The following is a 53763-nucleotide window of genomic DNA, read 5'->3' on the forward strand; positions in this document are numbered from 1 at the left end:
GTTTTTTGGGGGGAGAGAGGAGAGGGGGGAACAGAAAAATCAGCGGCGGAGAGAGGAGGGGAGGAAAGACCACAAAGGGAAGAAAGCCCCCCCCCCCCCTCTTGGCACCCTCCCCCCCCCCCGCGTCAGGACGTCCGGCGGGTCACCAGATGCGCACGCGCTCCTCGGGGGCGAGCCACAGGGCGTCGTCGGGGCCCACGCCGTAGGTGGCGTGGAACTCGTCGATGTTGCGGATCACGCCGTTGCAGCGGAACTCGTTGGGGGAGTGCGGGTCCGTGGCGATGCGCCGCACCACCTCCTCGTCGCGACCCTTGGACTGCCACACCTGCGCCCAGCCGAGGAAGACGCGCTCCAGACCGGTGAGGCCGTCGACGACGGGCGCGTCGTCCAGCGTCGTGCCGAGCGCGATGCGGTACGCCTTGATCGCGATGGACAGCCCGCCGAGGTCGCCGATGTTCTCGCCGATGGTCAGCGCGCCGTTGACGTGCGGTCCGTCCGCAGCCAGCTGCGCCGGGCGGAAGGCGTCGTACTGCGCGATGAGGGCCTGGGTGCGCTTCTCGAACTCGGTGCGGTCCGTCTCGGTCCACCAGTCCTCGAGGCGGCCGTCGCCGTCGTACTTGGAGCCCTGGTCGTCGAAGCCGTGGCCGATCTCGTGCCCGATGACGCCGCCGATGCCGCCGTAGTTCACGGCGTCGTCGGCCTCGGGGTCGAAGAACGGCGGCTGCAGGATCGCCGCCGGGAAGACGATCTCGTTCATGCCCGGGTTGTAGTAGGCGTTGACCGTCTGCGGCGTCATGAACCACTCGTCGCGGTCGATCGGGCGCCCGATCTTGCCGAGCTCGTGGTCCTGCTCGAACGCGTGCGCGCGACGCACGTTGCCGACCAGGTCGGCGGCGTCGACCTCGAGGGCGGCGTAGTCGCGCCACTTCACCGGGTAGCCCACCTTGGGCGTGAACCGCTCCAGCTTGGCGAGCGCCTTCACCTTCGTCTCGGGCGTCATCCAGTCCAGCGCCTCGATGGACTCGCGGTACGCAGCCACGAGGTTCGCGACGAGCGTGTCCATCCGCTCCTTGTGCTCCGGCGGGAAGTGGCGGGCCACGTACTGCTCGCCCACGGCCTCGCCGAGCGCCCGCTCGACGAGCGCGACGCCGCGCTTCCAGCGGTCGCGCACCTCCTGGGCGCCCGACAGCGTGCGGCCGTAGAAGTCGAAGTTGGCGTCGACGGTGGCGTCGTCCAGGTAGGCCGCGCGGGCGGTGACGAGGTGGTAGGCGGCCCAGAGCCTCCAGTCGGAGAGCGGCTCGGTCCGCCACAGCTCGGCGAATCCGGTCGCGAACGACGGCTCCCGCACCACCAGGGCGTCCAGCGAGCCGGCGGGCGCGCCGAGCGCCGCCCCCCACGCCCGCCAGTCGAAGCCGGGCGCCCGCTCGACGAGGTCGGCGAGCGTCATCGGGTTGTAGGTGAGGTCGGCGTCGCGGTCGCGCACCACGTCCCAGTGGTGGGCGGCGAGCTTCGTCTCGAGGGCGAGCACGCGCTGCGCGGCGTCCTCGGGGTCGGCGCCCCACCCGGAGGTGGCGCTGACGCCCGCGATGCGCAGCATGCGTGCGAGGTGCGGCAGGTACTTGTCGCGGACGGGCGCGTACTGGTCCTCGCGGTAGTACGCCTCGTCGGGCAGGCCGAGGCCGCCCTGCACGAGGTAGGTCACGTAGGTCTCGGGGTCCTTGGCGTCGTTGTCGACGTAGAAGGCGACGGCGCCGCCCCCGCCCGTGCGCTGCAGGGCGCCGAGCACGTCGACCAGCTCGGCGGGCGACGTCGCCGCGGCGATCTGCCCCAGCTCTGCGGCGATCGGCTCCGTGCCGAGCTGCTGGACGCGGTCGGCGTCGAGGAAGCTCGCGTACAGCGCGCCGATCTTCGCGGGGGTGGACGCGGGGTCGAGGTCGTCGGTGGCGGCGAGGTCGGTGATGATCTCCCGCACGCGCTCCTCCGACAGGTCGTGCAGCGCGCGGAACGCGCCGTCCATGGCGCGGTCGGCGGGGATCTCGTGCTGGGCGATCCAGCGCCCGTTGACGTGGCGGTACAGGTCGTCCTGCGGTCGGACGGCCTGGTCGAGGGCGCTGAGGTCGATGCCGGACCGCAGCCCGGTGGCGTCGGCAGTCATGGCGTCACCCTACGGCGCGCCGCCCACGTGCGGCGCGGGTCGAACCCCGCGGGCGACCTGGGGGAGAATGTGGTCATGCGTCTGCACATCGCCGCCGATCACGCCGGCTACGAGCTCAAGACCCACCTCGTCGACCACCTGCGCGCCGCCGGGCACGACATCGTCGACCACGGCGCCCACGAGTACGACCCGCAGGACGACTACCCGGCCTTCTGCATCGCCGCGGGCGAGGCCGTCGTCGCGGAGCCCGGCTCGCTCGGCATCGTCATCGGGGGCTCGGGCAACGGGGAGCAGATCGCCGCGAACAAGGTCGTCGGCGTGCGCGCCGTGCTGGCCTGGTCGCTGGAGACGGCGACGCTCGGTCGTCAGCACAACGACGCCAACGTCATCGCCGTGGGCGGCCGGATGCACAGCGTCGAGGAGGCGACGTCGTTCGTCGAGGCGTTCGTCGCGGAGCCCTTCAGCGGCGACGCCCGCCACCAGCGCCGCATCGACAAGCTGGCCGCGTACGAGGCGTCGCACGACGTCTCCGCCATCGCCTGACCCGACCCGACGTGCCAGAGGGTCACACCGTCCACCGCCTCGCGCGGGCGCTGGACGGGCTGTTCGGCGGCGAGACGCTCGCCGTGTCCAGCCCGCAGGGCCGGTTCGCGGGTGGCGCCGCGCTGCTCGACGGCCGCCGGCTGGTGGCCGCGGAGGCGTGGGGCAAGCAGCTCTTCTGCGGCTTCGCGCCCGACCTGTCAGACGCCTGGCCCACCGGGGTGGACGGTACGTCTGACAGGGCGGGAGACGTGCGCTGGCTGCGGGTGCACCTGGGGCTGTACGGGGCGTGGTCGTTCGCCGGCGACGGCAGCGCCGACGTGGTGCACGCGATCGGCGCGCCGCGCCGTCGTATCGGGGAGCGCGAGTCGACGCCGGCCGACGGAGGCGAGGCGGGTGTCGCCGTCGACGCCACGGGGGAGTGGGCGCCGCCCGCCCCGCGCGGCGCCGTCCGGCTCCGGCTGCTGGGCGCGCACGCCGTCGCCGACCTCACCGGGCCGACGGCGTGCGAGGTGCTCACCGGCGCGGAGAAGGCCGCCGTCGAGGCGAGGCTCGGGCCGGACCCCGTCCGCCACGGAGGTGACGCGGCCCGCACGGCGTTCGTCGAGCGCGTGCGGCGCTCGCGCGTGACGGTCGGCCAGCAGCTCATGGACCAGGCGGTGATCGCCGGGGTCGGCAACATCTACCGGGCCGAGGCGCTGTTCCGTGCCGGTGTGGACCCGCTGCGCCCGGGCCGCGACGTGCCGGCGACGGTGCTCGCCGCGGTCTGGGACGACCTGGTCGTGCTCATGCGCGACGGCGCCGACCGCGGGGCGATCGTCACCACCCGGCCCGAGCACCGGGTGGCGGACGGCGGCGGCCGGGTCACCCGGCAGAACACCGACGGCGACGCCGACGCCGTGCCCCGGGACGCGTCGTTCTACGTGTACCACCGCGACGGCCTGCCGTGCCGCGTCTGCGGTGCCCCGGTGCTCACCAAGGAGCTCGGCGGTCGCAACCTCTTCTGGTGCGGCGTCTGTCAGGTCTGAGGACCCGGCACCGGATCCAGCACCGTCGCCAGGTGCCGACCCGGTGCCTCGCCCCAGTCCGCCCACTCGGCCTCGGTGGCCTCGGCCAGCGCGCCGCACCACGTCCAGGCGCGGTTGACGGCGTGCGTGACGCCGGCCGCGCGTCGCAGGTCGTCCCACGCCGGGGCGTCGTCCGCCGCGCCCACCGGGGGCAGACCCCGCGCGGCGCACCAGACGTCCCACGCGCGGCGGTACGCCCGCTCGACGGGTTCCCAGTCGGCGCCCCCGTCCCGGGCGACCGCGGACGACACCTCGAGCACCTCGAGCGGGTGCGCCCACTGGGCGTCGCCGAGGTCGAACACGCGCAAGGCGCCGTCGACCTCGAAGACGTTGCCCGGGTGCAGGTCGCCGTGCTGCAGGCTGCTCGGCAGCGGGCTCGCCGCCAGGGTCGCGGCCGCCGCGGCCACCACGTCGCGGGCCGCGTGGAGGCGCTCGAGCGTGCGCTGGTCCGGCCGGGCGGGGTGGCCGGCCGGGACGCCCTGCAGCAGGGCGAGGACCGCGTCGAACCGGGCCGGCACCGTGCCGGGGGAGCAGTCGGGGAGTCCGGTGGCACGCAGGGCGTCGCCGTGCCCGAGGAGCTCCTGCTGCAGGTGCGCGGATCGCGTCAGCAGCGCGTCCCAGTCGGACCCGGTGGGCTCCCGGCGGTCGCGGAGCGTGGCGCCGCGGTCGGCCGTGAGCATCCACCCGCGGTCGGCGTCGACGGCGGCCGGGGCGTCCGCGGCGTCGGGGGCGACCTCGGCCAGCAGCGCCTGCAGTGCGGGCTCGAAGGACGACGAGCGGCAGGTGGCCTTGAACCAGTACCGGCCCGAGTCCGTGGCGACGACGAGCTGCGTGGACCACGGCCGCACGCGCGGCTGCTCGGGCGGGGCGAGGACGCGCACGCCGCGGCGGGCGAGGACGGCGGTGATCCAGGCCGTGGCCTCGGCGCGCCAGGCGTCCGACGTGACCGTGTCCGAGAACGCCGCCGCCACGGTCAGAACACCCAGCCGCAGGCGGGGGCGAGCGGCCAGCCGAACGCCGCGCTCGTGCGGCCGAGCGCGCCGGCCGACCGCTCGTCGACGAGCCCGGCGCCGGCGAGCGTCACGAGCGACGTGCCGCCCAGGTAGGCGGCGCCGAGCTCGCGCACGTCGAGCCGCAGGTCGGGTTCCGCGTCGGTGCGCTCGCACGTCGCCGCCCCGAACGCCGTCGCCCGCAGGCGCCACGACCCGGCGTTGTCGGCCAGCCGGGGGTCGTCGACCCCGAGCACGACGTCGACGTCGGCCTGATAGCGACGGCCCGCGAGCGCGCCGGGCACGTCGACGACGCGCACCCACACGTTGTCGGCGACGCGGGCGCCCGCGGCCCGCGGGTCGACGAGCAGGCTCATGACCGCGTCGTCGACCGGCAGCAGGAACGGGTCCGTGCTGCCCATGAGGTCGAGGTCGAGCAGCACGCCCCACAGGGCCCGCGCCGCGGCGGCGTCGAGGGCCACGACGTCGCCCAGGTGCACGGTGCCGCGCGGACCGGTGACCTGCCAGTCCAGGGTGCGGCGGAACGTCGCGTAGCCGCGCGCCTCGCCGTCGCGCTCCACGACGACGATCCGCAGCGACTCGCGCCCGGCCGCCCGGAACGACTTCGGGTCCGCCCAGTAGCTCTCCCACAGCGCGTCGGTCTCCCGAGCGGCCCAACCGGGCCGGTTGATCCCCGCCGGGCCGGCGGGCAGGCCCGGAGCGCGATGCAGGCGGGCGACGAGGTCGCCGTGGCGCGCGCGGTCGGCGTGCTCCACGCGCACGGTGTGGTCCGCGGCGCCGGGGACGTCGCGCAGCGCCGCGCCCCGTGGGACGGTGATGCGCAGGTCGTCGGCCGCCTTGCCGTACCCGAACCGTCCGTAGATGGCGGCCTCGGCGGCGAACAGCGCGGACAGCGGCTCGCCCCTCCGCCGGCACGCGTCGAGGTGATCGTCGATCATGGCGGTGAGCAGCCCGCGGCGGCGGTGCTGCGGGTGCACGCCCACCCAGGTCAGCCCGGCCGTCGGCAGGGTGGCGCCCGGCACGGGGAACCGGGAGAACGGGTACGACGCGTGGATCGCGGCGAGACCGTCGCCGGGCGCGCCCTCGACCTCGACGCCGACCGCCCGCTCCCATGTCAGGGGCAGCGGCAGGTCGTCGAACTCCGCCACCGAGTGCGGGTCGGGGAAGGCCCAGGTGTCGAGGTCGAGCAGCGCGCCGCGGTCGTCGGCGGTGAGCGTGCGGCTGCGGTAGCCGGCGGGCAGGGCTGAGCGGGAGCGGTCGGAGGTCACCTGCCGATCGTGGCCCGGTCCGGGGCGCTGGGCCAGCGGATTTCCGGACCGCCGGACGGGCCACCGGGCGACCCACGGTACGTCCGCCGCCGAGGTCGGCGGTGGGCCGTAGGGTCGCGGTGTGCCAGCCCGCGCCTCGACGTCCGACGAACCCCTCGACGCCCCCGACGAGTACGCCGCAGAGGTGCTCGCCCTGGTGCGCCGCATCCCGTCCGGCCGCGCCATGACGTACGGCCTGATCGCCGAGATCGTCGGCGAGCGGCTCGGGCGCGGCGGGCCTCGACAGGTCGGGAACGTCATGGCCGGCTCCGGCGACCGCTACGCGCACCTCGTGCCGGACGGTGCCGCCAAGGTCGGCCCCGTGCAGGACAACCACCCCGTGCCCTGGTGGCGCGTGGTGAACGCGTCCGGCGCCCCGCCGGCGCGGCACCTCACCGCGGCCCTCGACGCGCTGCGGGCCGAGGGCTGCCCCCTCTCCCGCGACGGCCGGCGCGTGGACCTGCGCCGGGCCGTCTGGTTCCCGCAGGAGCGCTGAGCCCAGGAGGGCCGGCGGCCGTCAGGCCTTCTTCGGCGCCACGCGGGCGGCGGCCGCGCCGGCGGTCGCGCGCACGCGAGCACCCAGGGGAGTGCCGCCGTCCGCGTCCTTGCGGGCCGCCTGTGCCGCGGCGAGCACCGTGAGCATCGACGACGGGTCGCCCTGCAGCAGCATCGTGGTCAGCGCCGTGCCGTCCCAGCGGGCCAGGTCGCGCGCGACCTTGTCCGCCGGGCCGACCAGCGCGACCTCCTCGACGAGCTCGGTCGGCACGGCGCGCGCGGCGTCCTCCCGGCGGCCCGCGAGGAACAGCGCCTGGACCTCGTCGAGCTCGGTCGCGTAGCCGAGGCGGTCCAGCGACGCCTTGTGGAAGTTGGCCTCCTTCGAGCCCATGCCGCCGGCGTACAGCGCGATGTGCGGGCGGATGACGTCCGCCGCGGCCTCGACGTCGTCGCGCACGACCACGGGCACGGTCGCGAGCACCTCGAACGCGGACGACGGCGCGCGCTCGTCGGAGCGCTGCGCGAACCCGGACGCCAGCAGCTCGCGGTGCTCCGCGTCGGCCCGCGGCGCGTAGAAGCCCGCCATCCAGCCGTCGGCGATCTCGGCGGCGAGCGTCACGTTCTTCGGGCCCTGGGCCGCCAGCACGATCGGGATGTCGGCGCGGCGGGGGTGCACGGTCGGCTTGAGGGCCTTGCCGAGGCCGGTGGCGCCGGGAGCGTCCGCGGGGAGCGGGAGGCGGAAGAACTCGCCGTCCGCGGTGACCGGGCGCTCGCGGGCGAAGACCTGGCGCACGACGTCGACGTACTCGCGGGTGCGCGCCAGCGGGCGGCGGTACGGCTGGCCGTACCAGCCCTCGACGACCTGCGGCCCGGAGGCCCCGAGCCCGAGCACGAACCGGCCGCCCGAGAGGTGGTCGAGGGTGATCGCCTGCATGGCCGTCGCCGTCGGGGTGCGGGCCGCCATCTGCGCGATGCCGGTGCCGAGCCGCAGGCGGCGGGTGCGGGAGCCCCACCAGGCGAGCGGGGTGAACGCGTCGGAGCCGTACGCCTCCGCGGTCCAGACCGAGTCGAGGCCCAGCGCCTCGGCCGCGACGAGCGCGGGCACGATGCCCTTCGGGGGCTTGCGGGACCAGTAGCCGGTCTGGATGCCGATGCGCAGGGTGCTCATGGGGCGGGGTGCTCCTCGTCGAGATGGTGCGGTCGTGCCGATGTGTCCGGTACCGGGAGTACCGGGTAATGCCCGTCACACCCTAGCCGACGTCGTGCGTGCGACGGGACCGACAGTAGGTTCGGGGGATGGCGACGATCGACGACGCGGTCCGCCTCGCCGCGGGTCTGCCCGAGGTCACCGAGACGACGACGTTCCGGAACCGGGCGTGGGCGGTATCCGGACGCGTGTTCTCCTGGCTTCGGCCGTTCAGCAAGGCCGACGTGCGGCGGTTCGGGGACGAGCCGGTGCCGGACGGGCCGATCCTCGCCGTCATGGTCGACGACCTCGGCGAGAAGGAGGCCGTGCTCGCCGCGCGCCCGGAGACGCTGACGATCCCGCACCTGGACGGCGTGCCCGTCGTGCTCGTCCGGCTCGAGGCGGTCGACGGCGCCGCGCTGCGCGAGCTCCTCGTCGACGCCTGGCTCGCCAAGGCGCCGCGCCGCGTGGCGGCCGCCCACCCGGAGCTGCTCGCCTGAGGTCGCGGGCGGTCAGCGGCTCCGGGCGCGGTCGGCCATCGTGTTCAGCAGCGCGGCGGCCTCGGCGGCGTCGTCGACGGTGACGGCGAACGACCGCCCGCCCGTCCGCTGGACGAGCAGCGCCTGCCCGCCGCGCAGCACGACGCCCACGCGCCCGTCGCGGGCGGTGCGCCAGCCCCAGCCGCCGTAGTCGCGCAGCGGGCGCACCTGCGTCACCGAGGCCCGGACCACCTCGTCCGCGGGGACGTGGGTCCCCGGCCAGCGGGCCGCGGAACGCACCGTGAGCCCGCTCGGGTCCACCCGCACGGTGAAGGCGAACATCGTGACGAACAGCGCGGCGAGGAGCACCGGGACGACCAGCATCGTCCACTCGGCCGTCAGCGCCGCCGCGAGCGCGGTCAGGGCGACGGCGACAGCCCCGACGGCGAGGCCCGGCCCGCCGGTCGCGCGGCGCAGCCAGACCGCGCGCTCGCCGTCGCGGAGCGCGGTCCGGGGCGCGTCTGCGGGGACCGCCTCGGAAGCGGGCATCGCGGGGTCGCCCGGCACGAGGGCGGCCGCGATCCCGGCGGGGACGAGCGGCAGGAGGACGGCCGTCAGCAGCGCGGCGCCGGACAGCCCGACCAGGGACGGGTCCGCCAGGCCGCGCTGCGGCGCGAGCGTGCCGACGACGACCGCGGCCATGAACGCGCCCGACCACACGCACCCCGCGGCGGTGATCCGTCGGGTCGAGGCGGCGGAGCCCTGCGTCAGCCCGATCGCCGCGAAGAGCCCGCAGAGCGCGACGGTGCTCACGAGGCCGACCAGCACCAGCGCGGTCGGCGACATGAAGCCGTCGGGCACGCCGCCGCGGCTCCAGTGCGACGCGACCTGCGCCGGCAGCTCGTCCCGCCACGCCCGGACCACGACCGCCGCGCCGAGCGCGAACAGCAGCCCGACGAGCGCCGACCACGCCGTCGCGCGGCGCGCGCGGGGGCGCCACGCCTCCGTGCCGGAGCGTGCTCGCGGGGTGCCGGGCGGGGGAGCGGTGGTCATCGGTGCATCGCCTCCGTGACGAGGGTGGTGGTGGTCTGGACGGACAGCCCCGCCCGGCGGGCCGCGGCGGCCAGGTCGGCCACGGCTCGTTCGACGTCGGTCAGGTCGGTCGCGGTGGACGCGATGACGGCGCCGCGCCCGCGCCGCAGCTCGAGCGTGCCGTCGTCGCGCAGCACCTGGTAGGCCCGCAGCACGGTGTGCATGTTGAGCTCGAGAGAGGCGGCGAGCTCCCGGGCCGAGGGCAGCCGTTCCCCCGGGCGGAGCGTCCCGTGCGCGACGCCGAGGCGCACCTGGGCGACGAGCTGCGCGTACAGCGGGTCGTCGCTCGCCGGGTCGATGCGCCACATCACGGACGCAGGCTACTTGTTCTACGACTACTAGAACAAACCTCGCGGCCCGACGACGACGGCCCCTGCGCCCGCCGCCGGGAGCGGTGGGTGCAGGGGCCGTCGCGGGGGCCGTCAGATGACGTACTCGAGCAGCTCCGAGGCGTCCTCGACGTGCTGGCCGTGGTCCGGCCGGTGGCCGGGGGTGCGGGCGTGGGCGGGCACCCCGACGGCCACCATGCCGTTCGGCACGTCGCGGGTGACGACGGCGTTCGCGCCGATCTGCGCGTCGTCCCCGATCCACAGCGGGCCGAGGATCTTGGCCCCGGCACCCACCATGACCCGGTCGCCCAGGGTCGGGTGCCGCTTGCCCCGGGTCATCGAGCGACCGCCCAGGGTGGAGCCGTGGAACAGGACGCAGTCGTCGCCGACGACCGCCGTCTGCCCGATCACCACGCCCATGCCGTGGTCGATGAAGAGCCGCCTCCCGATCCGCGCGCCGGGGTGGATCTCGATCCCCGTGACCCACCGGGCGGCCTGCGACACCAGGCGTGCCGGCAGGCGCAGGCCGGGCCGGTGCCACATGCGGTGCGACAGGCGGTGCGCCCACACGGCGTGCACGCCCGGGTACGCGAGCGCGACCTCGAACCGGGAGCGCGCCGCGGGGTCGTGCGCGTGCGCGGCCTCGAGATCCTCGGCGAGGATCTCGACCAGGTGGCGCAGGCCCGGGCGGTGCCCGGCCGGCATCGGGTGGTCGACGTCGCCGTCGAGGTCCTGGTGGCCGGGTCCGGCGGTGGCGGTCGGAGCGGCGCGGCGGCTCGTCACGTCAGTCCAGCAGGTCCGAGTACAGGATCGTGGACAGGTACCGCTCGCCGAAGTCGGGGATGACGACGACGATCAGCTTCCCGGCGTTCTCGGGCCGCTTGGCGACCTCGAGCGCCCCCGCGATCGCGGCGCCGGAGGAGATGCCGACCAGCAGGCCCTCCTCCTTCGCGGCGCGGCGGGCGAGCTCCACGGAGGTCTCCGCGTCGATGTCGACGACCTCGTCGTAGACGGAGGTGTCGAGGATCTCCGGCACGAAGTTCGCGCCCAGGCCCTGGATCTTGTGCGGGCCGGGGTTCCCGCCGGTGAGGATGGGCGACTCGGCCGGCTCGACCGCGACGATCTTCACCTCCGGCTTGCGCTCCTTGAGGACCTGGCCGACGCCGGTGATCGTGCCGCCCGTGCCGATGCCGGCCACGACGATGTCGACCTCGCCGTCCGTGTCGGCCCAGATCTCCTCGGCCGTCGTCTCCCGGTGCACCTTCGGGTTGGCCTCGTTGGCGAACTGGCGGGCGAGGATCGCGCCGGGACGCTCCGCGGCGATCTTCTCCGCGGCGGCGACGGCGCCCTTCATGCCCTCCGCGCCCGGCGTGAGCACGAGTTCCGCGCCGTACGCGCGCAGCAGGGCGCGGCGCTCCTTCGACATCGTCTCGGGCATCGCGAGCACGACCTTGTAGCCGCGCGCGGCGCCGACCCAGGCCAGCGCGATGCCGGTGTTGCCGGAGGTGCCCTCGACGATGGTGCCGCCCGGCTGCAGGGCGCCGGAGGCCTCCGCGGTGTCGATGATCGAGACGCCGATGCGGTCCTTGACGGAGTTGGCGGGGTTGTAGAACTCGAGCTTCGCGACGACCGTCGCGTCGAGGCCGGCGGCGAGACGGTTCAGCCGGACGAGCGGGGTGCGGCCGATGAGCTTCGTCGCGTCGTCGTAGATGCGTGCCATGGGTGTTCCTTCTCCAGGAGTGCGTGCGGGCGAGGTGCTGCGGGTGTGCCGCCGCGTGCGGGGCGGGCCCCCGAGCGGGTGCTCGGAGGGGCGCGGCGCAGGGGCGTCGGCGAGGTCGGTGCGAGCGCCGCACGGTCGCCGGGGACCCGCCGTCGGGCGGGTCGGACGTGACGTGGACGCTCTATCGACAGCATCGCGGCGTCGTCGCCGCGGCGCACGCGGGGGTGTGGAGCGTCGACGCCGGCACCGTCCTCCGGTGTGACGAGAGGGCGGCCGAGGGGGCGACGCGGCGGACGATCGTCATGGCCGGCCCTCCTCGTGAAGCTTCCTGGTGCGTCGTCGTGCAGTTGCCGCGCGGTCGCGCCTGTCGCAGGCTGCGGCGCCGAGCCTAACCAGGTCGCCACCGATCGACAAGGAGCATCTCATCCATCGGCGTCGTCGATCGGTCGGGCGACGGCTGTCCCCGGGGGCGCGGTCGGGCCGCCGGGGGAGGAGGGGAGAGGAGGAAGGGAGCGGGCGACGGGAATCGAACCCGCGTAGCCAGTTTGGAAGACTGGGGCTCTACCATTGAGCTACGCCCGCACGGCCACCCCGCGACACCGTCGCCGGGGTGGGAACGCGGGCCAACCCTAGCAAAGCCCTGGCGGCGCTCGAGCCCGTCCCCGCGCCGTCCGTGCACGTCGTGGGCTCGGCCCCGGACGGCGGCACTACACTGACCGAGGCCCCGCCCGACGGCGGGCCGCGGGGTGTGGCGCAGCTTGGTAGCGCATCTGCTTTGGGAGCAGAGGGTCGCTGGTTCGAATCCAGTCACCCCGACACAGGGACAGGGGCGGACGTCGTGGTCCGTCGCGGCTCGCCCGTGGTTCGGCACGCGCCCGGCGCGCCGATCTGGAAGGATCGGCCCCCGTTCGCCGACGGACGGCGACCGACGTGCGAGGAGAACCTGATGACCACCCCGGACCCCTACACGCCAGGCACGCCCGAGCCGGGTGCGACGCCCCCCGGCGGCACCGAGCCCCAGCAGCCCGCCCCGGGTCAGCCGGCGCCGGGCCAGGCCTCCCCTGCCCAGCCGGCCGGCGGGCACCCCTATCCCGCATCCCCGCAGGCGCCCGGCCAGGCCTACCCCGCCGCACCGCCCGCCGGGCAGTACGCGCCGGCCTACGGCCAGCCGCCGCAGAACCCGGGCAAGACGCTCGGCATCGTCGGCCTGGTGCTCGGCTTCTTCGGGCCCCTGTCGATCGTCGGCCTGATCCTGTCGATCGTGGGTCTCGTGAAGTCGCGCAAGGCGGGCCAGCCGAACGGTGTCGCGATCGCCGGCATCATCGTGAGCTCCCTCGTGCTCATCGGGACGATCATCGTCGCCGTGGTCATCGGCGTGGGGGTCGGTTACGTCCTCGAGCAGTGCGCCGAGCTGGGGCCGGGGACGCACGTCGTGGGCAACACCACCTTCACCTGCCCCTCCTGACCGCCGCGCACGCCCGCGAGCCCCGGGCCGTCGCGTCGGTCGGGTCTCGCGGGGGTGTGGCGCGAGAGGCCGCCGGGCGGCCCTCGCCGTGGCGTAGGATGGACGGGTTGCCCGTACGCCCGTCGTACGGTCCCCGCACCCCGCGCCGCAGCAACCAGGCCGGCTCGCGCCGGTGAGACGCGCGCGCAGCACCCGAACCGTTGGAGACCATCGAAGTGAAGAGCGCCGTCGAGACCCTGGAGCCCACCAAGGTCAAGCTGACCGTCGAGGTGGAGTACGACGAGCTCAAGCCGAGCATCGACCACGCGTACAAGCACATCGCCGAGCAGGTGAACATCCCCGGGTTCCGCAAGGGCAAGGTTCCCCCGCGCATCATCGACCAGCGCGTCGGCTGGGGTGCGGTCGTCGAGCACGCCGTGAACGACGCTCTGTCGAACTTCTACCGCGACGCCGTCACGGCCGAGTCGCTGCGCCCCCTGGGCCAGCCCGAGGTCGAGGTGACCGAGATCCCCGCCAAGGCCGGCGAGGGCCAGCTCGCGTTCACCGCCGAGGTCGAGGTCCGCCCCGAGATCACCCTCCCGGACCTGTCCGGGATCGACATCACGGTGGACTCCACCGAGGTGAGCGACGAGGACGTCACCGAGCGCCTCGACGCGCTGCGCGAGCGCTTCGGCACCCTCGTGGGCGTCGACCGTCCGGCCGCCGAGGGCGACTACGTCGTCATCGACCTCAAGGCCGTCATCGGTGACGAGGAGATCGACTCGGTCTCCGGCGTCTCCTACCAGATCGGCGCCGGCAACATGCTGGAGGGCCTCGACGAGGCGCTCACGGGCCTGTCGACGGACGAGACCACGACCTTCGTCACCAAGCTCGCCGGCGGCGAGCACGAGGGCGAGGAGGCGCAGGTCACCGTCACGGCCACCGCCGTCAAGGAGCGCGACCTGCCGACGCCGGACGACGACTTCGCCCAGCTCGCCTCGGAGTTCGACACCCTCGAGGAGCTGACCGCGGACCTGCGCGAGCAGGTCGCGTCGATCAAGACGTCGAACCAGGCCGTCGCCGCCCGCGACCTGCTGCTGGAGAAGCTGCTGGAGGCCGTCGAGGTCCCGGTGCCGTCGGGCGCGGTCGAGGCCGAGGTGCACCGCCACCTGGAGTCGGAGAACCGTCTCGAGGACGACGAGCACCGCGCCGAGGTCACCGAGGACGCCACCAAGGCCCTCAAGAACCAGATCCTGCTCGACACGCTGGCCGAGAAGCTCGAGGTCCAGGTCGGCCAGGGCGAGCTCGTCGAGTACCTGGTCCAGGCGTCTCAGCAGTACGGCATGGACCCGAACCAGTTCATCTCGACCCTCGACCAGGGCGGCCAGATCCCCGCCATGGTCGGCGAGGTCGCGCGCTCCAAGGCCCTCGCCGTGGCGCTCCGCGACATCGAGGTCAAGGACTCCGACGGCAACGTCGTCGACCTGACCGAGTTCATCGGCACCGAGGAGGAGGACGCTGCGGCCGCCGAGGCCGAGGAGCCCACCGAGACCGCCGCGTCCGACGAGGCGTCGGAGGAGGCCGAGGAGTCGGCCAAGGCCTGACCCTCGGAGCCCCTCCGGGCCACCCGGACCCACGCCGGCCCGCATCGTCCTCACGGACGGTGCGGGCCGTCGTCGTCCCCGCTCCGGTCGTGACCGGAGCGACCGCCGGTGCCGGTATACAGGTCCGTATAGTGGGTCGGGTGATCGAGCAGACCCCGCCGTCGGCGCCCCTCACCCCGGCGGCGCGCCGGATCCTCGCGGCCGCGTCGCGCCTGTTCTACGCCCGCGGCCTGCACGCCGTCGGCGTCGACACGATCGCCGCGGAGGCAGGCGTCACCAAGAAGACGCTCTACGACCGCTTCGGGTCGAAGGAGGCGCTCGAGGTGGCGTACCTGCGCGCCCGTGACGCCCGGTGGGAGGAGCTCCTGGGCCGGAGCCTCGCGGCGCACCCGGCCGCCGGCGTCGACCGGGTCCTGGCGTTCTTCGACGCCGTCGAGGAGTGGTCGGCGGCCGAGGGCGGGCGCGGGTGCGCCGCGATCAACGCCCGCGCCGAGGTGGACGACCCCGGGCACCCGGTCGCGGTCGAGGTCGCCCGGCAGAAGTCGTGGGTCCGGGACCGCCTCGAGGCCGAGTGCCGCGCCGCCGGGCTCGCCCGCCCCGGCGGACTCGCGGACGAGCTCATGGTGCTCTACGACGGGGCGCTGGCGGCGTCGGGGACCGGCGTGCCCGCAGGGCCCTTCCGGGCGGCGCGTCGCGCCGCCGGCGCCCTGTGCGCGGCGCACGCGGCATGAGCCGCGGCCGCCCGCGGAGTCGTCGTGTGCGCCAGCAGCGAAAAGCCCCTCCGCCGGGACGTTTCGCGTGGTTGCCGCACGTTAGGGTCGATCGACGGCGATGACGAAGGAGACGGACGTGAACGACTTGCTGCGGATGGACGGTGCGACGCCGGTGGCGCGTGCCGATGGCCCGGGCCTCGGCCTCAACGACTCCATCTACAACCGGCTCCTCAAGGAGCGCATCATCTGGCTGGGCTCGGAGGTGCGCGACGAGAACGCGAACGCCATCTGCGCCCAGATGATGCTGCTGGCCGCGGAGGACCCGGACAAGGACATCTGGCTGTACATCAACAGCCCCGGCGGCTCCATCACGGCCGGCATGGCGATCTACGACACCATGCAGTACATCAAGCCCGACGTCGCGACCATCGCGATGGGCATGGCCGCGTCGATGGGGCAGTTCCTGCTCTCCTCGGGCGCGAAGGGCAAGCGGTACATCACCCCGCACGCCCGCGTGCTGATGCACCAGCCGTCCGGCGGCGTCGGCGGCACCGCGACCGACGTGCGGATCGGCGCGCAGCTGATCATGCACATGAAGAAGGTGCTCTCCGAACTGACGGCCGAGCAGACCGGGCAGTCGCTGGAGCAGATCCTCAAGGACAACGACCGCGACAAGTGGTTCACCGCGGACGAGGCGCTCGAGTACGGCTTCGTCGACCACGTGGTCACCAACGCCGCCTCGGTCTCGGGCGGTGGCGGCGCGTCGGGCTCCTGACGCCGACCACCCGCCCCCGGAACCCACCGACTTCCCACCCGAGGAGAACACCGTGAGCTACTCAGACGAGTACCAGTTCGCAATGCGGGCCCAGAACCTGGCGGGCGCCGCGGCGCGTCCCGGCGGCGTCGCGCTCCCGCACGGCGCGCCGACGTCGCGCTACGTGCTGCCCCAGTTCGAGGAGCGCACCGCGTACGGCTTCAAGCGCCAGGACCCGTACACCAAGCTGTTCGAGGACCGCATCATCTTCATGGGCGTCCAGGTCGACGACGCGTCGGCGGACGACATCATGGCGCAGCTGCTGGTCCTCGAGAGCCAGGACCCCGACCGCGACATCATGATCTACATCAACTCGCCGGGTGGGTCGTTCACGGCCATGACGGCGCTGTACGACACGATGCAGTTCATCAAGCCGCAGATCCAGACGGTGTGCCTGGGCCAGGCGGCGTCCGCCGCGGCCGTGCTGCTCGCCGCCGGCCAGCCGGGCAAGCGGCTCGCGCTGCCGAACGCCCGCGTGCTGATCCACCAGCCCGCGATGGAGGGCGGCGGCTACGCCCAGGCGTCCGACATCGAGATCCACGCCAACGAGCTCATCCGCATGCGCGAGTGGCTCGAGTCGACGCTGGCGGCGCACACGGGCAAGACCGAGGAGCAGGTGCGCGAGGACATCGAGCGCGACAAGATCCTCACCGCCGCGCAGGCGAAGGACTACGGCCTGGTCGACCAGGTGCTCGAGAGCCGCAAGCCTGCCGCTCTCGCGCCGCGCTGACCAGCACGTTCACGGGGCCCGCGACCTCCCGAGGGGGACGTCGCGGGCCTCGCGACACGACGCACCGGGCTACTCGGCTGACAACGACGCCCTCGTGGTGTGGAATGGACGCAGGACCAGCACTCAGGACGTGCACTCACGAGATGGAGGCTCCCGGTGGCTCGGATCGGTGACGGCGCAGACCTGCTGAAGTGCTCGTTCTGCGGGAAGTCGCAGAAGCAGGTCAAGAAGCTCATCGCCGGCCCCGGCGTGTACATCTGCGACGAGTGCATCGACCTCTGCAACGAGATCATCGAGGAGGAGCTCGGCGAGGCGGCGGAGCTGGGGCTCACCGAGCTGCCGAAGCCGCGCGAGATCTTCGACTTCCTCGAGCAGTACGTCATCGGGCAGGAGCCGGCCAAGCGGGCGCTGGCCGTGGCGGTCTACAACCACTACAAGCGGGTCCAGGCGGGCGAGGCCCAGCGCGACGGCGACGACGCCGTCGAGATCGCGAAGTCCAACATCCTGCTCATCGGGCCCACCGGCACCGGCAAGACCTACCTGGCGCAGACGCTGGCGAAGATGCTCAACGTGCCGTTCGCCATCGCGGACGCCACGGCTCTCACGGAGGCCGGGTACGTGGGCGAGGACGTCGAGAACATCCTCCTCAAGCTCATCCAGGCCGCGGACTACGACGTCAAGAAGGCCGAGACGGGCATCATCTACATCGACGAGGTCGACAAGGTGGCCCGCAAGGCGGAGAACCCGTCGATCACGCGCGACGTCTCCGGCGAGGGCGTGCAGCAGGCGCTCCTGAAGATCATCGAGGGCACCACGGCGTCGGTGCCCCCGCAGGGCGGGCGCAAGCACCCGCACCAGGAGTTCATCCAGATCGACACCACGAACGTGCTGTTCATCGTGGCGGGCGCGTTCGCCGGGCTCGACGACATCGTGGCCTCCCGCTCCCGCAAGCGCGGCATCGGATTCAGCGCCCCCATGGAGACGGTCGCCGACGACGACCTGTTCGCGGAGGTGCGGCCCGAGGACCTGCAGAAGTTCGGCCTCATCCCCGAGTTCATCGGGCGGCTGCCCGTCATCGCGTCCGTGTCCCCGCTGGACCGCGACGCGCTGGTGCGGATCCTCACCGAGCCGCGCAACGCGCTCGTCAAGCAGTTCCAGCGGATGTTCGAGATCGACGGCGTCGAGCTCGAGTTCGAGCAGGACGCGGTCGAGGCGATCGCCGAGCAGGCTCTGCTGCGGGGCACCGGGGCGCGCGGGCTGCGCGCCATCATGGAGGAGGTCCTCCAGCAGGTGATGTTCGACGTGCCGAGCCGGGACGACGTCGAGCGGGTGGTCGTGAGCCGCGAGGTCGTGCTGGAGAACGTCAACCCGACGCTGGTGCCGCGCACGTCGCCCGTGCGTCGTCGCACCCCCCGCGAGAAGAGCGCCTGAGCCCTACCGGGCCCTTACCGGGAGTAGAGCGCGTCGACCTCGTCCGCGAAGTCGCGCAGCACGAGGTCGCGCTTCACCTTCAACGACGGCGTCAGGTACTCGTTCGCCTCCGTGAAGTCGCCCTCGAGCACCCGGAACTTGCGGATCGACTCCGCCCGGGAGACGGCCGTGTTGGCCTCCTCCACCGCGGCGTCGAGCGCCGCCAGCACCCGGGGGTCGGTCCGTGCCGCGCCCACCGACATCGGCGGGATGCCCTGCGTGGCCAGCCAGCCGGGCAGCATCTCGGCGTCCAGCGTGACGAGCGCGCCGATGAAGGGGCGCTCGTCGCCCACGACGACGACCTGCGACACCAGCGGGTGCGCCCGGACCCGGTCCTCCAGCGGGGCCGGGGCGACGTTCTTGCCGCCCGCGGTGACGATGATCTCCTTGGTGCGGCCGGTGATGCGCAGGTGGCCGTGGTCCAGCGCGCCCAGGTCGCCGGTGCGGAACCAGCCGTCCACGAGCGCGTCGGCGGTGAGGTCGGGGCGACCCCGGTAGCCGCGGAAGAGGTGCGGGCCCGCCACGAAGACCGCGCCGTCGTCGTCGATCCGCACCGAGGTGCCGGGGAACGGCGGGCCGACCGTGCCGATGCGCAGGTCGGAGGGCAGGTTCACGGCGGTCGGGGCCGTCGTCTCGGTGAGGCCGTACCCCTCGAGCACGGTGAGGCCCGCCCCGCGGAAGAAGTGGCCGAGGCGGTCGCCGAGCGGCGCGCCGCCCGAGATCGCGTACCGCAGGTGCCCGCCCATCGCGGCGCGCAGCTGCGACAGCACCAGCCGGTCGGCCACCGCGTGCCGGGCCCGCAGCGCCGCCGGGACGCGCCCGGCGTCGAGCGCGCGCGAGTACTGGCCCGACACGCGCGCGGCCCAGCCGAAGACACGCCGCTTGCTGCGCGACCCGGCGCGCTGCTCGGCGGAGTTGTAGACCTTCTCGAACACGCGGGGGACGGCGAGCAGGAACGTGGGCCGGAACGTCCTGAGGTCGTCGGTGAGCGTCCTGACGTCAGGCAGGTGGCCGAGCACGGAGCTGCTGGCGATCACCGCGACCTGGATCAGCCGCGCGAACACGTGCGCCAGCGGGAGGAAGAGCACGGTGCGCGCACCGTCCGCCTCCAGGAGCTCCGGGAGGGCGAGGCGGGCGTTCATCGCGAGGTGCGCGAAGTTGCCGTGCGTGAGCTCGGCGCCCTTGGGGCGTCCCGTGGAGCCGGAGGTGTAGACGATCGTGGCGAGGTCGTCGCGGCGCACGGCGTCGCGGCGGTCCGCGACGTCCCGCGCGGGGACGGACGCCCCGGCCTCGCGCAGCGCGTCGACGGCACCGGTCGCGATGACGAGGACCTCCTCGAGGTCGGGCAGCTCGTCGTCCACCTGGTGCACGGCGTCCGCGTGCGCGGGCGTCTCCACCACGACGAGGCGGGCTCCGGAGTCCTCGAGGATCCAGCGCACCTGGTCGGGCGAGGAGGTCTCGTACACGGGCACGACGACGGCGCCGGCCGCCCAGGCGGCGAAGTCGAGCAGCGTCCACTCGTAACGGGTGCGCGACATGATCGCGACGCGGTCGCCGGGCTCGATGCCCCGCGCGACGAGGCCGCGCGCCACGGTCGTGACGTCGGCCTGGAACTCGGCGGCGGACACCGGCACCCAGGAACCGCCCGACGCGGCGCGCCGCTCGAGAAGGGTGCGGTCGCCGGCCCGGGCGACCCGGTCCGCCAGCAGCGTGCTGATGCTCGTGCCCTCGGGCACGTCCACGAGGCTCGGCGTCGTCGCGACCGTCATCTGCTCTCTCTCCGTGCGTGGGTGCGGCATGCGCTGTGCGGCATGCGGGGCGGCGTCGTGCCGCTCGGCGGGCCGACGGGTCCCGACCGGTCTCCGGTCGGCGTGCGGGCCGACGTGGGACCTTACACGCTCGGCGCGCCTCGTAGGATCGGGTCATGCCCGACACCCCTCACGACGTCCCCCAGGCTGCCGGCCCGCGCCCCGCGACGGACGGCATGCCCCAGGAGATCCTGGACCTGCGCGCCAGCATCGACAACATCGACGCCGCGCTCGTGCACCTGCTGGCCGAGCGCTTCAAGATGACGCGGCGCGTGGGCGAGCTCAAGGCCGTGGGCGGGCTGCCGCCCGCCGACCCGTCGCGCGACCGCCAGCAGGTCGACCGCCTCAAGGGCCTCGCGGAGGGCGCCGGGCTGGACCCGGAGTTCACGGAGCAGTTCCGCAACTTCATCGTCTCCGAGGTGATCCGCCACCACGAGCGCATCGCCGAGGAGCACGCCGCCGGGCGGCGCAAGGGCGAGCTGCCGCCGCTGGACACCTACGCTTGAAGAGGTGAGATCTGACCTGCTCCGGTCCGGGTCGGCGGGAGTCCGGCCGCTGCGCCTGACGGGGTGGCGTCCGTCGCGTTTCCGTCGCAGGCTGGGTGCTTAGCCCGACGACGGACACCTGGGGGACCACGGATGAAGATCGACTGGCTCAAGCCCCTCGTCGGACGCCCCGGACCGTTCGCGACCGTCTACCTGGACGCGACGCCCTCGGCCGAGGCGGGCGACAGGGACGTCGCGAACCGGTGGCGGGCGGTGCGACGTTCCTTGGAACGGCAGGGCGCGCCCGCGAGCGTGCTGGACGCGCTCGAGGCCGCCGTCCTGCGACCCACACGAACGGCGGGCGCCCACGGCCGGGTGCTCATCGCCTCCGACGCCGGGGTCGCGGTGGACCGCGTGCTGCGCAACCCGCCCGCCGTCGCGACCGGCGCGTGGCTGCCCGTGCCGGTGCTGCTGCAGGCGGCGCAGGCGGCGGACGAGGCGGTCGACGCCCTGTGCGTCGCCGTCGACCGGAGCGGTGCGGACTTCTGGCCGTGCGACGCGGGCGGCCGGCCCGGCGGGGCGCGCGAGACGTTCGAGGGACCGAACGACGAGGTCAGCAAGACCTCCAGCACCGGCACGAAGCGCGCCATCATCGAGTCGCGTGCCGAGGACTCCTGGAAGCGCAACGCGGCGGCCGTGGCGGCCGAGATCGACCGGCGCGTGACGGAGGGGAACCCGGAGGTGGTGCTGCTCACCGGCGACGTGCGCGCGGTGAACCTGGTGCGGGCGGAGCTCGGGCAGGAGGCCTCCCGGCGGACCGTGGAGGTCGCGGGCGGCGGGCGCGGGCCGGGTGTGCGCGCGGACACGTTCGAGGCCGGCGTCGAGGACGCCCTCGACTCCTACCGGGAGCGCCGGCGCGAGGTGGTCCTGGCGGAGTTCCGCCAGGACCAGGGGCGCGAGGAGGGCGCCGTGTCGTCGATCGACGACGTCGTCGCCGTCCTGGCGCGCGGCCAGGTCAAGGCCCTGGTGCTCGCCGAGCAGATCGCGATCGACTCGACGTCCGCCCTGGCGGCCTCCGCCGGCGGGGCCGGGGGAGCGGGAGGTGCCGACGGCCTGCTCGGGGGGCGCACGCTGTGGATCGGCCCGGACCCGATGCACATCGCGACGTCCCGGGCGGACCTGGCGGACCTCGGCGTCTCGGACGGCCTCGAGGAGCTGCCGGCGACGTCGGCCCTGCTGCGGGCGGCGATCGGCCAGGACGCCGCGCTGACGTTCGCGCCCGAGGGCTCCGTGGAGCTCATGGACGGCGTCGGCGCGACCCTGCGGTGGCACGACGACGGGACGCCGAAGGAGGTCGCCGCCACCATGAGCGGCGACGGCGACCGGTTCACCACGCCGAGGTAGTACCGGAATTCGCCGAGGTAGTACGAGGGACGGCCCGCGAGAATGCGGGCCGTCCCTCGTACTACCTCGGCGAATTCCGTACTACCTCGGCGTATGTCAGGCCTTCGGCTTGCGGGCCGGGGGCTCGCCCAGCTCGGAGGCGGTGACGACGATGCCGCCCTGCACGTCCGGGTTGCCCTGCCCCTCGGCCGCCTCGACGACGTCGAGGTCGCCCGTGGCGCGGCCGGCGCCGCGCACGTCGTCGAGGGCCGACCGGACGCCGTCGAGCAGCGTGGCCGGGACGGCCATGGAGGCGCTGAGGATGGGCGTGCGCATGGAGACCTTGGCCTCCGACTTGATCTTGCGCAGCGCCGCGAGCGCGTGCCCGGCGGCCGTGAGCTGCACGGGGTCGGCGTCGCCGGCCGCCGCGCGCAGCGGCGCGGACGCCGGCCAGGCGGCGTGGTGCACCGAGCCGGCACGCCACCACGACCAGACCTCCTCCGTGGCGAACGGCAGGAACGGGGCCAGCAGCCGCAGCAGCGTGTCGACGGCGAGGGCGAGCGCCGTGCGTGCCGACACCGTCTCGGGCGTCACCTCGGTGGCCGCGGCCCCCGCGCCGTACGCGCGGTCCTTGACCAGCTCGAGGTAGTCGTCGCAGAAGGTCCAGAAGTACGTCTCCGTGGCCTCGAGCGCGCGCGTGTGGTCGTACGCCTCGAACGCGGCGGTGGCCTGCTCGACGACGTCCGCCAGCCCGGCGAGCATCGCGCGGTCCAGGGGGACGGTGACGCGGGCCGGGTCCAGGACGATCTCGCCGGCGCCGGTCTCGGGGTCGACGTCGAAGGTCAGCGCGAACTTCGAGGCGTTGAGCACCTTGATCGCGAGGCGGCGGCCGATCTTCATCTGGCCGACCTCGAACGCGGCGTCGGTGCCGAGGCGCGCGGCCGCGGCCCAGTAGCGGACGGCGTCCGCGCCGTGCTCCTCCAGCAGCGCCATCGGCGTGACGACGTTGCCCTTGGACTTGGACATCTTCTTGCGGTCCGGGTCGAGGATCCAGCCGCTGATCGCCGCGTGCTTCCACGGCAGCACGCCGCACTCCAGGTGCGAGCGCACCACCGAGGAGAACAGCCAGGTGCGGATGATGTCCTGGCCCTGCGGGCGCAGGTCCATCGGGTACACGCGGGAGAAGAGGTCGGCGTCGCGCTCCCAGCCGGACACGATGAGCGGCGACAGGGACGACGTCGCCCAGGTGTCCATGACGTCGGCGTCGCCGACGAAGCCGCCCGCCGCGCCGCGCTGCGACTCGTCGAAGCCGGCCGGGGCCTGCGACGTCGGGTCGACGGGCAGCTCCGCCTCCGTCGGCACGATCGGGTGGTCGTGGTCGACGTCGCCGTCCGCGTCCACGGGGTACCAGAGCGGCACCGCCACGCCGAAGAAGCGCTGGCGCGAGATGAGCCAGTCGCCGTTGAGCCCGTTCACCCAGTTCTCGTACCGCACGCGCATGAAGTCGGGGTGGAAGTCGAGCTCCTTGCCGCGGGCCAGCAGCTCGGCCTTGAGGTCGCGCTTCTCCCAGTCGCGCCCGCCGTTGCGGATGTACCACTGGCGGGAGGTGACGATCTCGAGGGGCTTGTCGCCCTTCTCGTAGAAGTTCGTCATGCGCTGGGTGGCGCTGGGCTCACCGTCGAGGTCGCCGCTGGCGCGCAGCGCGTCGACGACGGCCTTGCGGGCGCTGAACGTCGTCTTGCCGGCGAGCTCCTCGGCGTACAGGGACTCGCCGGGGCCGCCCGCGACCCACTCGGGCGTCTCGCGGGAGAGGCGGCCGTCGCGCTGGATGACCGAGCGCGTGGCGAGCTGCAGCTCGCGCCACCACTGCACGTCGGTGAGGTCGCCGAAGGTGCAGCACATGGCGATGCCGGCGCCCTTGTCCATCGCGGCGGCCGGGTGCGCGAGCACCGGCACCTCGACGCCGAACAGGGGCGAGGTCACGGTGGTGCCGAACAGGCCCTGGTACCGCTCGTCGTCGGGGTGGGCGATGAGCGCCACCACGGCCGGGATGAGCTCCGGGCGCGTGGTCTCGATGTACAGCGGGCTGCCGTCGGGCCGGTGGAACGCGACCCGGTGGTAGAACCCGGGGTACTCGCGCGCCTCGAGCTCGGCCTGCGCGACGGCGGTCTGGAACGTCACGTCCCACAGGCCCGGCGCCTCGGCCTGGTACGCCTCGCCGCGGGCGAGGTTGCGCAGGAAGGCGCGCTGCGACGCGGCCCGGGAGGTGGCGTCGATCGTCTGGTAGTTCTGGGCCCAGTCCACGGACAGTCCGAGGCGGCGCCACAGCTCCTCGAACTGGCGCTCGTCGTCGGCGGTGAGCCGCTCGCACAGCTCGATGAAGTTGCGGCGGCTGACCGGCACCTGGTCGCCGGGCTTGACGTTCTTGCCGTCCGTGCCCTGGTGCGGAGGCTCGAAGCCCTCGACGTACGGCAGCGACGGGTCGCAGCGCACGCCGTAGTAGTTCTGCACGCGGCGCTCGGTGGGCAGGCCGTTGTCGTCCCAGCCCATCGGGTAGAAGACCTTCTTGCCCCGCATCCGCTGGAAGCGGGCGACCGTGTCCGTGTGCGTGTAGCTGAACACGTGGCCCACGTGCAGCGAGCCGGAGACCGTGGGCGGCGGGGTGTCGATCGAGTACACCTGCTCGCGCGTGGCGGTGCGGTCGAAGGCGTACGTGCCCTCGGCCGACCAGCGCTCGTCGAAGCGCTGCTCCAGGCCCTCCAGGCTGACCTTGTCCGGTACCTCCCGGACCACCGCGCGGACGACGTCGCCGGCTACCGGAGCAACAGAGCTGCCGGCGGGCGGGGTCGCTGCGGGGGTCTGCGCGGGCGCGGTCGGCGCCTCGGGGGTCGGGAAGTCGCTCATGGTCGCTCATTCTCCCAGATCCGAGCGGGCTGCCGGGCACGGCCGTCTCGATCGGCGGACGGCGCCGGAGCGTCGGGCGAATCCTCTGACTAGAGTCAGAGGCATGACGGGATCGACGGGCGTGGCGACGGCGGAGACCGGTGGGCAGGTCGAGCGGCAGGTCGACGTCGTGCGGCGGTTCAACCGCAGCTACACGCAGCGCGTCGGCGCGCTCGAGGACTCGTTCCTGGGCACCGGGATGCCGCTGGGCACCGCCCGCCTCCTGTTCGAGATCGGCACCGAGCCGGGCACGACCCGGGACCTGCGTGCCCGGCTCGGCCTGGACTCCGGGTACCTCAGCCGCCTGCTGCGACGCCTGGAGTCCGACGGGCTCGTCGCCGTCGTCCCCGACGCCGACGACCGGCGGCGCCGCCGCGTCGACCTCACCGCCGCTGGCCGGCGTGCCTGGGACGACCTGGAGCGCCGGTCGGTGGACCGGGCCCGCGACCTCGTCGCGCCGCTCACCGCCCGGCAGCGCGCCCGCCTCGCCGCCGCCCTGGCGGAGGCCGACCTGCTGGTGCGGGCCGCCACGGTGACGCTCGAGCGCGTGGACCCGGCGTCCGACCTCGCCCGGCGGGCCGTCGCGGCCTACGTGGCCGAGCTCGACGAGCGGTTCCCCGGCGGGTTCGACCCAGGCCCCCGGCCCGCGGCGGGCGAGCCCGACGCCGAGGACGCGCGCCTCACGCCGCCGTCGGGCGCGTTCGTCGTCGCGACGAGCGACGGCGAGCCCGTCGCGTGCGGCGGCGTGCGGACGCTGTCGGACGGCGGCGGCGACGGCGGCGACGGCGCGGCCGGGGGCGTGGGGGAGATCAAGCGGATGTGGGTGCACCCCGGCTGGCGGGGCGCCGGGCTCGGCTCCCGGCTGCTGCGCCACCTCGAGGGCGTGAGTCGTGACCTCGGCCACCGGGAGGTACGGCTCGACACGAACGGGACGCTCACCGAGGCGGTCGCGATGTACGAGCGGGCCGGCTACCGGCGCATCGCCCGGTACAACGACAACCCGTACGCCGAGCACTTCTTCGCCAAGCGGCTGGGCTGAGCGGCCGGCCTGAGCGGCTGGGCCCGGTACCACGTACCTGGTCGTCAGCCGGGGATAGGGTCGGAACCATGGCTGCGAACCCCGACCTGACCATCGGCTATGCCGCGATGCTCGAGCAGTTCCACCCCACCGACGTCGTCGAGTACTCGGCCTACGCGGAGGAGCACGGCTTCTCCGGCGTCATGGCCGCCGACCACTTCCAGCCGTGGGTGCCGCAGCAGGGCGAGGCGGCCTTCGTGTGGAACGTGCTGACGGCGCTCGGCGAGCGCACCCGCGGCGACCTGGGCCCCGGCGTCACCGCGCCGACGTTCCGCTGGCACCCGGCGATGGTCGCGCAGGCGTCGGCCACGCTCGCCGCGATGTACCCCGGCAGGCACTGGCTCGGCCTGGGGTCCGGCGAGGCGCTCAACGAGCACGTCGTGGCCGGCTACTGGCCCGAGGCCCCCGAGCGGATCAACCGCATGTTCGAGGCCATCGACATCATCAAGAAGCTCTTCGCGTCCGGCATCGACGGCAAGGACGTCAAGCACTCCGGGCAGTACTACAAGATGGAGTCCACGCGGCTGTGGACCATGCCCGAGGTGCCGCCGGAGATCCTCGTCGCCACGGCCGGCCCGATCACCGCCAAGCGCGCCGGCAGGCACGCCGACGGACTCATCACCGTCGGGGCGCCGCTGGAGAAGATCGAGATGCTGTTCGGCAAGTTCGACGACGGCGTGCGCGAGTCCGGTCGTGACCCGCAGGGGATGCCCAAGGTGCTGCAGGTGCACATGTCGTGGGCGGAGACCGACGAGGAGGCGCTCGCGAACGCGATGACCGAGTGGCCCAACGGCGGCATGAAGTTCCCCAAGGCCGACATCCGCTCGCCGCACGACTTCGCCCAGATGGCGAAGCTGGTGCGTCCTGAGGACTTCGAGGGGCGCATGGTCATCAGCGCCGACCCGGACGAGCACCGTGCGGCCATCCAGAAGTACGTCGACCTCGGCTTCGACCGGATCTACCTGCACAACGTGGGACGCAACCAGAAGGAATGGATCGAGGTCTTCGGCCGCGAGGTGCTCCCGAAGCTGGCGCGGTGAGCGCTCGGCTCACCGTCTGGGCGCCCGGCGGGTTCCCGGAGGTGCGGCCCGGCGACGACCTGGCGCGGCTGGTGGGCGACGCCCTGGCCGCCGACGGCGCGGCGTCGGGGGACCCTCTCGCCGAGGGTGACGTCGTCGTCGTGACCTCCAAGATCGTCTCGAAGGCCGAGGGGCGCGTGGTGCGCGCCGCCGACCGCGAGCAGGCGATCACCGACGAGACCGTGCGCGTGGTCGCGACCCGCGCGCGGCCCGACGGGCAGCCGCCCCTGCGCATCGTCGAGAACCGGCTGGGCCTGGTGATGGCCGCCGCCGGCGTCGACGCCTCCAACACCCCCGACGGCACGGTGCTCCTGCTGCCCGAGGACCCGGACGCCTCGGCGCGCGCGCTGCGGGCCGCCCTGCGCGCGCGGCTCGGGCTGGACCGGCTCGGCGTCGTCGTCACCGACACCGCCGGGCGGACCTGGCGCGACGGGCTCACCGACATCGCGATCGGCGCCGCGGGCGTGGACGTCGTCGACGACCTGCGCGGCGGGGTCGACGCGCACGGGCGCCCGCTGTCGGTCACGGTGACCGCCGTCGCCGACGAGGTCGCCGCCGCGTCCGAGCTGGTGCGCGGCAAGGCCGAGGGCCGACCCGTCGCGGTGGTGCGCGGCCTCGCGCGGCACGTCCGCGCGGGGGAGGGCCCGGAGGCCGACGGCCCCGGCGCCCGCTCGCTGGTACGCCCCAGCGCCGACGACCTGTTCCGCGAGGGCAGCGCCGAGGCCTACGCGCGCGGGGTCGCCGACGGGGCCCGCACCGACCCCGCGAGGTAGTACAGAACCCCGTGAGGTAGTACAGAACCCCGTGAGGTAGTACAGAACCCCGTGAGGTAGTACGGAACCCCGTGAGGTAGTACGGAACCCCGTGAGGTAGTACGGAATCCCGTGAGGTAGTACGGAACCTCGTGAGGTAGTACGGAACGCCGCGAGGTAGTACCGGACCCCGCGGGGTCCGGATTCCGCTCGCCCGGGACCGTTGGTGTCGCCTACCGTGCCGACATGCCTGCGCCCGAGACCTCCCTGCCCGCGGACTGGATCGAGCACCGCCGCCCCGACGACCGTGAGGCGCTGGGCTGGCTGCGCCCCGAGGGCGACGGCTGGGTGGCCGTGTCGCTCCTCGGCCGCGACGTGAGCGGGCCGCTCGACTGGACCGACGCCGAGGAGGCCCTCGAGTCGACCGGCCTGTCGTGGATGGCCGACGTCTGGACGCTCGAGCGCGACGGCGGCGAGCCGCTGCGCGTGAGGCTCGTCGAGGTCACGCCCGACCACGTGGTCGTGCAGACCGACGACTTCGGCGCGATCGACGTCGCCGTCGAGCGCTTCGAGCTGCCGTGGCCGGCCCCGGCGGCGCTGCGCCCCCGCCGCGAGGGAGACCCCGACGGGCGGGTGCTCTTCGCCCGCTGAGGCGCCCCGGGCGGCCGGCCCGTAGGGGCTCAGCCGGCGTCGGTCGTGCCCTCGTAGAGGCCGATCCGGTTGCCGTCCGGGTCCTCCAGAATCGCCCACCAGCTGGTGGGGCTGATCTCGGACTTCTCCATGAGCACCGTGCCGCCCAGGTCGCGCGCCCGGGCGAGCGCCTCGTCGATGGAGTCGACCTCGACGTAGCTGCGCGGCTGCTCGAAGCCCTCCCCGCGCGGCGCCAGCCCGCCCCCGCTGATCTGGTTGGGCGCCCGCCACATGGGGTAGTCCTCGAACCCCGGCGGTGCCTCGATCTGCCAGCCGAACAGGCCGGAGTAGAAGCCCTTGGCGCGCTCCTTGTCCGTCACCGGGATGTCGATGTGCGTGATGTCGCCGTGAGACATCGTCGTGCTCCTCGCTCGTCCGTGCGGTGGGTCACCACGCTAGTCCCGGCCCGGCGGCCGGCAGGGCGGGTGCCGGGGGCAAGGATCCTCGGCGCGTCGAGTGGTAGACGCCGTCGCATGTCGTGATACTCGGTCTCGGCGTTCACCGTCGAACGCCTGCGGACACAACAAGGGAGTTGTCATGCGCCTCGCACGTCGCACTCGCCGGACCGCCCTCGCCGCGGCCTCCGCCGCCGTCGGCATCGTCGCCACCGTCGGCCTCGTCGCCACCGCCGCGCCCGCCGGGGCGGCGCCGGACCCGCTGCGGTACGTCGCCCTTGGCGACTCGTACTCCGCCGGGTCGGGCATCCTGCCGCCCGATCCCGACGCCCCGCTCGCCTGCCTGCGCACGACCCTGAACTACCCCCACTTCGTCGCGGACCGGCTGGGCGCGGACCTCGTCGACGTCACCTGCGGCGCCGCGCAGACGGCGGACCTCACCGAGCGCCAGTACCCCCGCGTCGCGCCGCAGCTCGACGCCGTCACCGAGGACGCCGACCTCGTCACGCTCACCATCGGCGGCAACGACAACAGCACGTTCATCGGCGCGCTGCTGGCCTGCGGCTCGGCCGGAGCCCTCACGGCCGGGCGCGGCAACCCGTGCGAGCGCACCTACGGCGACCGGTTCACGAGCCAGGTCGAGGAGTCCACGTACCCGGCCGTCCGGAAGGCACTCGAGGACATCATGGCCCGGGCCCCGCACGCCGAGGTCGCGATCCTCGGCTACCCCTGGATCGTGCCCGAGGAGAAGGGGTGCTTCGCCAAGCTTCCTGTCGCGGCCGGCGACGTGCCCTACCTGCGCGACCTGCAGGCCACGCTCAACGGCGTCATCGAGCGGGCCGCCGACGAGACGGGGGCGACGTTCGTCGACCTCGCGGAGCGGAGCGAGGGCCGCGACGCCTGCGCCCCGGCGGGGGAGCGCTGGGTGGAGCCGCTGCTGTTCGGCACGAACGTGGTGCCGGTGCACCCGAACGCGCGCGGCGAGAGCGCGATGGCGGACGCGGCCCTCGACGCGCTGGGCTACTGACCGTCCGGGGCGGCCGGGGACCCCTCCGCGGGCGGCGCGACCGGTGTCGGCGTGCCGCCCGTGATCCGCACCAGCTCGTCGTAGGACGTGGGGAACACGGTCTTCGCGTGCCCCGCCGCGGCCCACACGACGTCGTGGACACGCAGGTCGACGTCGACCAGCGTGCGCACCGGCGCAGGATGGCCCACGGGCGCGACGCCGCCGATCACCTGGCCGGTGGCGTCGCGCACCGTCTCCTTGCTCGCGCGCGCCAGGCGGCCGCCGAGCCGGGCGCCGAGGAACGCGGTGTCGACGCGGTGCGCGCCGCTGGTCATGACGAGCACGGGCTCGTCGTCGAGCGTGAAGAGCAGCGAGTTCGCGATCGCGCCGACCGGGACGCCGAGCGCCTCGGCGGCGAGCGCGGCCGTGGTGGCGTGGTCGTCGAGCCACCGGATCTCGCCGCGGGCCCCGGCCGCGTCCAGCGAGGCGCGGACGCGGTCGACGGCGGGGTGGGAGGGCGCGGCGTCCGGACCCGCCGCGACGGCGGTCGTCGTGGGCGTCGCGGCCGGCACGGCCTGGCCGGCCGCGTCGGGGCGCTCGTCGTCGGGCGTGACGTCGTCCCCGGAGAGCCAGCGGAGCCACACGGTGCGCGAATCGCCCTCGAGGACGAGCGCGCGCACCAGCAGGGTGAGCGGGATGGCGAGGATCGCGCCGAGCGGGCCGATGACGAACGTCCAGAAGACGACCGACATGAAGCTCAGCGTGAGGCTGAGGCTCACGGCGTCGGAGACGAACTTGGGCTGCACCAGCACCTGGAGCACCACGTTGACGACGCAGTAGACCGCCGCGACGGCCAGGGCCAGGGGCCATCCGCCGACGACGAACGCCATGACGAGCGGCGGGACCAGGCCCAGCACGAACCCGATGTTCGGGATGAAGTTGGTGACGAACGCGAGGATCGCCCACACGACGGGGGCGGGGACGCCGAGCAGCGCGAGGGCGAAGCCGTCGACGATCGCGACGACGGCGCCGAAGGTCGCGTTGACCACGAAGTAGCGGCGCACCCCGGTGCTGAACCGCGTCGCACGGCCGATCTGCTCCGCGTGCGTGGCGCCGAAGACGCGGGACGCGGTCGCGTACCGGGCAGCGTCGGCGGCCATGAAGATGGAGTACGCGAGCACGAAGAAGAACGCCGTCGCGATCGACAGGACCATGCCGCTCACGCTGCCCGCCAGGGACAGCAGGCGAGAGGGCTCCAGGAACGACGTCGCCGCGTCCGTGACCTGCGTGTCGAGGCCGAGCTCGGCCAGCTGCGCGGCGATCTGGCTCACCGACTGCTCGAGGTCGCGGAAGTACTCGGTCACCAGGTCGGCGAACTGGAAGCCGGCGAAGACGAGCATCGCGAGCAGGGCCGCGAGGATGAGGTATGCGACGACGATCACGGCCGTGGTCGCCGCCCAGCGCGGCCAGCCCCGGGCCTCCAGCGGGCGGCGCACCGGGTGGCAGATGATGACGATCACCGCGGCGAGGAACACGGGCGACAGGACGTCCCGCGCCCAGTACATGCCCGCGAGGACCAGCACGGCACCGCCGAGGGCCAGCAGGGTGCGGGTCGCGGGGTTGAGGCCGCCGGGGCCGGTGGTCGGGCTGCCGGGCGCAGTGGTCGCGGTCGAGGTCACCCCGCGACCCTAGCGACCGCGACCGGCGGCGGCGCGCGCGACCACGCGGCTGCGGCCCTCAGGCGCGGCCCCGCTCAGATCCAGCGCTTCCACCGGAAGACGGCGAAGAGCGCGACGCTCACGCTGAGCATGGCGACGAGGGCCGCCGGGTAGCCCCAAGCCCAGTGCAGCTCGGGCATGTCGTCGAAGTTCATCCCGTAGACGGTCCCGACCAGGGTCGGGGCGAAGAGGATGGCCGCCCAGCCGGAGATCTTCTTGACCTCCTCGCCCTGGCGGATGCTCACCTCGGTGAGGTGCGTCATCTCCTCGTTCTGCCGCTGGGCCACGAGGGTGGCGTTGACGGTGAGGATGTCGCGCAGGGCGGCGCGGAACGACTCGACGCGGTCCGCGACCTCGGTGAGGTGGTCGGCGACGTCGCGCAGGTACGCCTGCATCTCCTCGGTGACGCCATACTTCTCCGCGCCCTTGGCGAGCGAGCCGCACACGCGCTGCAGCGGGCGCACCGCGCGCTGGAACTCGACCACCTCGCGCGAGAGCTCGTAGATGCGCCGGGACACGGCCGCGTCGCCCCCGAACACCTCGGACTCGATCTCGTCGATGTCGCCGTCGAGGCCGGCCACGACGGGCGCGTAGTCGTCGACGACGCGGTCCACGATCGCGTACAGCACCGACTCCGGCCCGCGGGCCAGCATGGCCGGGTGCGCCTCGAGGTGGGTGCGCACGCCCGACAGGTCGGGGCACGCGCCGTGCCGCACCGTGACGACGAAGTCGGGGCCCACGAAGACGTGCAGCTCGGAGAACTCCACCTCCTCCGCGTGGTCGAGGTACCGCGCGGCGTGCAGGACGACGAACAGCGTGTCGCCGTAGCGCTCGATCTTGGGCCGCTGGTGCGCGACGATCGCGTCCTCGACGGCCAGCGGGTGCAGGTCGAACTCGCGCGCCAGCTGGGCGAGCTCGTTCTCGTCGGGCCGCTCGAGACCGATCCACGCCATGCCGCCGGGGTGGGCGCGCAGCTCGCGGAACGTGTCGGCGAGGCGCGTGAAGCTCGCGACCCGGCGGCCGTCGGCGTCGTACAGGGCGGACTCGACGATCGACGAGCGGCCGGGCACGTCGCGGCGCGCCGTGGCCGCGTCGGGGCGGGCGCTGCCGAGCTGGCCGCCGGCGCCGGACGCCGGGGTGGCGCGGCGCGGGCGCAGCGCGCCGAGCAGGGGACGGGTGCGGGTCGTGCGGGCGGCGGACGCGCGGGCAGAGGTGACGGACATGGCGGACTCCGAGCGTGCAGGGGCGTGCAGGGACGAGGACGTCGGTCCCGCGACTGCGGCTGGGGCGCCCCGGACGTCGGGGCACTCGGAGGATCGGCGGCGCAGGGTCAGGAGCGCGTGCGCCGCGGCCGCCCGGCGTCGTGGCCGGGCGGGGAGCCGTCAGTCGCGGCTCGGACTACTGGGAGGCTCGCTACGGGTCATGTGGCGCGCACCTCCCTCGTCGTCCTGCGGCGGTCGCCGCGGCTGCTCAGGCCGTCGGCCAGCATAGCCCCGACCGGGCGGCCGGGCCACGACCGGGAGGCGCCCGGCGGGGTGATCTCCGCGACGTGCAGGGCGTGGCCGCCCGGCGTCCGGTCAGCGTCGCGGGTCGACGACGACCATCCCGTCGCGCGGGGTGCCCGCCAGACCGGGGAGGAGCCGCGCGCCCTCGTCCAGGCCGACGACGCGGTCGACGAGGTCGGCGGGGCGCAGCGTGCCGTCGGCGACCCGCGCCAGCATCTCCGGGTAGTCGGCGGCGGCCATCCCGTGGCTGCCGAGCACGTCCAGCTCCCAGCCGATCACGCGGGACATCGGCACGCGGGGGTGGCCGTCGACGGGCGGCAGCAGGCCGACCTGCACGTGCCGCCCGCGGCGGCGCAGGCTGCCGATCGCGTCGGCGCACGTGCGCTCGCTGCCGACGGCGTCGACGCTCACGTGGCAGCCGCCGGTGAGGTCCTGCACCGCGGCGGCGACGTCGACGTCCTCGTCGGCGCGGACCGTGTGCGCGGCCCCGGCCCGGCGCGCGGACTCGAGCGCGCCGTCGTGCCGGTTGACGGCCACCACCCGCGCGCCGAGCGCGGCCGCGACCATGACGGCGCTGAGGCCCACGCCGCCCGCCCCGACCACGACCACCCGCTCGTCCGGGCGCACGCGGGCCCGGCCCGCGACGGCGCGGTACGCGGTGGCGAACCGGCACCCGAGGCTCGCTGCGGTGGCGTCGTCCACGTCGTCCGGCAGGGCGACGAGGTTGGTGTCGGCGGCGTGCAGGACGACGAGCTCCGCGAACGACCCGGCGTGCGTGAACCCCGGCTGGGTCTGGTCGGGGCAGACCTGCGCCTGCCCGGAGCGGCACCAGCCGCAGCGCCCGCAGCCGCACACGAACGGCGACGTCACGCGGTCGCCCACGCTCCAGCGCGTGACGCCGTCGCCCACCGCCGCGACGACCCCGGCGAGCTCGTGGCCCGGCACGTGGGGGAGGGCGGTGATGTCGGTGTCGTGGCCTGCCCACGCGTGCCAGTCGCTCAGGCACAGGCCGCTCGCGTGGACGCGCACCACGACGCCGCCGGGCGGCGCCGCGGGGTCGGGCACCTCGCGGACCGTGACGGGGCCGCCGAACCGGTCGAACGTCATCGCGCGCACGGGGCGATCCAACCATCGATCCACCAGGCGGTCGGACCGCCGTCCAGGCGGCGGTCCACGTGAGACGGCGCGTATCACGATTGGGACACGGCGCGCGGGCGCCGCTAGCGTGCCCGGGTGACCCAGACCCGGTCGCGGGCGACGTCGCTCGCGTGCTCCCTGTTCCTGCTCGTCCTGGCCGCGCTCGCCGTCTGGTCGGTGCTGCCGCCGTCCCCGCGGTCGGCGGACGCCGCCGCGGACGAGTTCAGCGCCGGGCGCGCCTTCGCCACCGTCGAGGCGATCGGCGGGGAGGTGCACCCGCACGGCACGGCCGCCGCGGCCGCCGTCCGCGACACGATCGTGGCGGACCTCGAGGAGCTCGGGCTCGACCCGGAGGTGACCGACGGCGTCGGCATGTCCGGGCGCCTGGGCGACCAGAGTCGCGTCGCGGCCACGAAGAACGTCGTCGCCACGATCCCGGGGACCGACTCGACGGGACCGGTCTTCCTCGTCGCGCACTACGACTCCGCCGAGGTGTCGCACGGCGCCAACGACGACGGCGCCGGCGTCGCGACGCTCCTGGAGACGGCCCGCGCGCTCGGGGAGGGCGAGCCGCTGCGCAACGACCTCGTCCTCGTGTTCACCGACGCGGAGGAGGCGTGCCTGTGCGGTGCGGAGGCGTTCGCGCACGCCGACCCGCGCGCCGCGGACGGGGGAGTCGTGGTCAACGTCGAGGCCCGCGGCTCGTCGGGCCCGGCGATCATGTTCGAGACCTCGGACGGCAACGCGGCCCTCGTCGACGCGTACTCCCACGTGCCGTACCCCGTGGGCAGCTCGATGGCGGTCGAGGTCTACCGGATCCTGCCGAACGACACCGACTTCTCCCCGTTCCTCGACGACCCGGAGGGGCGCTTCACCGGGCTGAACTCGGCGTACATCGACGGGTCCGCCACCTACCACGCGCCGCAGGACACGCCCGAGCGGATGTCGACGGCGAGCCTGCAGCACCACGGTGCCAACATGCTGGCCCTGGCGCGCGAGCTCGGCGACGCCGACGCGGCGACGCTCGCCACGCCGTCGGCCGACGACGCCACCTACTTCCCGCTGCCGGGCGGGGTGCTCGCGCGCTACCCGGGCCGGCTGGTGTGGCCCCTCGCCGTCGCCGCCGTGCTCGCGGTCGGCGCGCTCGCCGTGGCCGTCGCCCGCCGGCGCGAGGTGCGGGGCGAGCGGACCACCGCCGGCGCCCTCGCCCTGGGCTTCGCGTCCGCGCTGCTCCCGCTCGCGGGCGCCGTCGTCGGGTCGATCGCCCTGTGGTGGGTCATGGGCCTGGTGCGGCCCGGGTACGACGAGATGCTCGACCCGTGGCGCCCGTGGGGCTTCCGCGTCGCCCTGCTCGGCATCGTCGCGACGGTGTGGACCGCCTGGTTCCTCGGGCTGCGCCGGTCGCTCGGCGGGGCGGCGCTCGCCGTCGGGGCGCTCGGCTGGCTCGCCGTCCTCGGCGTCGTGCTCGCCGCCGTCACGCCCGGCGGCTCCTACCTTGCCGCGCTGCCGGCGCTCGCGGGCGCCGTCGCCGGGCTCCTCACGCTGCGGGTGGCGCGTGGCGTCGCGGGCCGCCGGGTGGTCGTGACCCTGGGTGCGGCCGTGGGCGTCGTCCTGCTGGTGCCCATCGTGCTGCTGTTCTTCCCGGCGCTGGGCCTCGCGACGGGCGCCGCGCCCGCGGTCGTCGCCGCGCTGCTCGCGCTGGTGCTCACCCCCGTCCTCGCGGTGCTGTGGCCCCGCGGCCGGCGCCGCGCGCTCGGGCTGGTGGGCGGGTGCGCGGCGGTGGGCGTCGTCGCGCTCGTCGTCGGCTTCGTCGTCGACCCGTTCGACGCCGAGCACCCCGAGCCCACCCGGCTCGCGTACGCGCTGGACGCCGACACGGGCTCGGCGCACTGGGTCTCCGACGAGGGCACCCCGAGCGACTGGACCGCGCAGTTCGTGGACACCGAGACCGACCTGTCCGAGCCGTTCCCGATGTTCGACGGCGAGGTGCACGCCGGCGACGCCGAGGCGGCCGACCTGCCCGCCCCCGTGGTGGACGTCGAGGACGCCGAGCCCGCGGGGGACGCGCGCGTCCTCACGCTGCGCGTGACCTCGGGCGAGGGGGCGCCGATCGGCACCGCCGGCGCCCTGCGCTACGTGCAGCTCAACGCCGCCGGCGTGGAGAGCGCCACGGTGGCGGGCCGCGAGGTCCCGGTCGGCGGCGGCGCCCTCGACACCCGCTTCTACGCCCCGGGCGACGACGGCTTCGAGGTGACGCTCACCGTGCCGGCCGGGCAGCCGCTGGACCTGCGGGTCGTCGCCGCCGGCGGCGGGCTGGAGGGCCTGCCCGGGTTCGTCGAGCGGCCCACCGGCGTCGGCGTGGCCGGGTCGCACACCTCCGAGCTGGTGCTGGTCGGGACGTCCGTCTCGCTCTGACCGGTGTCAGCCGGCGGTCGCCGCGCCGTCGTCCGGCGGCTCCGGCCGGTCGACGGCGTCAGCCAGCTGCCGCGGCGCCTGGAGGCAGTAGGAGTCGGTGAGCAGCTCCGCCATCTCGTCCCAGTCGGTGGCGTCGTCCAGGACGACTCCGACGACGTTGGCGCCCCAGCCGGCGCGGAAGTACGGGTGGCCGAGGTGCTCGAACGCCCGGACCTCCTGCGGCTCGGCGCGGAACGTCACGCGGAAGAGCTGGTCCTCGCCGCCGAAGACGTGCGCCACCGTGGCCTGGCGCACCCGCCACCGGACGCCGGTCCAGGCGTCCTCCTCGGCGCACTCCGGGAACTCGAGCAGCCCGCGCAGCCGAGCGACGAGCGCGAGCGGGACGTCGGGGCGGTCGGGCATGCCCCGAATCTCGCACGGCCCACCGACAGCGCCGGGTCGAGCCGCGCGAGGACCGGAGGCCGGCTTCGGACGGGCGGAAGCGCGCCGGGGTTCAGCCCAGCCGGGCGCTGAGCACCAGCTCCTCGCCGACGTCGAGGCGCACGTCCGCGAGGCGGACCCCGGGCGGCAGCGCGGCGGCGAGGTCGACGCGGCGGTTCGCCGCCGCCTCGACGCGGCCGCGGACGGCGCCGAGCATCGCGGCGACGAGCGGGTTGCCGCTGGAGATGCGCACGTCGCCGACGGTCAGCACCATCGCCGCGTCGACCGACGCCGACGCAGTGGCGGAGACGCCGGCGGACAGGAACCCCTTGCGGACCTTCGCCTCGATCCGGACGCCCGCCGCGCGGGGGCCGTGCGACTCGAGGTGCACGTCCAGGTCGCTCAGCGTGATGCCCTGGGACTGCAGCGAGACGGCGAGCAGGCCGTGCACGGTCGCGACCAGGCCCGCGCGGGAGACGGCGACGCGGGCGTGCCCGGTCACCGGGTGCGCGTCGTCGGGCTCGACCGGCTCGAACCCGACCTGGCCGTCGGCGCCCTCGACCCAGGTGAACCGCAGCCCCTCGGCCTCGGCGGTGACGTCCACGGGCAGGTCGACGGCGGTGAGCGGGTGGGCGTCGACGCGCAGGCGGCGCACGGTGCCGTCCTCGCGCGCGGTGATCGCGCCGGGCTGCCACACGGCGCCAGGCGCCTTCTGCTGGGCGCCGAACGCCACGCCGGTGAGGTCCGCGTCGAGCGACGTGACGTCCGCGCCGTCCAGCGTCGCGGTGAGGTGCGCCCGGTCGAGGCCGGTCACGCCCGTCCCGGCCGCCCTGGTCGCGAGGGCGCGGAGCCGGTCGGCGAGGTCCTCGCCGGTGGCGGGTCGCGGGGCAGGGCCGAGCGGCAGGGGGTGCGCTGAGGTCATGCGGCGAGCCTAGTGGGCGGCCGTCAGAGGGGACGTGGAGCCGAGGCCGACGAGCGTCCGGTTGCCCCACCCGTCGTCGTGGGTGAGGTGGGTGATCGCACCCGGCGACGTGGCGAAGGTGGCGAAGCCCGCCGCCTCGACGGGGGGGAATGAACTCGCCGCGCGGCGAGCCGTGCGTGCGGTCGACGACGCGCGGCGGCGGTGTGTTCCGCGTGCGGACGGGTGACGACGAACAGGTGGCGGCGACTCGTGCGGCCGTCCTGCCCGTCGTACCGTGCGCGCGAGTCGGTCAGGGGGTCGACGCCAGCAGGTCGGCGTCGATGGACGCGGCGGCGAGCTGCCCGGCCGCCATCGCCGCGGTCACGGAGCTCACGGGCATGGGGAAGTCGGCGGTGTGGGCCAGGTCCCCGGCGGCGAGGACCCCCGGGAGGCTCGTGCGCGCCATGGCGTCGACGGCCACGCAGCCGGACTCGCGCAGCTCGAGGCCGAGCCGGGCGGCGAACGGCGCCGCCTGGTGCAGCGTCGGGGCGACCATGATCCCGCCGAGGTCCTCGGCATCGCCGTCCAGCACGGCCCGTGCGCCCGGGTGCCCGCCGGGGAGGGTCAGCGGCTCCAGGCGGAGCACCTTCTCGGGCCGGACGGCGACGCCGCGGGCGTCGAGCGCCGCGCGGACCTGCGGGTCGACGTCCGCGCCGTCGGCGAGCACGACGACGCGGCTCGCGATCCGCCCCAGCAGCCCCGCGACGCGCGGCGCGTGCGGGCCGGCGCCCAGGATCGCCACGGGCGTGCCGGAGAACTCGTGGCCGTGGCAGTACGGGCAGTGCGCCGCGACCGTGCCGAACAGCTGCTCCAGCCCGGGCGTCGGGGGCAGCTCGTCGCGCACGCCGGTGGCCAGCAGCAACCGCCGGCCGGCGACGTCGCCGGCGTCGGTGCGCACGACGAACCCGTCGGCGGGCGACGCGGGGTCGAGCGGGGCGACGTCGTGGGCGGCGGCGCGCCGCAGCTCGACCGTGTCGTACGCGGCCAGCGTGCGGTGCGCGGCGGCGCGGAACTCGGCGGGGGCGGCGCCGTCGAACCCGATCACGTTGTGCATCGCGTCGGTGGGGTCGTTGCGGTAGGTGCCGGAGTCGAGCACGACGACGTCGCGGTGGGTGCGGCCGAGCATCAGCGCGGCCGCGAGGCCGGCAGGCCCGGCGCCGACGATCACGGCGTCGTGCAGGTCGTGGCGGGTGGTGTCGCTCATGGCGTCTCCTTCGGGTCGGGTTGCGTGCTGACCCCAGGCTGTGACTTCATGTCAACATGAAGTCAAGCGGGGTGGCGGAACGGACCTGGAGCGTGGGCGAGCTGGCGGAGCGGTTCGGCCTGGAGACGCACGTGCTGCGGTACTGGGAGGACGTCGGCCTGCTCGCCCCGGCCCGCGACGGCGCGGGGCGGCGGCGCTACGGGGCCGACGACGTGGTGCGGGTGGCGACGATCCTCAGCTCCAAGGTCGCGGGCATGAGCCTCGAGCAGATCCAGGTGCTGCTCGACGCCGGGTCCACCGGGCGGGGCGCGCGCGACCGGCACGAGGTGCTCACCGCGCACCTGGCCGAGCTCGACCGGCGCCAGGAGGAGATCGACCGTTCCCGGCACATGACGGAGCACGCCCTGTCGTGCCAGGCGCACGACATCGCCGCGTGCCCGCGGTTCCGCGAGCACGTGCAGGACCTCGTCGACGGCTCCCGCACCTGGCGCGACGTCCACCCGGCGCGCCTCGTCCCCGCGGGCCGGGCATGAGCGGCGCGCGGCCGGGCCCCCGCGAGCTCGGCGTCGTCGTCGGCGACCTGCCGACCGGCCCGGCGAACGCGATCACCGACGTCGCGGGCGTGCGTGTCGGGCACGCGACCCTGCACGAGGGCGAGCGCCTGCACACGGGCGTGACCGCCGTCGTCCCCGACGCGCTGGGCGCCGGGCCGGGGCAGCGGCGCGCGCTCCCGTGCGGGCTGTTCGTGGGCAACGGGTACGGCAAGCTCGTGGGCGCGACGCAGCTCGAGCAGCTCGGCGCGATCGAGACGCCGATCCTGCTCACCGCGACGCTCTCGGCGTTCCGCGCCGCCGACGCGCTCGTCACTCACGTGCTGGCGTGGCCCGGCTACGAGGACGTGCGCACCCTCAACCCCGTCGTCGGCGAGACGAACGACGGCTACCTGTCCGACATCCGCGCCCGGCCGGTCACGGAGGCGCACGTGCTCGCCGCGCTCGACGGCGCGACGTCGGGCCCGGTGGAGCAGGGCTGCGTCGGCGCCGGGGCGGGGACCGCCGCGCTCGGCTACAAGGGCGGCGTCGGGACGTCGTCACGGCGGGTCGACGTGGCGGGGACCGTACGCACCGTGGGCGTGCTGGTGCAGTCGAACTTCTCCGGCACGCTCACCGTCCGGGGCGTGCCGCTGCCTGCGGTGGATCTTCTCGGCACGGAGCCGATCTCCTCGGCTGCTCCTCCTGCCGAAAGGATCGACGTCGTGCCGAAGGGATCCGGCCTCGCGGAGGGCAACTCCTGCATGATCGTCGTGACGACGGACGCCCCGCTGGACGCCAGGCGGTTGGAGCGGGTGGCGCGCCGCGCGGTGTTCGCCATGGGCCGCGTCGGCTCCGACTTCGCGCACGGCAGCGGCGACTACGGCCTCGCGCTCACGACGGCGGACCCCGCCGACCCGCTCGTGCCCGACGACGCTCTCGACCCGCTGTTCGCCGCCACGACGGACGCCGTCGAGGAGGCGCTGCTCGCGTCGGTCTTCACGGCCACGACGACCGTCGGCCACCGCGGGACCCGGCACGCGCTGCCGCACGACCGCGCGCTCGAACGGCTGCGCGCCGCCGGGTGGTCGCCGGGGCGAACGGCCCGTGACGGGGCGGGGCATCGGGCGTAGCGTCGAGGACGGCGAGGGGAGCGCCACATCCCGACCCGGCCGCCGCGCCGAGCCCGACCGTCCGTGCAACGACGCACACCTCGGGAGGGGTCCCCATGCGCACCCCACGCATCATCGCCGTCCTGCTGTCCACCCTGCTCGCCGCGACCACGGTCGCTACCGCCGCCGCGACCCCGTCGCACCACGACCACCACCACGGCAACCACCACGTCCATCACCACGCCGACCCGTCGCTCCTCACCGCCGGGCTGTCCGGCGGCGCCGGCTCCACCATCGGCCCCGACGGGGCCCTCTACGTCACCGAACCGGTCTCCGGCGAGGTCTCCCGGATCGACCGCCGCACCGGCGCCGCCTCGACCTTCGTCTCGGGGCTGCCCCCTCAGCAGCCGGGGACGCCCGGCGGCGCGCTCGACGTCGCGTTCCGCGGCCGCGCCGCCTACGTCCTCGTGTCGCTCGCCGACCCGCAGGTCTCGGGGCTGTACCGGGTCGGACGGGACGGCGTCCCGCGCCCCGTCGCCGACCTCGGCGCGTGGTCGATCGCCCACCCGCCGAAGACCGACTTCTTCGTGCCCATCGGCCTGCAGTTCGCCATGGAGCCGTACCGCAGGGGCTTCCTCGTCACCGACGGCCACCACAACCGCGTGCTGTACGTGACGCCGGACGGCTCGATCACGCAGGTCCGCGCGTTCGGCAACGTCGTGCCGACCGGTCTGGAGACCGTCGGACGGACCGTCCTCATGGCCGAGGCCGGCCCGGTGCCCCACCTGCCGAGTGAGGGCAAGGTCGTCGCCTTCACCCCGTGGCGGCACGGCGTCCATCTGATCGCCTCCGGCGGGCGGCTGCTCGTCGACGTCGAGACGGGCCGGGGCGGGCTGTACGCGCTCGCGCAGGGCCACTTCACCCCGGGCAGCCCCGAGGGGTCGCCCGCCGACCCGGACACCGGCCAGGTGATGAAGGCCGGTCGGCACGGCGTCCTGCGAGCGGTGGCGACCGGCCTCGACCGGCCGACGTCCTTCGAGATCGTGGGGCGCACGGCCTACGTCGTCACCCTCGACGGGGAGGTGTGGACGGTGCCGCTCTCGCACGGGCACCACGGCCGCTGAGCCGGCGGCCCCCGGCCGAGCGGGGCCTCAGCCCTGCTTGGCCGCCTTCGCCGCCGCCTTCTGCGCCTTCTTGAAGGTCCGCACCTCGGCGAGCGACTCCGCGCTGGTGACGTCCGCGATCGAACGGCGCGAGCCCTCGTCGCCGTAGTGCCCCGCCGCCTCCTGCCAGCCGTCCGGCCGGATCCCGCGCTGCTTGCCGAGCAGGGCGAGGAAGATCTTGGCCTTCTGCTCGCCGAACCCCGGCAGCGCCCTCAGGCGGGCGAGCACCTCGGCGCCGGTGGCCGGCCCCTCGGCGCCGGGCGTCGTCCAGAGCTTCGCGACGTCGCCGTCGTAGTCGTCCACGATCGCCCGCGCCAGCGCCTGCACGCGGCCCGCCATCGACCGCCCGTACCGGTGGATGGCCGGGGGAGTGGTGGCGAGGGTGACGAACTCGTCCGGGTCGGCGTCCGCCACGGCGTGCGGGTCGATGCTGCCCAGCCGGTCGCGGATCTTGCGCGGGCCCGCGAACGCATGCTCCATCGGGTACTGCTGGTCGAGCAGCATGCCCACGAGCAGCGCGAACATGTCGTCGCTCAGCAGCGTGTCCGTCTCGGGGTCGCCGGTGATCCAGAGTGTCGTCGACATGGGCTCATTCTCCACCCGCGGGTACGGTCGGGGGCATGTCTCGTGGCCAGCACGTCATCGCCGGTTCGCTTGCCGGGCTGCTCGGCGCCGCCGGCGCCCTGCACCTGGTCCGCCCGGCCGTCTTCGAGGGGCTGATCCCGCGCGGGCTCGGTTCGCCGCGCGCGTGGGTCTACGGCAGCGGGGTCGCCGAGCTGGCGTGCGCGGCGGCCGTCGCCGTCCCGGCCACGCGGAGGGTCGGCGGGCTCGCCTCTGCGGCCCTGTTCGTCGCCGTCTTCCCGGGCAACGTGAAGATGGCGCTGGACTCCCACCCCGGCTACCGCTCGTGGGCACGCAACCCGGCGATCGCATGGGCCAGGCTGCCCCTGCAGGTGCCGCTGGTCGCCTGGGCGTCCAAGGTGGCGCGGGATGCCGGGGGTCGCGAAGGCTAGCCCTCAGGCATCGCGACGCCGGACGGCGACGACCGCGGCGTACCCGGCGAGCACGGGCGAACCCGCGGTGGCGATCCCGGCCGCGGTGCTCCGCCAGAGCGCGCCGATGCCCAGGGAGAGCGCCGCGACGTCCACCAGGGAGGCGACCGTGCCCCCCAGGGCGAGCAGCACCGTCGTCGCCGCGACGACGGCCAGCTTCGCCCGCAGACCGGCAGCGGCGGGCACGACGACTCCGTCGGCGGCCCGGACGGCGACCGCGCTGCAGGCCGGGACGGCGGCCGACGCCGTCGAGCTCGTCAGCCGCGCGCTGGCGCGCTGACAGGCCAGCGGCTCAGCCGCCCGACGAGGAACGACTCGATGCCGATCAGCCCCGACGCCGCGCCGACGAAGCCGCTCAGCATCCCGCGGGCGCCGTCGGCGTCGATGACGCGCAGCTGGTCCGCGCGATAGTCGGTCCCCTTGCGGGTGAGGCGGTACGAGCCCGCCGCGCGCACGTTGCGGCACCAGTCCACGTCCGCGCCCCAGGGCAGCGGCGTGAGCACGAGGATGTCGCGGTACTCGCCGATCTCGACGGGGTCCCCGGCCCGCGCGACCCGGGTGTCGATGGGCGCCCGGGCGGCGAACGCGACCACGGGCGTGTGGTACTCGCGGCCGCTCTTGCGGCCCACGTGGTGCAGCGTGACCCACGGCGGCACCCGCGAGCTGACCTTGAGGGCGTACGGGTTGAAGCGCTTGGTGGCGGCGACGACGGCGGGCGGTGCGGGCATGGCTCCATCCTGCTGCGCGAGGGGAGGTTCCGCTGGTTGGATGGGCCCATGGATCTCTGGGACGTGCTCCTCGTGCTGACCGTGCTGGTCACCGGCCTCGCGGGCGGGGTGTTCGCGGCGTTCTCGACCTTCGTCATGCCGGGGCTGCGCAGGCTCGACCCCGCGGCCGCGGCCGCCGCGATCGCGGCGATCAACGAGGACGCCGTCCGGCCCCCGTTCATGACCCTGTTCGGTGCGGCCGTGGTCGTGCCGGCCGGCTCGGCGGTGGTCGGCCTCGTCGGCGGGTACGACGGCGCGTGGCTGGTCGTGGCGAGCGCCGTGCTGGTGGTCGTGGGCATGCTCGGGGTGACGGCGGCGGGCAACGTGCCGCTGAACAACCACGTCATGGCGCACCGGGACGCCGCCGGGTGGGCCGCCTTCGACCGGCCCTGGAGCCGGCTCAACCACGTGCGGACCGTCACCTGCGCCGCGGCGTGCGCGCTCCCGGGCGTGGCGCTGGCGCTGGCATGACCGCCCGCAAGGATCGGACGACGAGGGGGCACGCATGAGGATCAGGGACCCGCGGGACTGGAACAGGCCGATCGAGGTGCCGGTTGCACGAGGCATGAGCACGCCAGAGGCCACCGAGACCACCACCGACGTCGAGGCCACCGTCGACCGCGTCCTCGACGAGACCAGCACCTGGGCCGTCGTCGGGCTGTCCACGAACACGGCGCGGGCCGCCTACGGCGTCGCGGGGGTGCTGCAGCGCGCGGGCAAGCGGATCGTGCCCGTGCACCCGAGCGCCGAGACCGTGCACGGCGAGCAGGGCTACGCGAGCCTGGCCGACATCCCGTTCCCGGTGGACGTCGTGGACGTCTTCGTCCGCTCCGAGCTCGCCGGGGCCGTCGCCGACGAGGCGATCGCCGTCGGTGCCAAGGCGGTCTGGTTCCAGCTCGACGTCATCGACGAGGACGCCGCCGCCCGCGTGCGCGCCGCCGGCCTCGACATGGTGATGGACCGCTGCCCGGCCATCGAGCTGGGGCGGCGGCCGCGGGACTGACCCAGCGGATCAGCCGGCCGGCTCGAACGCCAGCACCGGGCGGCCGGTGCGGGGGTGGGTGAGCACCTCGGTGCGCACGCCGTAGACGGGGTCGAGGACGTGGGGCACGAGGACGTCGCGCACGTCGCCGGCCGCGACGACACGACCGCCGGACAGCAGCACCACGTGGTCGCAGTGCTGGGCCGCGAGCTGCAGGTCGTGGAGGGCGGCGAGCACGGTGACGCCGCGGTCGGCGAGCTCCCGCAGGATGCGCAGCGCGTCGAGCTGGGCGGCGATGTCGAGGTGGTTGGTCGGCTCGTCCAGCAGGATGAGCGCGGGCTCCTGGGCGAGGGCGCGCGCCATGTGCACGCGCTGGCGCTCGCCGCCGGAGAGGGTCGTGACCTCGCGGTCCGCGAGGTGCGCCGCCCCGACGGCGTCGAGGGCGCGGCGTGCGGCGGCGCGGTCCCCCGCGGAGTCCCCGGCCAGCAGGGAGCGGTGCGGGATCCGGCCGAGCAGGACGGCGTCGAGCACGGTGACGGGCAGGTCGGTGGACGCCTCCTGCTCGACGAGCGCGAGCGTCCGCGCGCGACGGCGCCGCGGCAGGGCGAGCAGGTCGGCGCCCGCGAAGGCGACGCGGGCACCGGGGCCCGAGCCGCCCTCCGACGGCGCCTGCACCCCGGCGAGGACGCGCAGCAGCGTCGACTTGCCCGACCCGTTGGGGCCGAGCAGCCCGGTCACCGCGCCCGCGGGGGCGGTGACGTCCACGCCGTCGAGGATCAGCCGACCGGACGCCGACCAGGAGACGCGGGCGGCGCTCAGGCCGTCGGTGGCCCCCTCCGCGGCGACCCGGGCGGGGGCGTCGGTGCGCGCCTCGGCGCGTGCCTCGGTGGTCATGCGATCCTCCGTCCGCGCCACAGCAGCAGGGCGAACACCGGCGCGCCGATCGCCGCCGTGACGATGCCGACGGGCACCTCGCGCGGGGCGAAGACCGTGCGCGCCAGGGTGTCCGCCCACACCAGGAACGACGCCCCGCACAGCGCGGACAGCGGCAGCAGCAGCCGGTGCCGCGCGCCGGTCAGCAGCCGCACGGCGTGCGGCAGGATCAGCCCGACGAACCCGATCGACCCGCTCTGCGAGACCAGCGCGCCGGTGAGCAGCGCGACGCCCACCAGCAGCAGCCATCGCACCCGCGCGACGGGCACACCGAGCGTGGCGGCGGCCGTGTCGCCGAAGGTGAACGCGTCGAGGATCGAGCCGGTCGAGGCGAGCAGGGTGCCCAGCACCAGCACGGCGACGCCCGTGATCGCGACCGACGTCCACGTCGCCCCGGCCACCGACCCCATGAGCCACGACAGGATCTCGCGGTACGAGTCACCGGTCGCGGACCAGAAGATGACGAAGCTGGTCGCCGCGGCCGCGAGCTGGCTCACCGCCAGCCCGGCCAGCACCGTGCGGGTCGGCGTGATCGTGCCGATCGCGCCGGCGAGCCCGAGGGCGGCGGCGAGCGCCGCGACGGCCCCGCCGAACGCCGCGACCGGCAGCAGCACGGTGAGCCCGGCGACGAGCACGAGCACCGCGCCCAGGGACGCCCCGGACGACAGCCCCAGCAGGTACGGGTCCGCGAGCGGGTTGCGGGTCAGGGACTGCATGACGACGCCGCACACCGCGAGCCCCGCGCCGACCGCCGCGGCGGTCAGCACGCGTGGCAGGCGCAGCTCCCAGACCATGCCGTCGGGCAGCGCGTCGAGCGGCTCGAGGCCCAGCGCGCCGCCGAGCCCGACGTGCGTCGCGATCGAGCGCCACACGTCCGCGACCGACAGGTCGGCCGGCCCGACCGTCACCGTCACCAGGACGGTCGCGACCAGCACCACCACGGACGCCGGCAGCCACCATGCGGCGCCGCGGCGGCCCGTCGTCGCCGCGGTCGTCGCGGGGGGCCCGACCGGCCGGGCCGTCGTCGTCACGGCTCGAGCCCGTCCAGCCCGTGGAGCTGCGCGGACAGGTCGACGACGGCGTCGACGTTCCGCACGCCGGCCTCCGACGCGGGGAACGGCACGGTGAGGTAGCGGCCCTCGCGCACGGCGGTCATGCGCGCGGTGGCCGGGTTCGACTCGAGCCGCTCGATCTTCTGCTCCGCGCTGTTCCAGGTCGCGTCGACGAGCACGATGACGTCCGGGTCGGCCTCGATCGCCTGCTCCCACGAGAACGACGTCCAGGTGTCGTGCACGTCGGCCGCGACGTTCTCCAGCCCGACGGCGTCCATGATCATCTGCGGCGCGCCGATGCCGGCCCCGACGTAGGGGATGTCGTCGCCCGAGGAGTACCAGAGGGCGGTGAGGCCCCGGTCGTCGGGGGTGACCGACGCGAGGGCGTCCTTCTGCGTGGCGACCAGGTCGCCGGCGGCGTCGGCGGCGTCGAAGACCTCCCCGACCTCGTCGATCTCGGCGAAGACGTCGTCGAAGGTGAGCGGGTCGGGCATGTACTCCGGCGCCTTGCAGGCGGCGGGGGAGACGTAGGTCGCGACGCCGAGCTTCGCCAGCGTCGCGCGGTCGCCCGCGCCGTCGGCGGTGAGGTTGGACTCCCAGCCGGCGTAGACGAGGTCGGGCTCGAGGCCGAGCACGGCCTCCGCGCCGGGCGCCTGCTCGGCCATGGGCTCGGAGACGGCCGGCACGTCGGCGGCGGCGTCGGCCAGCGAGTCCGGCACGGGCCCGTCGAGGAACGCCGAGCCGACGATGCGGTCGCCGAGGCCGAGCGCGAGCAGCATCTCCGTGGTGCTCGACTTGATCGTCACGACGCGCTGCGGCGCGGCGTCGACCGTGGTCTCGACGCCGCAGTTGTCGAGCGTCAGGGGGTAGGCGGTGCCGTCCGAGGACCCGCCGGACGAGGCTTCCGCCGACGGCGCGGCGTCGGCGGGGTCCTGCGCGCAGCCCGCGAGGACGGCGACGGACAGGGCGAGCAGGGCGGCGCCGGGCACGGCGGCGCGGGGGAGGCGGGGCACGAGAAAGCTCCAGGGGTCGTCGTCGGTGGTGTCGTCCGACGGCGCGCCATCTCGCGCCGGTGGAACCGCGGCCCACAGCCCGGGTCGCGCCGACGGGCCAGAGTCGTGCCCGTGATCCGGCGTCGAGCCTAGTACGCCCCGCCGACCCCGTGTGGTTGCCTGGCGTCCGTGACCCTCCCGATCGGTACCCCGCCCGCCGACGCCGCGGCCGTCGCGCCCCCGGACGACGACCGCGCCGTGCGCTGGGGCGCGCTGCCCAACGCCCGCGACCTGGGCGGCCTGCCCACCGCCGACGGCGGCCGCACCCGCGCCGGGCGCCTCTACCGGACGTCGCGGCTCGACGACGCCGGCAGCGACGGCCTCGCGGCGATGGCCGACGCCGGCGTCCGCACCGTCGTCGACCTGCGCAACGCGGCCGAGATCGGGCCCCTGGAGCTGCCGCCGTCGGTGACGCGGCACCACCGCCCCGTCGAGGACCCCGACGACGACGAGTTCATGCGTGCCTGGGCGCCGCACCTCGACACCCCGCGCTACTACGCGACCGTGCTCGAGCGCTGGCCCGGCCTCGTCGTCGACGTGTTCCGCACGATCGCCGACGCGCCCGACGGCGCCGTCGTCTACCACTGCGCGGGCGGGCGCGACCGGACCGGCATGATCACCGCCCTCCTGCTGACCCTCGTCGGTGTGCCCCGCCCGGTCGTCGTCGACGACTACCTGCGGGCCGTGCGCGCGAACAACGACCGCGCGGCCACCGAACCCGGGTGGGACGAGGCGCACCGCGCGCCCGACGAGCTGGTGGCCTGGTCCGGCGCCGTCGCCGCCGCGCTCGAGGAGTTCCTCGACGGCGTGGACCCGGAGGGCTACCTGCGCGCGCACGGCGTGACGGACGCGGAGCTCGACCGCGTCCGCCGCCGCCTCCTCGACGCGGGATGAGGGGCGGGCGCGGGCTCACGCCCGCGTCGCGCGCACCAGGAGGTAGTCCCAGACCATCGTGCCGTCGTCGCGCAGGTGCCGGTCGCCGAGCGCGGCGAGGGCGTCGTCGAGCTCCGCGGCGCGCGCGTCGTCGTCCCCGAGGTGCCGATAGGTCGCGATCGTCGGGCCGTACGTGGCCTTGAAGAAGTCGCGGAACGCGGCGCCGTCGGCGAACCGGTCGACGACGAGCCCGCGCACCTCGGCCCGGACGTCGGTGACGCGGTCGCCGAGGAGCACCCGCACGTGCTCCTCGGTGCCCCACAGCGGCGGCGGGAGCGCGCCGGGAGGGGGCGGGGGCGCGTACGGCTTGAGGGTCGCGAACATCTCGCCGATGAACCCGGTCGGCGTCCAGGCGACGTTCCCGATCGTGCCGCCGGGCCGGGTCACGCGGGCCAGCTCGCTCGCCGCGAGCTGGTGGAACGGCGCGAACATCACGCCCACGCACGACAGGGTCACGTCGAACGCGCCGTCGTCGAACGGGAGCGCGTGCGCGTCGGCCGGCTCCCACCGCAGCGTGGCGCCGTGGTCCGCGGCGCGCCGGCGACCCGCCTCGAGCAGCTCGGGGGAGAGGTCGGAGGCGACGACGTCGGCGCCTGCCAGCGCGGCGGGGATCGACGCGTTGCCGGAGCCGGCCGCGACGTCGAGCACCCGGTCGCCGGGGCCGACGTCGCACGCCTCCACGAGGACGGCCCCCAGCGAGGGGATGACCTGGTCCGCGACCGCGGGGTAGTCGCCGGACTCCCAGACGGCGCGGTGCTTGGTGCGGACCGTCTCGAGCAGGTCGACGGGGACGGTCCGGGAATCGGTGGTGCTCATGAGGGGCTCCTTCGCTCCTGGGGGCTGTGCTGACCCCTTCACGCTCCGCCGAGCGCCGCCGCCGGTCCAGTGCCGGATCTGGACCGGGCGAAGTCCTGGATCTGTACTGGCGGCGCCCCGCCCGGCGGGCGTTCACTGGGGGGATGGCGGGCTACGGCCAGTTCTGCCCCGTCGCGAAGGCGATGGAGGTGCTCGACGAGCGGTGGACGCTGCTCGTCGTGCGGGAGCTGCTGCTCGGCAGCACCCGGTTCAACGAGCTGCGGCGCGGCAACCCGAAGATGTCGCCCACGCTGCTGTCCAAGCGGCTGCGGACGTTGGAGCGCGCGGGGATCGTGCGACGTGCCGGCGCCGAGGGGCACGTCCGCTACCTCCTCACCCCCGCGGGCGAGGAGCTGCGGCCGCTCGTCGAGGCGCTCGGGGCCTGGGGCACGCGATGGGTCGGCGGGCTCGGGGAGGCCGACCTCGACCCGCACCTGCTGCTGTGGGACATGCGCCGCACGATCGACGTCGACGCCTGGCCCCGCGAGCGCACCGTCCTGGCGATCGTGCTCACCGACGTGGCCCCCCGGGTGTCCCGGTGGTGGATCGTCGTGCGCGACGGCCAGGTCGAGGTGTGCGACTACGACCCGGGCTACGACGCGGCGGTGGTCGTGACGACGCCGCTGCGGGCCCTCACCCGGCTGTGGCGGGGCGACGTGACCTGGGCGAGCGCCCTGCGCTCGCGCGAGGTCGTGCTCGAGGGGCCCGAGGGCGGGCGGCGCCGGGTGCCGCGCTGGCTGGGACAGTCGGTGTTCGCGCACGTGCCCCGGCCGGAGCCGGCCCCCGCGCGGGCATGACGGCGGCCGGTGGCGCTAGCCTTCGACGGCATGACGACTCCCCGGGTCCAGGACGCCGTCTCGTGGCGGCGGCCGCGCCGGCAACGGCGCGGGGCCCGGGAGAGCGCGGGCGCGGCGACGGGGCTCGTGCGGGCCGCCGTGGACCTCGCGCTGTCGATCGCGAACGGGAGCGCGCCTGCGGGTGACGTGTCGAGCCTCGGCGACGAGCCGCCGCGGGTGCCGCGCGACCCCGGCGAGCCCGTCGCCGAGCTGCCGTGCGTCGTCGTCGGCGGTACCGCGGCCTGGCTCCCCGCCGGCACGGAGGGCGCGCACCTGTGGTCCGCGCGGTCGCGGACGTGGGTCGAGCTGCCCGGCGCGGCGGCCGACGTCGAGCTGGACCGCTCGGCCCTGGCGCTCCGGTCCCTGACCGCTGCGCCGGGCGAGGACGGGCCGTGGACGCTCGAGACGCGCTGCACCGCCGTGATCGAGGGTCCGGGGACGGAGCTCCGCCTCGAGGGGGCGTGGCTCGCGGTCGCGTGGCTCGGGCACCTTGCCGGATGGCCCGACCCGGGCCCGCCGGCGCCGCCGGACGGCGCGCCGCGCGCGTGAGCCTCGCCGAGCGACACGGGCGGGCTCGGGGATCGGTCGGGTCGCCCGGTTCCTTACGGTCTCGTCACCTCCCGCCGCCGGGGGCCGCCGAGTGGGACGCTGAGGGCATGAGCAGCGCATCGCCGGCGGGCCCGGACCCGTCGGACCCGGCCGGGTGGGACCCCGAGTCGGTGGTCTCGCCCGAGCCGAGGCCGCGGGACGGGTGGTGGTCGGCGCTCGCGGGGGTGGTCGCGACGGCGGCCGGGCTGGCCGTGGCGGAGCTGGTCGCGGCGTTCGTCGACCCGTCGTCGAGCCCGGTCGTGGCGGTCGGGGGCGCGGTGGTCGACGGCGTCCCCGGCTGGCTGAAGGACCTCGCGGTGTCCTGGTTCGGCACGGCGGACAAGGCCGTGCTGCTCGCGACGATGGGCGTGGTCTCCCTCGCGGGCGCGGCGCTCGCGGGCGTCCTCGAGCGGCGGCGCCCGCCGTGGGGCGCCGTCCTGCTCGGCGCCGTGGGCGTGGTGGCGGCCGTCGTGGCCGCGGGTCGCCCCGGGGCGAACATCGCCTGGGCGCTGCCGAGCCTGCTCGGGGTGGTGGCCGCGATCGCGCTGCTCAGCGCCCTGCTGCGCCGGGTCGAGACGTGGTTCGCCGAGGACGAGCGGCCCCGCGCCGACCGACGGTACGCGATCGACCGGCGCCGCTTCCTGCAGTGGTCCGGCGTCACCGCGGCGGGCGCCGTCGTCGTGCTCGGCGTCTCGCGCGTGGTCTCCGCGGGCGGCCGCGCGGTAACGGCGGCGCGCGAGGCGATCCGCCTGCCGCGGCCCGCGACGACGGCGCCCGCGGTGCCCGCGGGCGCGGACCTCGGCGTCGAGGGCGCGGCGCCCTACGTCACGCCGAACCCGGAGTTCTACCGCATCGACACGGCCCTGGTCGTGCCGCAGGTGGATCCCGACGACTGGTCGCTCACCGTGACCGGCCTCGTGGACGAGCCGTTCACGATCACCTGGGACGACCTGCTCGCCCTGCCGCTCGAGGAGCACCACGTCACCCTGGCGTGCGTCTCCAACGAGGTGGGCGGCGACCTCATCGGCAACGCGCTGTGGCTCGGCTACCCCGTCCGGGAGCTGCTGGCCCGGGCGAAGCCGCAGGGCGGCGCGGACATGGTGCTCTCCCGCAGCACCGACGGCTTCACCGCGGGCACGCCGCTGGAGGTGCTGCAGGAGGCCGACCGCGACTGTCTCGTCGCGGTCGGCATGAACGGCGAGCCGCTGCCCACCGAGCACGGCTTCCCCGCCCGCCTCGTGGTGCCCGGGCTGTACGGGTACGTGTCGGCCACCAAGTGGGTCACGGAGCTCAAGGTCACCCGGTTCGCCGACGAACAGGGCTACTGGACGCCGCGCGGCTGGTCGGCGCTGGGCCCGATCAAGCTGTCCTCGCGCATCGACGTCCCGCGCCCGGGAGACGACCTGCCTGCCGGCGCGGTGACGCTCGCGGGCGTCGCCTGGGCGCAGCACACCGGCATCGAGAGGGTCGAGGTGCGGGTCGACGACGGCGACTGGGTCGCGGCCGACCTCGCCGACACCGTCGGCCCGGACACGTGGCGCCAGTGGCGCCTGGACTGGGACGCGACGCCCGGCGACCATCTCGTCGCGGTCCGCGCGACGGACGCCGACGGGAACCTCCAGGTCGAGGCGGAGGCCCCGCCCGCGCCCGACGGCGCCACCGGCTGGCACACGATCGAGCTGACGATCACCTGACCCCACCGGCTCATCGGGCGAGCGCGGCGACGAGGCAGGCGGCGACGAAGACGACCTGGAGCGCGGACCGCGCCGGCAGAGGCATGGTGCGGACACCCGTGGAGGCGCGGGCGGCGTGCACGTTGGCCGGGAACATGACGACGAGCAGCAGCGCGAGGCAGATGCCCGCGGCCGTCCGCGTGGCCGGGAGCACGAGCCCGGCGGCGGCGGCGAGCTCGAGCACTCCCGTCACGGTCACGACCAGCCCGGGCCGCGGGACCCGCGGCGGCACCATGGCGATCAGCGCCGCACGCCGGGGCTGCGTGAAGTGGGCGCTCGCGGTGACCAGCAGCATGGCCACGAGGCCGGCGGTCACGGCGGCGGGCCAGCCGCCCAGCGAGTCGACGCCGAGAGCGTCGAGGCCCCGTGCCGCGAGGGTGACGGTGACGAGGACGACGAGGGGTGCCATGGGCTCTCCCGAAGAGGCTAGGCTGGATCTTGACAGTGACAAGTTAGGTCCGCGGGACGGACTAGTCAATGGCTAGATGGAGGTCTGATGGCGGACGCGTACCACCACGGTGACCTGAGGGCCGTCGTGCTGCGCCATGCAGCCGACCAGATCGCACAGGACGGCGTCGACCGGCTCTCGCTGCGGGGGCTGGCGCAACGTGCCGGGGTGTCGCACGCCGCGCCCGCGCATCACTTCGGCGACCGGCAAGGGTTGTTCACCGCGCTCGCGACCGAGGGGTTCGACCTGCTGGCGGTGGAGCTCCAGGCGGCGGGCCCCGACCTGCGGGACGTGGCGGTGGCCTACGTCCGCTTCGCGCTCGCCCGACCGGGGCACTTTGCGGTGATGTTCCGTTCCGACCTGCTCCGGGCGGACGACCCGGAGCTGACCGCCGCCCGTCGACGGTCCGGGCACGCGCTGCGCGACGGGGTCCGCGGCCTGGAGGGCGTCTCGGACCCTGCGGCTGTACAGCTCGCGGCCTGGTCGGTCGTGCACGGATTCGCGTCGCTCTGGCGGGAGGGGGCCTTCGCCGGCTCCGACCTGCTCGACCCGTCGGCCGACCCGGAGTCGGCCGCACGACGCATCGTGGACAG

Annotated in this window: 54 protein-coding genes, 2 tRNA genes and 1 pseudogene (1 of these 57 cut by a window edge); 30 read left to right on the forward strand and 27 right to left on the reverse strand. The window is 74.9% G+C overall.

Annotated elements, in window-relative coordinates; all coding sequences use genetic code 11:
• Positions 1–142: 142 nt before the first annotated feature.
• Positions 143–2155, reverse strand: coding sequence for a M13 family metallopeptidase (locus ACFCZN_RS03205; protein WP_429762382.1), 2013 nt, complete (start codon positions 2153–2155; stop codon positions 143–145).
• A gap of 75 nt (positions 2156–2230) precedes the next feature.
• Here ACFCZN_RS03205 and ACFCZN_RS03210 point away from each other — a divergent pair, with 75 nt between their 5' ends.
• Together ACFCZN_RS03210 and ACFCZN_RS03215 are read left to right on the forward strand one after the other, a co-directional pair.
• Positions 2231–2698 carry a ribose-5-phosphate isomerase gene (locus ACFCZN_RS03210; protein ID WP_430555787.1) on the forward strand — a complete coding sequence of 156 codons (468 nt, stop codon included), beginning with the start codon at positions 2231–2233 and terminating at the stop codon, positions 2696–2698.
• A gap of 11 nt (positions 2699–2709) precedes the next feature.
• Entirely contained in the window at positions 2710–3723 is a 1014-nt protein-coding gene (locus ACFCZN_RS03215; RefSeq protein WP_430555788.1) for an Fpg/Nei family DNA glycosylase, read from the forward strand.
• Here ACFCZN_RS03215 and ACFCZN_RS03220 read toward each other — a convergent pair.
• Together ACFCZN_RS03220 and eis are read right to left on the reverse strand one after the other, a co-directional pair.
• A complete protein-coding gene (locus tag ACFCZN_RS03220; protein ID WP_430555789.1) occupies positions 3714–4733 on the reverse strand; it encodes a phosphotransferase in 1020 nt (339 codons plus the stop codon). The genes ACFCZN_RS03215 and ACFCZN_RS03220 overlap by 10 nt on opposite strands.
• Positions 4734–4735: 2 nt before the next feature.
• Entirely contained in the window at positions 4736–6040 is a 1305-nt protein-coding gene (eis, locus tag ACFCZN_RS03225) for an enhanced intracellular survival protein Eis (protein ID WP_430555790.1), read from the reverse strand.
• 121 nt (positions 6041–6161) lie between these two features.
• Between eis and ACFCZN_RS03230 the strand changes: the two genes are divergently transcribed.
• A complete protein-coding gene (locus tag ACFCZN_RS03230; protein WP_430555791.1) occupies positions 6162–6575 on the forward strand; it encodes an MGMT family protein in 414 nt (137 codons plus the stop codon).
• A gap of 21 nt (positions 6576–6596) precedes the next feature.
• Here the strand turns inward: ACFCZN_RS03230 and ACFCZN_RS03235 are convergent, their stop codons facing one another.
• Positions 6597–7733, reverse strand: coding sequence for an LLM class F420-dependent oxidoreductase (locus ACFCZN_RS03235; protein WP_429762686.1), 1137 nt, complete (start codon positions 7731–7733; stop codon positions 6597–6599).
• Positions 7734–7870: 137 nt separating this feature from the next.
• Between ACFCZN_RS03235 and ACFCZN_RS03240 the strand changes: the two genes are divergently transcribed.
• Complete coding sequence (locus ACFCZN_RS03240; RefSeq protein ID WP_430555792.1) at positions 7871–8260, forward strand: MmcQ/YjbR family DNA-binding protein; 390 nt, start codon at positions 7871–7873, stop codon at positions 8258–8260.
• A gap of 12 nt (positions 8261–8272) precedes the next feature.
• Here ACFCZN_RS03240 and ACFCZN_RS03245 read toward each other — a convergent pair whose 3' ends face one another.
• From ACFCZN_RS03245 to ACFCZN_RS03265, 5 genes are all read right to left on the reverse strand, one after another.
• A complete protein-coding gene (locus ACFCZN_RS03245; RefSeq protein WP_430555793.1) occupies positions 8273–9292 on the reverse strand; it encodes a DUF1648 domain-containing protein in 1020 nt (339 codons plus the stop codon).
• Positions 9289–9639 carry a GntR family transcriptional regulator gene (locus ACFCZN_RS03250; RefSeq protein ID WP_430555884.1) on the reverse strand — a complete coding sequence of 117 codons (351 nt, stop codon included), beginning with the start codon at positions 9637–9639 and terminating at the stop codon, positions 9289–9291. The genes ACFCZN_RS03245 and ACFCZN_RS03250 overlap by 4 nt, the downstream gene beginning before the upstream one ends.
• Before the next feature lie 114 nt (positions 9640–9753).
• Entirely contained in the window at positions 9754–10365 is a 612-nt protein-coding gene (gene epsC, locus ACFCZN_RS03255) for a serine O-acetyltransferase EpsC (RefSeq protein ID WP_429762684.1), read from the reverse strand.
• Positions 10366–10444: 79 nt separating this feature from the next.
• Positions 10445–11380, reverse strand: coding sequence for a cysteine synthase A (gene cysK / locus ACFCZN_RS03260; protein ID WP_429762374.1), 936 nt, complete (start codon positions 11378–11380; stop codon positions 10445–10447).
• A gap of 511 nt (positions 11381–11891) precedes the next feature.
• Positions 11892–11962 (reverse strand) — tRNA-Gly (locus ACFCZN_RS03265).
• 160 nt (positions 11963–12122) lie between these two features.
• Here ACFCZN_RS03265 and ACFCZN_RS03270 point away from each other — a divergent pair.
• The 7 genes from ACFCZN_RS03270 to clpX all read left to right on the forward strand — a co-directional run bounded on the left by ACFCZN_RS03270 (position 12123) and on the right by clpX (position 18116).
• Positions 12123–12196: transfer RNA gene (locus ACFCZN_RS03270), tRNA-Pro, on the forward strand.
• 130 nt (positions 12197–12326) lie between these two features.
• Positions 12327–12845, forward strand: a complete 519-nt coding sequence (locus ACFCZN_RS03275) for a DUF4190 domain-containing protein (protein ID WP_430555794.1) — start codon at positions 12327–12329, stop codon at positions 12843–12845.
• A gap of 215 nt (positions 12846–13060) precedes the next feature.
• Positions 13061–14428: a trigger factor gene (tig, locus tag ACFCZN_RS03280; protein WP_430555885.1), complete on the forward strand. Its 1368-nt coding sequence runs from the start codon at positions 13061–13063 to the stop codon at positions 14426–14428.
• A gap of 140 nt (positions 14429–14568) precedes the next feature.
• Entirely contained in the window at positions 14569–15159 is a 591-nt protein-coding gene (locus tag ACFCZN_RS03285) for a TetR/AcrR family transcriptional regulator (protein WP_430555795.1), read from the forward strand.
• 136 nt (positions 15160–15295) lie between these two features.
• Entirely contained in the window at positions 15296–15916 is a 621-nt protein-coding gene (locus ACFCZN_RS03290) for an ATP-dependent Clp protease proteolytic subunit (RefSeq protein WP_429762682.1), read from the forward strand.
• A gap of 82 nt (positions 15917–15998) precedes the next feature.
• Complete coding sequence (locus ACFCZN_RS03295) at positions 15999–16685, forward strand: ATP-dependent Clp protease proteolytic subunit (RefSeq protein WP_429762681.1); 687 nt, start codon at positions 15999–16001, stop codon at positions 16683–16685.
• Positions 16686–16841: 156 nt separating this feature from the next.
• A complete protein-coding gene (gene clpX / locus ACFCZN_RS03300; protein ID WP_429762357.1) occupies positions 16842–18116 on the forward strand; it encodes an ATP-dependent Clp protease ATP-binding subunit ClpX in 1275 nt (424 codons plus the stop codon).
• 14 nt (positions 18117–18130) lie between these two features.
• Here clpX and ACFCZN_RS03305 read toward each other — a convergent pair whose 3' ends face one another.
• On the reverse strand, positions 18131–19924 hold the full coding sequence (locus ACFCZN_RS03305; RefSeq protein WP_430555796.1) for an AMP-dependent synthetase/ligase: 1794 nt from the start codon (positions 19922–19924) through the stop codon (positions 18131–18133).
• 155 nt (positions 19925–20079) lie between these two features.
• Between ACFCZN_RS03305 and ACFCZN_RS03310 the strand changes: the two genes are divergently transcribed.
• Together ACFCZN_RS03310 and ACFCZN_RS03315 are read left to right on the forward strand one after the other, a co-directional pair.
• A complete protein-coding gene (locus ACFCZN_RS03310) occupies positions 20080–20469 on the forward strand; it encodes a chorismate mutase (protein ID WP_429762355.1) in 390 nt (129 codons plus the stop codon).
• A gap of 132 nt (positions 20470–20601) precedes the next feature.
• The gene (locus ACFCZN_RS03315; protein ID WP_430555797.1) at positions 20602–21852 is read left to right on the forward strand and encodes a hypothetical protein; all 1251 of its coding nucleotides are present in this window, start codon (positions 20602–20604) and stop codon (positions 21850–21852) included.
• A gap of 96 nt (positions 21853–21948) precedes the next feature.
• Here ACFCZN_RS03315 and valS read toward each other — a convergent pair whose 3' ends face one another.
• On the reverse strand, positions 21949–24735 hold the full coding sequence (gene valS / locus ACFCZN_RS03320; protein WP_430555798.1) for a valine--tRNA ligase: 2787 nt from the start codon (positions 24733–24735) through the stop codon (positions 21949–21951).
• A 103-nt stretch (positions 24736–24838) separates the two neighbouring features.
• Between valS and ACFCZN_RS03325 the strand changes: the two genes are divergently transcribed.
• The 4 genes from ACFCZN_RS03325 (at position 24839) to ACFCZN_RS03340 (ending at position 28334) form a co-directional block, all read left to right on the forward strand.
• On the forward strand, positions 24839–25813 hold the full coding sequence (locus ACFCZN_RS03325) for a bifunctional helix-turn-helix transcriptional regulator/GNAT family N-acetyltransferase (protein ID WP_429762352.1): 975 nt from the start codon (positions 24839–24841) through the stop codon (positions 25811–25813).
• Between the two features lie 68 nt (positions 25814–25881).
• Complete coding sequence (locus tag ACFCZN_RS03330) at positions 25882–26892, forward strand: TIGR03557 family F420-dependent LLM class oxidoreductase (protein ID WP_429762351.1); 1011 nt, start codon at positions 25882–25884, stop codon at positions 26890–26892.
• Positions 26844–27704 (forward strand): coenzyme F420-0:L-glutamate ligase, encoded by an 861-nt coding sequence (cofE, locus tag ACFCZN_RS03335; RefSeq protein WP_430555799.1) that lies wholly within the window; start codon positions 26844–26846, stop codon positions 27702–27704. The genes ACFCZN_RS03330 and cofE overlap by 49 nt, the downstream gene beginning before the upstream one ends.
• A gap of 225 nt (positions 27705–27929) precedes the next feature.
• Positions 27930–28334: a hypothetical protein gene (locus ACFCZN_RS03340; protein WP_430555800.1), complete on the forward strand. Its 405-nt coding sequence runs from the start codon at positions 27930–27932 to the stop codon at positions 28332–28334.
• A gap of 29 nt (positions 28335–28363) precedes the next feature.
• Here the strand turns inward: ACFCZN_RS03340 and ACFCZN_RS03345 are convergent, their stop codons facing one another.
• Entirely contained in the window at positions 28364–28729 is a 366-nt protein-coding gene (locus ACFCZN_RS03345; RefSeq protein WP_430555801.1) for a VOC family protein, read from the reverse strand.
• A gap of 181 nt (positions 28730–28910) precedes the next feature.
• Here ACFCZN_RS03345 and ACFCZN_RS03350 point away from each other — a divergent pair, with 181 nt between their 5' ends.
• Positions 28911–29795 carry an SGNH/GDSL hydrolase family protein gene (locus ACFCZN_RS03350; protein ID WP_430555802.1) on the forward strand — a complete coding sequence of 295 codons (885 nt, stop codon included), beginning with the start codon at positions 28911–28913 and terminating at the stop codon, positions 29793–29795.
• Here the strand turns inward: ACFCZN_RS03350 and ACFCZN_RS03355 are convergent.
• The 4 genes and pseudogenes from ACFCZN_RS03355 to ACFCZN_RS03370 all read right to left on the reverse strand — a co-directional run bounded on the left by ACFCZN_RS03355 (position 29789) and on the right by ACFCZN_RS03370 (position 34113).
• Entirely contained in the window at positions 29789–30256 is a 468-nt protein-coding gene (locus ACFCZN_RS03355; protein ID WP_430555886.1) for a YbaK/EbsC family protein, read from the reverse strand. The genes ACFCZN_RS03350 and ACFCZN_RS03355 overlap by 7 nt on opposite strands.
• Before the next feature lie 243 nt (positions 30257–30499).
• Positions 30500–31339 (reverse strand): annotated as a pseudogene (locus ACFCZN_RS03360) (AI-2E family transporter); the annotation flags it as partial.
• A gap of 188 nt (positions 31340–31527) precedes the next feature.
• Positions 31528–32715, reverse strand: coding sequence for a magnesium/cobalt transporter CorA (gene corA, locus ACFCZN_RS03365; protein WP_429762346.1), 1188 nt, complete (start codon positions 32713–32715; stop codon positions 31528–31530).
• 354 nt (positions 32716–33069) lie between these two features.
• On the reverse strand, positions 33070–34113 hold the full coding sequence (locus tag ACFCZN_RS03370; protein WP_430555803.1) for an alcohol dehydrogenase catalytic domain-containing protein: 1044 nt from the start codon (positions 34111–34113) through the stop codon (positions 33070–33072).
• A 117-nt stretch (positions 34114–34230) separates the two neighbouring features.
• Here ACFCZN_RS03370 and ACFCZN_RS03375 point away from each other — a divergent pair, with 117 nt between their 5' ends.
• Entirely contained in the window at positions 34231–36549 is a 2319-nt protein-coding gene (locus tag ACFCZN_RS03375; protein ID WP_430555804.1) for a M28 family peptidase, read from the forward strand.
• A gap of 6 nt (positions 36550–36555) precedes the next feature.
• On the opposite strand, the gene ACFCZN_RS03380 is transcribed toward ACFCZN_RS03375, so the two are convergent.
• From ACFCZN_RS03380 to ACFCZN_RS03390, 3 genes are all read right to left on the reverse strand, one after another.
• Entirely contained in the window at positions 36556–36951 is a 396-nt protein-coding gene (locus tag ACFCZN_RS03380; RefSeq protein WP_429762343.1) for an MmcQ/YjbR family DNA-binding protein, read from the reverse strand.
• A 91-nt stretch (positions 36952–37042) separates the two neighbouring features.
• Positions 37043–37891, reverse strand: a complete 849-nt coding sequence (locus ACFCZN_RS03385; RefSeq protein ID WP_429762342.1) for a hypothetical protein — start codon at positions 37889–37891, stop codon at positions 37043–37045.
• Positions 37892–38180: 289 nt separating this feature from the next.
• A complete protein-coding gene (locus ACFCZN_RS03390) occupies positions 38181–39134 on the reverse strand; it encodes an FAD-dependent oxidoreductase (protein ID WP_430555805.1) in 954 nt (317 codons plus the stop codon).
• 56 nt (positions 39135–39190) lie between these two features.
• Between ACFCZN_RS03390 and ACFCZN_RS03395 the strand changes: the two genes are divergently transcribed.
• The 3 genes from ACFCZN_RS03395 to ACFCZN_RS03405 all read left to right on the forward strand — a co-directional run bounded on the left by ACFCZN_RS03395 (position 39191) and on the right by ACFCZN_RS03405 (position 41900).
• Complete coding sequence (locus ACFCZN_RS03395) at positions 39191–39667, forward strand: MerR family transcriptional regulator (protein WP_430555806.1); 477 nt, start codon at positions 39191–39193, stop codon at positions 39665–39667.
• Positions 39664–40797 carry a P1 family peptidase gene (locus ACFCZN_RS03400; RefSeq protein WP_429762339.1) on the forward strand — a complete coding sequence of 378 codons (1134 nt, stop codon included), beginning with the start codon at positions 39664–39666 and terminating at the stop codon, positions 40795–40797. Before ACFCZN_RS03395 ends, ACFCZN_RS03400 begins: the two co-directional genes overlap by 4 nt.
• Positions 40798–40892: 95 nt before the next feature.
• Positions 40893–41900: a hypothetical protein gene (locus ACFCZN_RS03405; protein ID WP_430555807.1), complete on the forward strand. Its 1008-nt coding sequence runs from the start codon at positions 40893–40895 to the stop codon at positions 41898–41900.
• 27 nt (positions 41901–41927) lie between these two features.
• Here ACFCZN_RS03405 and ACFCZN_RS03410 read toward each other — a convergent pair whose 3' ends face one another.
• The gene (locus ACFCZN_RS03410; protein WP_429762337.1) at positions 41928–42524 is read right to left on the reverse strand and encodes an HhH-GPD-type base excision DNA repair protein; all 597 of its coding nucleotides are present in this window, start codon (positions 42522–42524) and stop codon (positions 41928–41930) included.
• Positions 42525–42559: 35 nt separating this feature from the next.
• Here ACFCZN_RS03410 and ACFCZN_RS03415 point away from each other — a divergent pair, with 35 nt between their 5' ends.
• A complete protein-coding gene (locus tag ACFCZN_RS03415) occupies positions 42560–42952 on the forward strand; it encodes a hypothetical protein (protein ID WP_430555808.1) in 393 nt (130 codons plus the stop codon).
• Between the two features lie 3 nt (positions 42953–42955).
• On the opposite strand, the gene ACFCZN_RS03420 is transcribed toward ACFCZN_RS03415, so the two are convergent.
• Complete coding sequence (locus ACFCZN_RS03420; protein WP_430555809.1) at positions 42956–43177, reverse strand: hypothetical protein; 222 nt, start codon at positions 43175–43177, stop codon at positions 42956–42958.
• 71 nt (positions 43178–43248) lie between these two features.
• Positions 43249–43719 carry a hypothetical protein gene (locus tag ACFCZN_RS03425; RefSeq protein WP_430555810.1) on the reverse strand — a complete coding sequence of 157 codons (471 nt, stop codon included), beginning with the start codon at positions 43717–43719 and terminating at the stop codon, positions 43249–43251.
• 48 nt (positions 43720–43767) lie between these two features.
• Between ACFCZN_RS03425 and ACFCZN_RS03430 the strand changes: the two genes are divergently transcribed.
• Both ACFCZN_RS03430 and ACFCZN_RS03435 read left to right on the forward strand, forming a co-directional pair.
• Positions 43768–44229, forward strand: a complete 462-nt coding sequence (locus ACFCZN_RS03430) for an anthrone oxygenase family protein (RefSeq protein ID WP_430555811.1) — start codon at positions 43768–43770, stop codon at positions 44227–44229.
• 94 nt (positions 44230–44323) lie between these two features.
• A complete protein-coding gene (locus tag ACFCZN_RS03435) occupies positions 44324–44761 on the forward strand; it encodes a CoA-binding protein (RefSeq protein WP_429762332.1) in 438 nt (145 codons plus the stop codon).
• A 9-nt stretch (positions 44762–44770) separates the two neighbouring features.
• On the opposite strand, the gene ACFCZN_RS03440 is transcribed toward ACFCZN_RS03435, so the two are convergent.
• From ACFCZN_RS03440 to ACFCZN_RS03450, 3 genes are read right to left on the reverse strand one after another with little or no spacing between them, the layout of a single operon-like run.
• Positions 44771–45634 carry a putative F420-0 ABC transporter ATP-binding protein gene (locus ACFCZN_RS03440; RefSeq protein WP_430555812.1) on the reverse strand — a complete coding sequence of 288 codons (864 nt, stop codon included), beginning with the start codon at positions 45632–45634 and terminating at the stop codon, positions 44771–44773.
• Complete coding sequence (locus tag ACFCZN_RS03445; RefSeq protein WP_430555813.1) at positions 45631–46704, reverse strand: putative F420-0 ABC transporter permease subunit; 1074 nt, start codon at positions 46702–46704, stop codon at positions 45631–45633. Before ACFCZN_RS03445 ends, ACFCZN_RS03440 begins: the two co-directional genes overlap by 4 nt.
• Positions 46701–47738: a putative F420-0 ABC transporter substrate-binding protein gene (locus ACFCZN_RS03450; protein WP_430555814.1), complete on the reverse strand. Its 1038-nt coding sequence runs from the start codon at positions 47736–47738 to the stop codon at positions 46701–46703. Before ACFCZN_RS03450 ends, ACFCZN_RS03445 begins: the two co-directional genes overlap by 4 nt.
• A gap of 168 nt (positions 47739–47906) precedes the next feature.
• Between ACFCZN_RS03450 and ACFCZN_RS03455 the strand changes: the two genes are divergently transcribed.
• Positions 47907–48671: a tyrosine-protein phosphatase gene (locus ACFCZN_RS03455; protein ID WP_430555815.1), complete on the forward strand. Its 765-nt coding sequence runs from the start codon at positions 47907–47909 to the stop codon at positions 48669–48671.
• A 15-nt stretch (positions 48672–48686) separates the two neighbouring features.
• Here ACFCZN_RS03455 and ACFCZN_RS03460 read toward each other — a convergent pair whose 3' ends face one another.
• A complete protein-coding gene (locus ACFCZN_RS03460) occupies positions 48687–49526 on the reverse strand; it encodes a class I SAM-dependent methyltransferase (RefSeq protein WP_429762327.1) in 840 nt (279 codons plus the stop codon).
• A 143-nt stretch (positions 49527–49669) separates the two neighbouring features.
• Here ACFCZN_RS03460 and ACFCZN_RS03465 point away from each other — a divergent pair, with 143 nt between their 5' ends.
• The 3 genes from ACFCZN_RS03465 (at position 49670) to ACFCZN_RS03475 (ending at position 52683) form a co-directional block, all read left to right on the forward strand.
• Positions 49670–50362, forward strand: coding sequence for a winged helix-turn-helix transcriptional regulator (locus ACFCZN_RS03465; RefSeq protein WP_429762326.1), 693 nt, complete (start codon positions 49670–49672; stop codon positions 50360–50362).
• Positions 50363–50392: 30 nt separating this feature from the next.
• A complete protein-coding gene (locus ACFCZN_RS03470) occupies positions 50393–50950 on the forward strand; it encodes a hypothetical protein (RefSeq protein WP_430555816.1) in 558 nt (185 codons plus the stop codon).
• 107 nt (positions 50951–51057) lie between these two features.
• Entirely contained in the window at positions 51058–52683 is a 1626-nt protein-coding gene (locus ACFCZN_RS03475; RefSeq protein WP_430555817.1) for a molybdopterin-dependent oxidoreductase, read from the forward strand.
• Between the two features lie 10 nt (positions 52684–52693).
• Here ACFCZN_RS03475 and ACFCZN_RS03480 read toward each other — a convergent pair whose 3' ends face one another.
• The gene (locus ACFCZN_RS03480) at positions 52694–53131 is read right to left on the reverse strand and encodes a hypothetical protein (protein ID WP_430555818.1); all 438 of its coding nucleotides are present in this window, start codon (positions 53129–53131) and stop codon (positions 52694–52696) included.
• An 87-nt stretch (positions 53132–53218) separates the two neighbouring features.
• On the opposite strand from ACFCZN_RS03480, the gene ACFCZN_RS03485 reads away from it, so the two are divergent.
• Positions 53219–53763, forward strand: the 5' portion of a protein-coding gene (locus ACFCZN_RS03485; protein ID WP_430555819.1) for a TetR/AcrR family transcriptional regulator. It continues 16 nt past the right edge of the window; 545 of the gene's 561 nt are visible here — the first part of the coding sequence; the start codon lies at positions 53219–53221; its stop codon lies beyond the right edge, outside the window.

Source organism: Isoptericola sp. NPDC056134 (assembly GCF_042264825.1).
GTDB classification, from domain to species: Bacteria; Actinomycetota; Actinomycetes; order Actinomycetales; family Cellulomonadaceae; genus Isoptericola; species Isoptericola nanjingensis.

What these genes read in the sequence shown, in the direction of transcription:
- ACFCZN_RS03205 (WP_429762382.1), bottom strand. Translation starts at nt 2,155, where the DNA reads ATGACTGCCGACGCCACCGGGCTGCGGTCCGGCATCGACCTCAGCGCC.
- ACFCZN_RS03210 (WP_430555787.1), top strand. Translation starts at nt 2,231, where the DNA reads ATGCGTCTGCACATCGCCGCCGATCACGCCGGCTACGAGCTCAAGACC.
- ACFCZN_RS03240 (WP_430555792.1), top strand. Translation starts at nt 7,871, where the DNA reads ATGGCGACGATCGACGACGCGGTCCGCCTCGCCGCGGGTCTGCCCGAG.
- ACFCZN_RS03245 (WP_430555793.1), bottom strand. Translation starts at nt 9,292, where the DNA reads ATGACCACCGCTCCCCCGCCCGGCACCCCGCGAGCACGCTCCGGCACG.
- ACFCZN_RS03250 (WP_430555884.1), bottom strand. Translation starts at nt 9,639, where the DNA reads ATGTGGCGCATCGACCCGGCGAGCGACGACCCGCTGTACGCGCAGCTC.
- epsC (WP_429762684.1), bottom strand. Translation starts at nt 10,365, where the DNA reads ATGCCGGCCGGGCACCGCCCGGGCCTGCGCCACCTGGTCGAGATCCTC.
- cysK (WP_429762374.1), bottom strand. Translation starts at nt 11,380, where the DNA reads ATGGCACGCATCTACGACGACGCGACGAAGCTCATCGGCCGCACCCCG.
- ACFCZN_RS03275 (WP_430555794.1), top strand. Translation starts at nt 12,327, where the DNA reads ATGACCACCCCGGACCCCTACACGCCAGGCACGCCCGAGCCGGGTGCG.
- ACFCZN_RS03290 (WP_429762682.1), top strand. Translation starts at nt 15,296, where the DNA reads ATGGACGGTGCGACGCCGGTGGCGCGTGCCGATGGCCCGGGCCTCGGC.
- ACFCZN_RS03295 (WP_429762681.1), top strand. Translation starts at nt 15,999, where the DNA reads ATGCGGGCCCAGAACCTGGCGGGCGCCGCGGCGCGTCCCGGCGGCGTC.
- ACFCZN_RS03305 (WP_430555796.1), bottom strand. Translation starts at nt 19,924, where the DNA reads ATGACGGTCGCGACGACGCCGAGCCTCGTGGACGTGCCCGAGGGCACG.
- ACFCZN_RS03310 (WP_429762355.1), top strand. Translation starts at nt 20,080, where the DNA reads ATGCCCGACACCCCTCACGACGTCCCCCAGGCTGCCGGCCCGCGCCCC.
- ACFCZN_RS03315 (WP_430555797.1), top strand. Translation starts at nt 20,602, where the DNA reads ATGAAGATCGACTGGCTCAAGCCCCTCGTCGGACGCCCCGGACCGTTC.
- valS (WP_430555798.1), bottom strand. Translation starts at nt 24,735, where the DNA reads ATGAGCGACTTCCCGACCCCCGAGGCGCCGACCGCGCCCGCGCAGACC.
- ACFCZN_RS03325 (WP_429762352.1), top strand. Translation starts at nt 24,839, where the DNA reads ATGACGGGATCGACGGGCGTGGCGACGGCGGAGACCGGTGGGCAGGTC.
- ACFCZN_RS03330 (WP_429762351.1), top strand. Translation starts at nt 25,882, where the DNA reads ATGGCTGCGAACCCCGACCTGACCATCGGCTATGCCGCGATGCTCGAG.
- cofE (WP_430555799.1), top strand. Translation starts at nt 26,844, where the DNA reads ATGGATCGAGGTCTTCGGCCGCGAGGTGCTCCCGAAGCTGGCGCGGTG.
- ACFCZN_RS03340 (WP_430555800.1), top strand. Translation starts at nt 27,930, where the DNA reads ATGCCTGCGCCCGAGACCTCCCTGCCCGCGGACTGGATCGAGCACCGC.
- ACFCZN_RS03345 (WP_430555801.1), bottom strand. Translation starts at nt 28,729, where the DNA reads ATGTCTCACGGCGACATCACGCACATCGACATCCCGGTGACGGACAAG.
- ACFCZN_RS03350 (WP_430555802.1), top strand. Translation starts at nt 28,911, where the DNA reads ATGCGCCTCGCACGTCGCACTCGCCGGACCGCCCTCGCCGCGGCCTCC.
- corA (WP_429762346.1), bottom strand. Translation starts at nt 32,715, where the DNA reads ATGTCCGTCACCTCTGCCCGCGCGTCCGCCGCCCGCACGACCCGCACC.
- ACFCZN_RS03380 (WP_429762343.1), bottom strand. Translation starts at nt 36,951, where the DNA reads ATGCCCGACCGCCCCGACGTCCCGCTCGCGCTCGTCGCTCGGCTGCGC.
- ACFCZN_RS03385 (WP_429762342.1), bottom strand. Translation starts at nt 37,891, where the DNA reads ATGACCTCAGCGCACCCCCTGCCGCTCGGCCCTGCCCCGCGACCCGCC.
- ACFCZN_RS03390 (WP_430555805.1), bottom strand. Translation starts at nt 39,134, where the DNA reads ATGAGCGACACCACCCGCCACGACCTGCACGACGCCGTGATCGTCGGC.
- ACFCZN_RS03395 (WP_430555806.1), top strand. Translation starts at nt 39,191, where the DNA reads ATGAAGTCAAGCGGGGTGGCGGAACGGACCTGGAGCGTGGGCGAGCTG.
- ACFCZN_RS03400 (WP_429762339.1), top strand. Translation starts at nt 39,664, where the DNA reads ATGAGCGGCGCGCGGCCGGGCCCCCGCGAGCTCGGCGTCGTCGTCGGC.
- ACFCZN_RS03405 (WP_430555807.1), top strand. Translation starts at nt 40,893, where the DNA reads ATGCGCACCCCACGCATCATCGCCGTCCTGCTGTCCACCCTGCTCGCC.
- ACFCZN_RS03410 (WP_429762337.1), bottom strand. Translation starts at nt 42,524, where the DNA reads ATGTCGACGACACTCTGGATCACCGGCGACCCCGAGACGGACACGCTG.
- ACFCZN_RS03415 (WP_430555808.1), top strand. Translation starts at nt 42,560, where the DNA reads ATGTCTCGTGGCCAGCACGTCATCGCCGGTTCGCTTGCCGGGCTGCTC.
- ACFCZN_RS03425 (WP_430555810.1), bottom strand. Translation starts at nt 43,719, where the DNA reads ATGCCCGCACCGCCCGCCGTCGTCGCCGCCACCAAGCGCTTCAACCCG.
- ACFCZN_RS03430 (WP_430555811.1), top strand. Translation starts at nt 43,768, where the DNA reads ATGGATCTCTGGGACGTGCTCCTCGTGCTGACCGTGCTGGTCACCGGC.
- ACFCZN_RS03435 (WP_429762332.1), top strand. Translation starts at nt 44,324, where the DNA reads ATGAGCACGCCAGAGGCCACCGAGACCACCACCGACGTCGAGGCCACC.
- ACFCZN_RS03440 (WP_430555812.1), bottom strand. Translation starts at nt 45,634, where the DNA reads ATGACCACCGAGGCACGCGCCGAGGCGCGCACCGACGCCCCCGCCCGG.
- ACFCZN_RS03460 (WP_429762327.1), bottom strand. Translation starts at nt 49,526, where the DNA reads ATGAGCACCACCGATTCCCGGACCGTCCCCGTCGACCTGCTCGAGACG.
- ACFCZN_RS03465 (WP_429762326.1), top strand. Translation starts at nt 49,670, where the DNA reads ATGGCGGGCTACGGCCAGTTCTGCCCCGTCGCGAAGGCGATGGAGGTG.
- ACFCZN_RS03470 (WP_430555816.1), top strand. Translation starts at nt 50,393, where the DNA reads ATGACGACTCCCCGGGTCCAGGACGCCGTCTCGTGGCGGCGGCCGCGC.
- ACFCZN_RS03475 (WP_430555817.1), top strand. Translation starts at nt 51,058, where the DNA reads ATGAGCAGCGCATCGCCGGCGGGCCCGGACCCGTCGGACCCGGCCGGG.
- ACFCZN_RS03480 (WP_430555818.1), bottom strand. Translation starts at nt 53,131, where the DNA reads ATGGCACCCCTCGTCGTCCTCGTCACCGTCACCCTCGCGGCACGGGGC.